Genomic DNA, 57,671 nt, shown 5'->3' with positions numbered 1-57,671 from the left:
ACAACCGAGGGCCACACAGACGCACATGGGGGAGTACATGTCCGACGACGGCCGCCAGAACAACGGCTCCGAGAACGTGCCGAGCAGGCAGCGCAAGCGGTTCCCCGGGATCTCCTCGCGCGCGTACGAGCACCCGGCCGACCGCTCCGCCCTGGTGGCGCTGCGCAAGCTGAGCGGTTTCGACACGGTGTTCAAGGCGCTCAGCGGGCTGCTGCCCGAGCGGAGCCTGAGGCTGCTGTTCCTGTCCGACTCGGTGCGGGTCTCCGACCAGCAGTTCACGCACCTCAACGACATGCTGCGGGACGCCTGTTACATCCTGGACCTGGAGAAGGTCCCGCCGATGTACGTCAACCAGGACCCGCAGCCGAACGCGATGTGCATCGGTCTGGACGAGCCGATCATCGTGGTCACCACCGGTCTCGTCGAACTCCTAGACGAGGAGGAGATGCGGGCCGTCATCGGCCATGAGGTCGGCCACGCCCTGTCCGGGCACGCGCTGTACCGCACGATCCTGCTGTTCCTGACGAACCTGGCGGTCCGGGTCGCCTGGATCCCCCTGGGCAGTATCGCGATCATGGCGATCGTGACGGCGCTGCGTGAGTGGTTCCGCAAGTCGGAGCTGTCCGCCGACCGTGCCGGTCTCCTCGTCGGCCAGGACCTGAAGGCCTCGATGCGCGGCCTGATGAAACTGGCGGGCGGCAACCATCTGCACGAGATGAACGTGGACGCGTTCCTGAAGCAGGCCGAGGAGTACGAGGAGGGCGGCGACCTGCGCGACTCCGTCCTGAAGATCCTGAACGTGCTGCCCCGCACCCACCCCTTCGCCACGGTCCGCGCGGCGGAGCTGAAGAAGTGGGCAGAGTCCCGCGACCACCAGCGGATCATGGACGGCCACTACCCGCGCCGCGACGAGGACAAGGACACCTCGGTCTCCGACTCCTTCCGCGAGTCCGCCTCCCACTACGCGACCAACATCAAGACCTCCAAGGACCCGCTGATGAAGCTGGTCACCGACATCGCGGGCGGCGCGGGCGGCCTGGGCGGCCGGGTGCGACGCGGCTTCGACGGCTTCACGAGCACGCCGGAGAGGAACGAGGACGAGCCCCCGGCGGCCAGCAACTGATCGACTCCGGCCAGCGCCATCACCCTCAGGGGCGCGGGGCGGTGTCGATGTGCGGCTCCGCCGCGATGGGGGTCCCCCCGCTCGAGCGAAGCCGAGAGTGGGGGAGCGACCAGCCCCCACCGGCCGGCAGCCGAAGAACCACCCTCAGAACTTCGGCTCCGCACCTGAGGCCAGCACCCCGCACAACCCCACCGCACTCCCGCTCGCATAAGGATCGGTACCGGCCGGACCGCCCCCCTGGGGCGTCTGGCCGGCCAAAAGCGGTCGCAGCCGACTCACAGAGTCCTCCGCACAGGACAACGGCCCCGCCTCCACCACCGCCGAGACCACCTGCGTCTGCCGGGTCCGCAGATCCTCCCGGTCGAACCGGAACAGCAGCTCACGGCGGACGGTGAACAGCGACACCGCCGCCTTCGCGTCGGCCCCGGCCGCCCGCACCGCGTACACGAACGTGTGCACCGCGGTGACCTCCAGCGTCGCGGAGTCGGTCTCGGCGGCCGTCATCGTCCCCTGGACGCGGATCCTGCGGTCGGCCAGCTCGGTCCGGGCGGGGTCGAAGCGCACCAGCCAGCCGGTCGGCGCGTGCCGCCCGTCGGCCGCCGGACGGCTGAAGCTCTGGTCGAACTGGTCGAGCTGCTCGGGATCGATCAGCCCGCGCACCGGCTGCACCTCCTGCCCGGTGAGCACCTCCGGGTAGAGGGAGGACCGCACCAGGTACTCCTTGGCCGTGGTCAGGGCGGTGACGACCTGGCTGTCGGAAAAATGCCCGGTGCGCCGGGCGGCCGGCAGCGGGATCCCCTCGGCGCCGACGCGGAACTCCGCGGCGGGGCTGTGGGCGAACAGCGACGCGACATCGGCCGTACCGGGCACCGCGCCCTGCGGGGCCAGCGGGACGACGGTCATCCGCAGGGGTTCCACGGCCCGGCGCGTGGCGGAACTCTGGTACGGGTTGCGTACGCCCATGTAGATCGCGGTGCCGAAGGCGACGGCGATCAGCAGGACCAGGATCAGGGCCTGCCGGGACAGGCCCCGGTGCAGGGGCGGGCGGCGGCGTACGGCGGGCGTGTGGTCGGCCATGCGCTCCAGGGCCGAGTACTCCTGCAGCCGGGCAGCGCGGACGAACGATTCGTCGAAGACGACGGATCGGTACTCGTCCTCTCCACCTCCGGGAGCGCCCTCGGGTGTCCCCTCCGGTGGGTCGCCAGGCCCGCCCATATCTTCAGGGTAGGTCGCGCGGGGCCCGGGTAAACGCCCCGCTGTGCGACAAGTTCTGACAGGTTCTCACCAGGTTCGACGCGCCGGACGGACCCGCCTGTCAGGGGGTGCGGGGCACCGCCGAGACCGGTGGCCGGGAGTGGTCGGTGGAGGCGGAAGGCGTGGCCGCGCTGCCCTGCTCGAGCCCGGTCGAGGCGGGCGGCGGCACCTGGTCCCGGCTGCCGGCGGAGGAGCCCCGGTAGACCGCGGCGAAGGCCAGCACGACCATGCCGACGCCCATGACGACGGCGAGCACCCAGGCGACGGGGCGGTGCCAGCGGACCTGTCTGCCGTACGGCCCGAAGGGGCCGTGACGGCCGTCCGGGTCGTCGTCGTCCGGATCGTCGAAGTCGGGATCATGGCCGAAATCGCCGGGGCCGTCGGGACCGTACGCGTCGTCGTAGCGGTCGCCGCGGGCGCGGGCGCGGCGGGCCTCGGCCTCCGAGGCCTCGGCTCTCGCCTCGGCGGCGGCAAGGAGGCGCTCCACGGCGGACGGCTCGTGCACCACGGCCGCCCGTACGAAGGCCTCGTCGAAGACCACGGAGGCGAACTCTTCGTCCGACACCCCGCGGTCGTGGTCGTCGTCGGGCTCCCAGCCGTCAGGGAACGGCGTGCCCCCCACGTCCTCCGGCACGGATCCAGAGTAGACCTGGGGGTTCGTTTTGGGCAGGCGGTAGGGAAATCCGTCCGCCGGATGAGACGCCTCTCACGGCCCCCGGGAGGCGTCTGTCCCGGTCTCCCCCGGTCTCCCGTCAGCGCCGTACGTGCCCGTCGCCCGTGACGATGTACTTGGTGCTGGTCAGCTCCGGCAGGCCCATCGGGCCCCGGGCGTGCAGCTTCTGGGTGGAGATGCCGATCTCCGCGCCGAAGCCGAACTGGCCTCCGTCGGTGAACCGGGTGGAGGCGTTCACGGCGACCGTGGTGGAGTCGACCAGCTGGGTGAACCGGCGGGCCGCCTGCTGCGAGGTGGTGACGATCGCCTCGGTGTGGCCGGAGGTCCACAGCCGGATGTGTTCGACGGCCTTGTCGAGGGAGTCGACGACGGCGGCGGCGATGTCGTAGGAGAGGTACTCGGTCTCCCAGTCCTCCGTCGTGGCCTCCACGACGGTCGCCTTGGAGTCCTTGGCGTACGCCATGACCCGTTCGTCGGCGTGGACGGTGACCCCGGCCTCGGCGAGGGCGTCCAGGGCGCGGGGCAGGAACTCGGGGGCGATGTCCTGGTGGACGAGGAGGGTCTCGGCGGCGTTGCAGACGCTGACCCGCTGGGCCTTGGAGTTGATCAGGATGTCGATGGCCATGTCGAGGTCGGCCCGGGCGTCGACGTAGACGTGGCAGTTGCCGGTGCCGGTCTCGATGACGGGGACCTTGGACTCCATGACCACGGTCTGGATCAGGGAGGCGCCGCCGCGCGGGATGAGGACGTCGACCAGGCCGCGGGCGCGCATCAGCTCGTGCACGGACTCCCGGCCCTCGCCCGGCACCAGCTGGACCGCGTCGGCGGGCAGCCCGGCGCCGCCGACGGCGTCCCGCAGCACCCGGACGAGGGCGGTGTTCGACTCGTAGGCGGAGGCGGAGCCGCGCAGCAGGACCGCGTTGCCGGACTTCAGGCAGAGGGCTGCGGCGTCCACCGTCACGTTGGGGCGGGCCTCGTAGATGATGCCGACGACGCCGAGCGGGACGCGGACCTGGCGCAGGTCGATGCCGTTGGGAAGGGTGGAGCCGCGGACGACCTCGCCGACCGGGTCGGGCAGGGCGACGACGTCCCGCACGTCGGAGGCGATGGCCCGCACCCGCTCCGGGGTGAGGGTCAGCCGGTCGATGACGGACTCGGCGGTGCCGGCCTCGCGGGCCTTGGCGATGTCCTTGGCGTTGGCCTCGACGATCTCACTCGTACGGACCTCCAGCGCGTCCGCGATGGCGAGCAGCGCGTCGTCCTTGGCAGCCCGGGGCAGGGGCGCGAGGTCGGCGGCGGCGGCCTTGGCGCGGTAGGCGGCCTGGGTGACCGGGGACATGGCGTCGTACGGCGAGAGCGTGGTCATAGGGGAAGGGTAGTGCGCCGGGCGGAAGGGGCCATGGTCGTCCACGGGCCGTCCCAAGCACCGAGACGCGCGCCCAGGGGTCGGAAGGCACAGGGGTCAGAAGTCGGAAGGCCCAGGGGTCAGAAGGGGTGGACGCCGACCGGGCTGGCCGGTCGTGGGCCGTAGCCCTCGGCGATGCGCTGGTGGTAGGTCTCCCGGTCGATCACTTCGAGGCCGACGATCTCCCAGGGCGGCAGCCGGGAGGTGCGCCGGTGCTCGCCCCACAGACGCAGCGCGACGGCGGCGGCGTCGTGGAGGTCGCGGGCCTCCTCCCAGTAGCGGATCTCCGCGTGGTCGTTGGCGTAGCGACTGGTCAGGAGGAAGGGATGGTCGTGGGCGAGCTGTTCGAGGGCGCGCCGGACCTCCCCCAGCGGGGCCTCCTCGCCGGAGACGCTGAGAGTGACGTGCCAGAGGCGGGGCAGATCGGCCGGTCCCTCGTAGCGCTCCCCCGCGGCCACACTGGTCAGCGCGCGTTCCTCGCCCGTCGGGCCGGCACTCCTACGGGCCGCTGCCACCCCAGGGCGCACTCGTCTCACGACGGCCTCCTTCACGCAGCGCTCGTACGGCTGGTCTCCCGAGTCAAAGTTGAGCAGGCCGCACGGCTCCTTGGGGCGGTTTCACGGAACGTCCCCCACCGGTACGGACCATTCGGGGCCGTCGGGAGACAGCCGTTCGACGGCCTCGGGCTCTCAGGGATGGAGGATCACCAGGTCGTCGCGGTGGACGACCTCCCGCTCGTACTCCGCGCCCAGCTCGCGCGCCAGCTCACGCGTGGACCGCCCGATCAGCCGGGGGATCTCCCGGGCGTCGAAGTTGACGAGGCCGCGGGCGACCGCGTGTCCGGCGGTGTCGCGCAACTCCACGGGGTCGCCCGCGCTGAACTCGCCCTCGACGCCCGCGATGCCGGCCGGGAGGAGGGACGTGCGCCGTTCGACGACCGCGCGCACCGCCCCGTCGTCCAGGGTGAGCGAGCCCTGCGGGGTGGAGGCGTGCTGCAGCCACAGCAGGCGTTCGGCGGAGCGCTTGCCGGTGGGGTGGAAGTAGGTGCCGGTGTCGCCGCCGGTGAGGGCGTCGGCGGCGTGCACGGCGCTGGTGAGGACCACGGGGATGCCGGCGCCGGTCGCGATCCGGGCGGCCTCGACCTTGGTGACCATGCCGCCGGTGCCGACGCCCGCCCTGCCGGCGCTGCCGATCTCGACGTGCGCGAGGTCCTCGGGGCCGCGCACCTCGGCGATCCGCGAGGTTCCCGGCCTGCTGGGGTCGCCGTCGTAGACGCCGTCGACGTCGGACAGGAGCACCAGCAGGTCGGCGTGGACGAGGTGGGCGACGAGCGCGGCGAGGCGGTCGTTGTCGCCGAAGCGGATCTCGTCGGTGGCGACGGTGTCGTTCTCGTTGACGATCGGGAACGCGCCCATCGCGAGCAGTTTGTCGAGGGTGCGCGAGGCGTTGCGGTGGTGGGCGCGGCGGCTCATGTCGTCGCTGGTCAGCAGCACCTGTCCGACCCGGACGGAGTAGCGGGCGAAGGAAGCGGTGTAGCGGGCGACGAGGAGGCCCTGGCCGACGCTGGCGGCGGCCTGCTGGCGGGCCAGGTCCTTGGGCCGGCGGCGCAGGCCCAGCGGGGCGAGGCCGGCGGCGATGGCTCCGGAGGAGACGAGAACAATCTCACGTTCGCCGCCGCTGCGGCTCTTGGCGAGGACGTCGACGAGGGCATCGACCCGGTCGGCGTCGAGTCCGCCGGCGGCCGTGGTCAGCGACGAGGAGCCCACCTTGACGACGATCCTGCGGGCCTCGCCCACGGCCTGCCTTGCCCCTGCCACCTTGTTCTTCGTCCCCTCGCGCGTTGTCCTGCTCCCCCTCGCAATCTACGCGAACGCGCCCCGGGGCCGCGCGCGAGTTCCACTCCCCGGACGGTCCGCCCGCGTAACCGTTCGCTCACGCGTCGCGTACGGCAAAACGGTTGTACTGGTTCCACATGGAATCTGAAGGGAACACAAATTCATTTTGAAGTTTGGGTCACCTAGAGTTCGCCCTGTGAAGCGCATACTCCTCAGGTCGGGGAAGAGCCCCTTCGACGTGGTCCCCGTCGAGGAAGCCCTCCACCGCGACGTTTTCGCCACCAACTCGGGCAACCTGATCTTCAGCGACGCCACGCACAAGATCCTCACCGTGCCCGGCAGTGCCGAGGTGGTGTCCAACGGGATCGCGACCCAGGTCAACGCCGCCGCGCGGATCAACGAGGAGTACGACGCGTTCGTCGTACCGCTGGCCAACGCCTTCCGGCCGACGTTCGAGGCCCCGCTCCAGCGGCTGACGCAGCTGATATCGAAGCTGAAGATCCCCGTCGTGGTGGTCGGTGTCGGCGCGCAGGCCGGCCTGGACAACGACGCGGCGCGGCTGAAGGCCATGGAGCCCACCGTGCGGGGGTTCGTCTCCGCGGTGCTGGAGCACAGCGCCTCGATCGGCGTGCGCGGCGAGTTCACCGCGAAGTACCTCACCGACATGGGTTTCAAGGACGTCGAGATCATCGGCTGCCCGTCGCTGTTCATGCACGGCGACCGGCTCGAGGTGACCAAGCGGGTGGCGGCCATCACGCCCGAGTCGAGGATCTCGACCAACGGCTCGCACACCGCGGTGCGCGGGGGCCTGAGCAAGATCCTCAGACATACCCACGAGCGCTACCCCAACCTGCGCTACATCGGGCAGAACCTCACCGACGCCCGCCAGCTGCACTGGCGTGACATCGACACACCGGTCGGCCGGATCCGCGAGATGCCGACGCACCCCGACCACCCGATGTACCGGGAGGACAAGGTCCGGGTGTACATCGACCCGGTCACCTGGATCGACGACCTCAGGGAGTTCGACTACTCGTTCGGCTCGCGCATCCACGGCAACATCGCGGCCCTGCTGGCGGGGACGCCGGCCACCGTGCTGGCCTTCGACTCGCGCACGCTGGAGCTGTGCCGCTACTTCGAGATCCCGCACCGGCTGCTGAGCGAAGTGCCCGAGGACCTCGACCCGGCCGAGCTGTACGAGGAGGCCGATTTCAGCGCGCTGACCGGCAACCACCGGGAGCGGTTCGACCGGTTCACGGCGTTCCTGGACAAGAACGGCCTGCAGAACACCTTCACGCACGGCGACGGCGGCAAGGCCTTCGACCAGCAGCTGCGCGCGTTGCGCTTCCCGGCGGGCGTGCGCCCCTGGATCGACGCGGACGTCGCCTCGCTGACGAGCCGGTTCGGCTGGCTGCAGCAGCGCATCACCGAACTGGACACGCACAACACGCAGTTGAAGCGGGAGCTGGCGAAGTCCCGGGCGGGGGCGAAGGCGGCCGCCAAGGCCGCTGCCGCGTCCTCGACAGCGGCCGTCCCGGCGCCCTCGCTCTACCGCCGGGCGCGACGCGTGATGGGCAGGGCGCTGAAGCCGGCGAAGTAGCCCGCCGAAACAGCACAGCGGGCGCCGGTCCCTCGGCGGCGACACTCAGGCCGCCACCCGGCCCTTCGGCCCGGTCATCCGCTTCTTCAGTCGTCGCAGTTTGCGCCGCACCTTGCGGGTCGCGCCGCGCAGGAACGTCTCGGCCGGGGCCTGGCGCCAGCCCGGGTACGCCTTGGCCTCGCGCGGTTCGGCGAGGTAGACGCGGTCGGGGACACCGGCCTTGCGGGAGCGGTAGCCGGGGTAGGCCAGGTAGAGCTGGGTGCCGCCCTTCCTGAGGACGGCCTCGGGCTCGCTCCTGGCCTTGATGAACTCCAGGACCTCCACCAGGAGGTCCGGGCGCTCCATGGCCACCAGCTGCAGCCGCAGCCGCTCGTGGACCTTCAGACGCTGGGCGACGCCCTCGTTCCAGTGCGCGTCCATCAGCGGCTTGGCCAGCTCGAACTTGGTGCGCCGGATGTTCTCGTCCTGCCGCAGGAAGACCGGGCCGAACTGGGGCAGCAGCGTGACGAGGAAGGGGCGGACCATGAGCGCGTCCCGCTTGGAGCCGGGCGGGAGCATCCGCTCCAGCAGGTCCATCAGGGCGCGCGCGGAGTCGAAGCGCAGCTTGTAACTGCCGGTCTTGGTCACGTGCTTGCCGTCGTCGCGGCCCACCAGGTAGTAGCAGGTGTAGTCGGCGACTATGGAGACGCCGTCGGCCCGCAGATAGGCCTCCATGGTGAACAGCGCGTCCTCACCGGTCCACAGGGACTCGTCGAAGCGCAGGTGGTGGCGCTCCAGGAACGCGCGGCGGAACAGCTTCTGGGCGCTGAGCGTGAACTTGATGTTGGAGGAGAAGACGTCCGTGCGCTCGCGGTTCTTGCCCCACATCGACTTGGGAGCGTTGCGGTTGACGCCCTCGACCTTGCCGAGGCAGACATCGGTGTCATTGCGGTCGGCCATGGCGACCATGCGCTCCAGCGCCTCCGGGCCGAGCCGGTCGTCGGCGTCGAGGAAGAACACGTACCGCCCGGTGGCCTTGGCCAGGCCGACGTTGCGCGGGCCGCTGGGGCCGCCGGAGTTCTCCTGGCGGATCACCGTGACCGGCATGGGGACGCGGGCGGCGAACTCCTCCAGGTAGTCACCGGTGCCGTCGTTGGAGCCGTCGTCGACGGCGATGACCTCGATCCGCGCCGGGTCCAGCGTCTGCGCCTCGACCGAGGCCAGGCACTCGACGAGATACGGCATCGCTTCGTACGCCCCGATGACCACCGTGACGTCAGGCTGCGCAAGAGTCACTTTTCCCTCTCATCACGCAACGGTTCCCCCTATTCAATATTCCAGCTACCCGGTAGACGGTTTCAGCGGTCAACGGGTTGTCCCGGCGCCGGAAGGTGTTCCACATCACAGAATGCCGAAGGGCCCGGTTCCCGGAGGCGTTCTCCGTGAACCGGGCCCTTCGCAGTACGGCTGTCAGCCGGCCGTGACACCGTTGGTCAGTTCCGCACCGTCACCGGCCGCCGTGCCGGTCGCGCCGGTCGCGCCGGTCGCGTCGTCCACGGCGGCGGCCCGGGACTCCTGGCCGACGTTGCGCGCCTCGGCCTTGAGGGCGAGGTTGGCGACGGCGGTGTTGAACTGGACGAGCGAGGTCGGCTCGTCGGGGCCGAGCAGATACTCCTTGAGCTCCTTGCGGTCCTCGGCCAGCGCGTCGGCGGCCGGGTCGCGCACCGCGTCGAGCAACTGGTCCAGCTCGTCGGCGGAGTTGGTGAGGATCACGGCCGCGCGCACCGCGGTGTTCTGCCGCCGGAACTCCTCCGCACCCAGCTCCGCGGAGTCGGTGACCGCGTACGGCTTGCCGCTCGCGATGAAGTCGGAGACCACGCTGGAGATGTCGGAGACCATCGCCTCGGAGGCGTTGAAGCAGTCGTACAGACGCGGTTCGGCGCCGGTGATCACCCGGTGCTCGAAGTCGGGGAAGGTCCGCCAGTAGGCGTCGTTCCACTCGGCGCGCAGCCGGGCCGCCTCCTCGTGCTTGCGCATGTCGACGATGCCGTCGCGACTGGTCACGGCTTCGTCGGCCTTCTCGTCGAAGGAGAGCGAGAGGTCGTCCAGGCGGGCCTTGAGACGGGTCAGCTCGGTCTTCGCCGTGGCCTGTGCCGCGGCGTCGCCCTTGAAGCGGGAGTCGGCGGCGCGCTGCTCTGCGGCCTTCTTGATGAGGCCGGTGATCCGACGGTGCGCGGCACCGGCCGCCGAGCTGCGGGTGCCGGTGAACGGGTGCGGCTTGTACAGGACGCGGACCGGGGGCTCGGCGGCGACCAGCTTCTTCACGATGTTCTCGCCGGCCAGCAGGATCGAGGTGTTGCCCGGGTTGTCGTCCCAGCCCTCCCAGGTGGGCGCGTACAGGACCGTGGGCATGCGGTCCTTCGGCGCTCCCTCCCAGGTCCTGATGGGCGCGAGCTGCGGGCGGCCGACCTCGACGATGTCCTCGTCGCGGATGCCGACGTCGGCGATGGCGTAGCGGTCGCGGCCGGCCCGGCCGGCGGTCCACACCTCGTCGTACACCTTGCTGAACGGGTTGACGCTGGCGAGCTTGTCGCTGTCGCCGTGGCCGATGAAGACGTGCTTCATGGTGGGCACGCGCAGCATGTGGATGTTCTTGCCGACGTTCGCGGCGTACAGCGTGACCCGCACCATGGAGAGGTCCATGTTCATCAGGTGCACCCCCCCGGGCACGCAGACGACGGGGACCGTGGTGGGCGCCATCTTCTCCAGGACGGAACGCTCACGCAGGATGATCAGCGGCCGGGTGTCCAGCTGCTCCATGGTCTCCAGCCACATGTTGACCTGGTAGGCGGATTCCTTGGAGCCGGAGAAGTACAGCACGGTCTCCGGGCGGTACTCGCGCAGCCAGGCGCTCACCGTGGCCAGCACCTTGTCAGGCCTCGGCGGCAGCCGGCGGGCCCGCAGGTGCGGCACCAGCAGGGCGACGTACAGCGCGCCGAGGGCCAGGGTCACGCCGACGCCCGCGTAACCCGCGAGGTCGGTGTCGGTGAGGGCGTAGACGAGCAGGCCGGTGATCGCCGCGAGGTCCAGGTGGAGCATCTTCTGCGCGGCCCGGGTGAGCAGGCGGCGTGGCGGGGCGTCCGGGATGGTCAGCCGGGAGGCCAGGTCGACGTTGCGGGTCACGACCGGCATCTGGCGGCGCCTGCCGATCAGGGTGACCAGGGCGCCGTGCGGGGCCTGGAGACCGAAGAAGACCGTGAAGCAGGCGATCGCCGCGTAGAAGACCGGCTCCTCCGACAGGCCGAGCCGGGCCAGCAGCAGGATGAGCAGCAGCTCGCGGACCAGGAACCGGGTGGACAGACCCGCCCTCACCTTGTTCAGCAGGGTGATGAGGTAGGTGCCCTTGCGGTGGAGATAGAGGTCCGCCAGGTACGTCACGGCGGCCGCGGCGGCGAAGGCTGGGGTGCTCGGGACGAGCGCGGCCAGCATGAGGCAGGGGTAGCCCAGCATCATGAGGACCGCCGCGGCCAGTTCGGCCGCGCTGCCCACCCGGGCCACGCGAATGGCAGTGGATATCACGGAGAAACCTGCTCTGGGAGGGGTGCCGGTCATAGAAGCCTAAAAGTCCGGAAAATCCTTTGTGAAGGTTTCGGGATTCTTACGCTTCAGGCCTCTGTGAATTCTCCGTAAACAGGGAGCCACAGAGGCCTGAAATTCGATGGCTATTTGCGGTTGATTATGCCACGCCGTCCTGTCGGTCGAGCACCGAGGCCAGGGCCTGCTCGAAGCCGGAGGCCTTGCCCGCGGCGGCCGTGGGGTCCTGCTGGCGGACGTCGATGACGTGCCCGGTGAGCTCGGAGAGAAGGACGTCGAGGGAGGTGCGGGCGACGGCCTCGGAGGAGAGCAGGCTGCCCGCGGGCTCCTGCCCGAAGGCCTTGGTACGCATGGGGGTCGCCGTGCGCTCCGGGTTCACGCAGTTCACCCGGATGCCGTCGGCGGCCCACTCGTCGGACAGGGCCTGGGTGAGGTTCACCATGGCGGCCTTGGTCGAGGAGTAGAGGCTGTACTCGGCGCGGCCGCGGGTGTAGCTGCTGGAGGTGTACAGCAGCAACTGCCCCTTGGTCTCGGCGAGGTACTTGTAGGCCGAGCGGGCGATCTGCACGGGCGCCAGGTAGTTCACCTTCAGCGCTTCCTCGATGGTCGCGTTGTCGGTCTCGGCCAGCTTGCCGATGCGCAGCACCCCGGCGGTGTTGACGACGTGGTCGATGCGCCCGGTCTCGCTGTAGGCCTTCGACAGCGCGTCGTCGACCTCCTCCGGGTTCTCGACGTGTGTGCCGGTGGTGGAGCGGCCGAGGGCGTACACCGTGGCGCCGTAGGACTCGGCGAGTTCGGCGATGTCCTTGCCGATGCCGTAGGAGCCGCCGAAGACGACGACGGTCCTGCCGGTCAGCAGCTCGCGGTAGACCTCCTCGCCGTACGGCTCGGGGGTGGCGGTGGAGGCCAGCTGGAACAGCTTGTCGGCGATGAAGACGTCGACCGGCTGAGTGACCTTCATGTTGTACTCGTCGCCCGCCACGACGTGGATCGGCACGTCCGGCAGGTAGCGCAGGACGACCGTGCAGTCGTCCGTGGCCTGGAAGTTGGGGTCGCCGGCCGCCACCTCGTAGGCGCGGCGGATGGTGGACAGCTTGAAGGCCTGCGGGGTCTGGCCGCGGCGCAGCCGGGAGCGGTCCGGGATCTCGGTGATGAACTCGCCGTCCTCGCCGTGCGTCCGGGTGACGATGATGGTGTCGGCGGACGGGATGGCGACGTCGACGGCCTGGTAGCGCTCCAGCGCGGCCACGCAGTCGTCGATGACGCGTTGCGAGAGCAGCGGGCGTACGGCGTCGTGGAAGAGGACGTTGCGGTCCTCGCCCTCGGCCAGGCCCTCGCCCAGGGCGGCGATGGCCCGTTCGGTGGTCTCGTTCCTGGTGGAACCGCCCTCGATGATCCTGGAGACCTTCTTGAACCCGGCCTTGGCGACGATCTTCTCGATGTCGGGCACATAGCCCGGCGCCATCAGCACGATGACGTCGTCGACGGAGTCGGCCTTCTCGAAGGTGGTCAGGGTGTGCTCGATGACGGCCTTGCCTGCGATCTTCAGCAGCTGCTTGGGGATCGACAGACCCACGCGCTGGCCGGTACCTCCGGCCAGGATCACTGCGGTCGTACGGGGCTTGGCTATGTGCTGGGACACCAGAAGACCTACCTTGGGGCGACAGGGAACGGGGAAATGGTCCCACTTGCGGTTACCGCGATGCAAGGTGAGCGCCCCTCACTGCATATGTGCGCGCCACCCGCCATTCACCTTGAACCGCTGGTGATTGGTAAGACGTGTACGGGACCCATGAGGATGCTCCCTGGAAATCCTGTGAGTAACTCCACAGAGGCTGAGTGATACCTGAGAGTAGCGGTGAACGATGTTCAGCGACGACGCAGGCGCTTGAGACAGCGATGTCCGAGGACTCTCACCAGTTCCTTGGAGGAGGTCTGGTGCACCCCGCGCGCGGCGGGCCGGGCCGACGCGGCGGCGGCCACCGCGGCGAGCGCCCCGTACAGGGCCTGAGCGGCTGCCTCGGGGGCCATCCGGGGCTCCTCCGCGCCCTCGCCCGTGGCCGGTTTCGGCACGGCGGACAGCAGTCTCGGATCACCGAGGACGCGTACGCCCATCCCGGTGATGCGTTCGGCCATCTCGGCGCCGATCCCCGCTGCGGCCTCCACCGCCCACGAGGGGGTGGAGATCTTCACGTCCTGTGACGTCGGGCTGCACGCGTTCTTCATATGCATGACGGCGCCGTTGCGGATAAGTTTCGAATAAAGCTCGTCGGGCAGCCCATTGCCCCGGAATTCCTTATTGAGATTCCGCAGCATTTCGGTCTCGGCGAGGGTGAGCGAGCGATTCGCGGTGTCCGGAACCGGCTGGAGCAGCTGGGACGGAAGACCCAGCAGCGCCTCGAAGGTGCGCATCAGCCCCTCGCGGTCCCGGTCGTCCACCACGACGACGGTGACCCGGTCGGCGCCGACCACCCGCACCCACCGCTCGACCAGCCGGTCGTGCCGGTGCCGCCGCCAGAAACTCGGGTTGGGCTTCTCGTACGGGGCCTTGCGGAGCATGTGCTCCAGCCAGTCCTCGTAGCCCATGCGCAGCCCGTTCTGCACGTACTGCTGCCACTGCGAGGGCATGATCTTCGCCAGCGGCCGCAGGGTGACGAGGACGTGCACCCTTTCGCCGCCGAGCTGCTCGACGACCCGCTCGATGGTGGCGTCGTCGGGGGCGTCGGCGAAGAACTCGCTGCTGATCACGGAGGTCTTCCTACCGGTGGCCTCGACCTGCTCCAGGAGCTGCTCCCAGTGCCGCTCGGTGGGCGTGGTGTCACCGATCATCCCGCCCCGGGAGCAGACCGCGAGCACGCCCTGCATGGGGTGCCTGCTCGTGAACGGGAACTCGACGCCGTACTCCGGCAGCTTCTCCTTGGCTCCGAAGAGGGCGCCCTGGATCGAGGTGGTCCCGGTTTTGTGCGGGCCGATGTGCAGCAGGCGGGTGCCGGCGGGCAGCGGGGCCGGTTGCGTGCGCAACGGGTTCGGCTGCGCGGGCATCGCCGCGAGCTCCGTGCGCCCGTTCACCGGGGCGTCGTCTCTCGTACAGTCGGTCTCCATGGTCAAGGGATGGTAAGAGGTGTTCCTTAGAGCGCGCTGAGAGGGGCCTGGGACACGGATGAGCCCCAGGCTCCGGTCACACCGTCCTCACACCTTGCGGACACCCGGCCTGCCGTCGGTGACTCTGAGCCTGGCCAGGGTGCGAGCGGTCGCCTTCGGCTTGAGCACGGTGTCGACCACCCGCACCCGCGCGTCGACGGCATCGTCGCGGATGTCGAAGAGGTGGTAGCCGCGGTGGGCGTCGATCAGCTTCCAGTGCGGGTTGTCGGCCTTCAGCGGGTCCCACTGGGCGTGGAAGGCGGCCTGGTCCTGGTCGCCGTTGCTGGAGATCGACGTACCGACGAACTCGGCGCCGACGACCGCCGAGGAAGGCTTCGCGAAGTCCCGCTTGAGATCGCTGATCATGGTGAGATGCCGGTCGCCGCTGAGCACCACCGGATTGCGGACGGACGCCAACTCCCCGAGCAGGGAGTTGCGTTCGGCCTGGTAGCCGTCCCAGGCGTCGTAGTACCAGAGCTTGCCGGACCCGGGCAGCAGATCGGTCTCGGCCATCATGATCTGGGAGGCGATGAGGTTCCAGCGGGTGTCGGAGTTCCTCAGCCCGTTCACCAGCCACCGCCTCTGCTCGGCGCCCAGCATGGTGAGCGCCGGGTCCTGGGCGCCCTCCTGGCTGACGGCCTGGTCGCTGCGGAACTGCCGGGTGTCCAGCACGTTCAGCCGGGCGAGGCGGCCGAACCTGAAGGCGCGGTACATCCGGATGTGCGGGCCGTCCGGGACCGCCGTGGCGCGTACCGGCATGTGCTCGTAGTACGCCTGGTAGGCGGCCGTCAGCCGGGCCGCGAAGGCGTCGTGGGACTGCTTGTCGGGGTCCTGCGGGATCCCCCCGGCGAAGTCGTTGTCCACCTCGTGGTCGTCGAAGGTGACCACCCAGGGGGCGCGGGCGTGCATCCGCTGCAGATCGGGGTCGCCGCGGTACTGGGCGTACCGGTTGCGGTACTGGGTGAGGGTGTACGGCTCACCGCTCCCCACATGCCGGCGCACGGCCGAGGCGGAGGGCCCCGACTCGTAGATGTAGTCGCCGACGAAGAGGACGACGTCCGGGTCCTGGGCCGCCATGTCGGCGTACGGGGTGAAGTACCCGTGCTGCCAGTTCTGGCAGGAGGCGAGCGCGAGGCGCAGCGAGCCGCCCGAGGCGAACGGCCGGGGCGCGGTACGGGTGCGGCCGACCGGGGAGATCCGGCCGCCGGCGCGGAAGCGGTACCAGTAGTCGCGGCCCGGCTTCAGCCCCCGTACGTCCACATGAACGCTGTGCCCGTACTCGGGCCGGGCGGTGGCGGTGCCCCGGCGCACGGAGGAGGCGAACCGGGAGTCGGGCGAGATCTCCCACTGCACGGCGACGTTCTGCTCCGGCATCCCGCCGCCGTTCAGCGGATCGGGGGCGAGGCGCGTCCACAGGACGATCCCGTCGGACAGAGGATCGCCGGAGGCCACGCCGAGGCTGAACACGTTCTCGGGCAGGGTGTTCGCGGCGGCGAGCGCGGTGGCGGGCAGCCACAGCTGGGCGGAGGCGGCGGCGCCAAGCACGGCGGCACCGGCGGTGAGGAGACGACGGCGGTCGGGGGACATGGGGGGTAACTCCCTTGCGTCGCTGGCGTCTTGACGCAAGGAAAGGTGGCACGGTCAGCCGGTCAGCAGGCTGAACGGCGAGCCGCGCATACATGACAAGCAGAAGGACAAGCAGAAGGACTGCGAGCGGGACGAAGTGTGCGCTCAGTCTCAGCGACACGCCGCATGCACGGCGTGTCGCTGAGACTCAATCACCAATTGTCGGCCGTCGGGTGACCGCCGGTTCAGAAGAGCTCTCAGAACGGCTCGAAGCCCTCGAACTCCTCGCTCGCCTCGTCGCGTTCGGCCTGACGGTCGCGGCGCCGCTGGCTCGCGGGCCGCGGGGCGTCGAAGCGGTGGTCCTCACCGCGCCGGCCCAGCATCTCCGCACCGGCCATGACGGACGGCTCCCAGTCGAAGACGACCGCGTTGTCCTCGGGGCCGATCGCGACACCGTCGCCGGACCGGGCGCCCGCCTTCATCAACTCCTCCTCCACACCGAGGCGGTTGAGGCGGTCGGCGAGATAGCCCACGGCCTCGTCGTTGTTGAAGTCGGTCTGCCGCACCCAGCGTTCGGGCTTCTCGCCCCGGACGCGGTAGAGGCCGTCCTCCTCCAGGCTGACGGTGAAGCCGGCGTCGTCCACGGCCTTGGGCCGGATGACGATCCGCGTCGCCTCCTCCTTCGGCTTGGCGGCCCGCGCCCGCCCGACGAGGTCGGCCAGCGCGAACGACAGCTCCTTGAGCCCCATGTGCGCCACGGCGGACACCTCGAAGACGCGGTACCCGCGCGCCTCCAGGTCTGGCCGCACCATCTCCGCCAGGTCCTTGCCGTCCGGTACGTCGATCTTGTTCAGGACGACGATGCGGGGACGGTCGCCGAGCCCGCCGTACTGCCGCAGCTCCTCCTCGATGATGTCGAGGTCGGAGACGGGGTCGCGCTCGGACTCCAGGGTGGCCGTGTCGAGGACGTGCACCAGCACACTGCACCGCTCCACGTGCCGCAGGAACTCCAGGCCGAGGCCCTTGCCCTGGCTGGCGCCCGGGATGAGACCGGGGACGTCGGCGATGGTGTAGACGGTCGACCCGGCGGTCACGACCCCCAGGTTGGGCACGAGGGTGGTGAACGGATAGTCGGCGATCTTCGGCTTGGCGGCGGAGAGCACGGAGATGAGCGAGGACTTGCCCGCGCTCGGGTATCCCACCAGGGCCACGTCGGCGACGGTCTTCAGCTCGAGCACGACATCCCGCAGGTCCCCCGGCTCACCGAGCAGCGCGAACCCGGGCGCCTTGCGGCGGGCGGAGGCGAGGGCGGCGTTGCCGAGCCCGCCGCGGCCGCCCTGGGCGGCGACGAAGGAGGTGCCGTGTCCGACGAGGTCGGCGAGCACGTTCCCCGCCTTGTCCAGCACCACGGTCCCGTCCGGCACGGGGAGGACGAGATCCTGCCCGTCCTTGCCGGAGCGGTGGCCGCCCTCGCCGGGCTTGCCGTTGGTGGCCTTCCGGTGCGGGGAGTGGTGGTAGTCGAGAAGCGTGGTGATCGACTGGTCGACGGTGAGGGTCACGTCCCCACCCCGCCCGCCGTTGCCCCCGTCGGGGCCGCCGAGCGGCTTGAACTTCTCACGGTGGACGGAGGCACAGCCGTGACCTCCGTTACCCGCGGCGACGTGCAGTTCGACGCGGTCCACGAAGGTGGTCATGGTGAGGTGCCTCCAACAGACATCAGTTACGTACGTTCTTGCTTCTTGCGTAACACGCGAAAGGCGGACCCGCCTTCCCGACCGGGAAGTGAGGTCCGCCTCGCGAAAAGCTTCCGATCAGCCGCTTCAGGCGACCGGAACGATGTTCACGACCTTGCGGCCACGGCTGGTGCCGAACTCCACCGCACCGGCCTGAAGCGCGAACAGCGTGTCGTCGCCACCGCGGCCGACACCGGCGCCCGGGTGGAAGTGGGTGCCACGCTGGCGGACCAGGATCTCACCCGCGTTGACGACCTGACCGCCGAAGCGCTTCACGCCGAGCCGCTGGGCATTGGAGTCGCGACCGTTCCGGGTGGACGATGCGCCCTTCTTGTGTGCCATGTCTCCTCAGTCCTTACTTCGCAGCCGCGGGGATCGCGGTGACCTTGATCGCCGTGTACTGCTGGCGGTGGCCCTGACGACGACGGTAGCCCGTCTTGTTCTTGTAGCGCAGAATGTCGATCTTCTGGCCCTTGTGGTGGTCCACGACCTCGGCCTGGACCTTGATGCCGGCCAGCACCCACGGGTCGCTGGTCACAGCGTCGCCGTCGACAACGAGCAGGGTCGAGAGCTCGACCGTGTCGCCAACCTTGGCGGTGGAAATCTTGTCAACCTCAACGATGTCGCCGACAGCAACCTTGTGCTGGCGACCACCGCTGCGCACGATGGCGTACACGCGGATCTCACTCTCTCGCTCGGAAACGGCACCCCCGCAGTCCAGCCGCCCGGGAACAGTCACGGACGGCCTCTCCCTGTGCCACCGGCGGACCGGTGCCCGGGAGGAAGAGGTTTACGGGGATGTGGCGCGCCTAGGGAACACGCCGACGGTCAAGGTTACGGGGCCCGGCTTGAGGGGTCAAACCGGGCCCCGGTCCTCACTCAGGAAGGGGCAGTTTCGCCGCCTTCACTCCGGTGACCAGGTTCTCCAGCCCCTGGTCCGCCGGGCCCAGGCGGAAGGCCCAGGCCGCGAGCAGGTAGAGGACGCCGTCCTCGTCGAGCGCCAGGAAGAACTCTCCCTGCCCGATCTCCCCCAGGGGGAAGAAACTGCGGCCGAAGCGTTCCGACAGTTCCTGAAACGCCTCCTCCTCCCCCACGGCCAGTCCCGGGTCGATGTCGAACGGCTCCCGTGCGACGTCGACGCCGGGGCCGCTCACGTCCACCGAGACACCGCCGAACTCCGTCAGGAACCGCTCGGCGGCCGGGTGCCAGGTGAAGCCGGAAAGCTGCTCCTGCCACGCCCGCAGGTCCGTCCGCCGGCCGGGAAACCAGCCGGAAAGACGCAGTACACGCTCCACTTCAGTGGTGAATCTCGCCATTGGTCGCCCCTTATGTCAGGAAGTCGATGTTGAAGTGCTCGACAAGCACCTGGCAACTGGGGCACGGCCCGATGGTGTCCTTGAATCTCGAGTTCGTCCGGGCACGACCCAGAACAGCGGCAGCGGTGGCTCCGGTGGGATCCTGGTTGGCGTTCAAGGCCTGTGTGAGGCATTCCACCAGGCCGCATCCGCCGTGGTTGTTCCCGCGGGCGTTCTGGGGGATGGTGTCGAGGACGGACTGCACCTGCGGGTGAACGGCACGGGTGCCCGCGCCCCCGTCGCTGGCCGCCACGATGGGCTTCTGATCACCGATCTGCAGTGATTCGATCACCTTCGGCCGCTGCGAGTTCGTGAGATCCGCGACGTTCTCCGCCTCCTCGAGCACCGCGTCCACGGCGTCACCGCAGCCGCCGTTGTTGTTGTGCACCAGGAGCGAGGTCGCCCCCGTCTGGACGTAGTAGGTGTGCACGTCGGCCACGGTGAGGTCATGGGTTCGCTGTCGCTTGTCGAAGGCGCGGACGGCCGTGAGCTCGACCGGGGTGCCGTCGACGGCGTGCAGACGCATCCCCGGCTTCAGGAAACCGGCCTCGATCCACGCCTGCTGGGAATCCGACCAGAAGGGGTGGGTCGTGGTGGAGACCAGGGACTCGGTCCTGCCGGACGCGCCCTTGATCGTCAGGTCGACGAAGTGCTTGTCGTCCTCGGTGACGATCGTGCCGACGACCTCACGGACCGTCGTAGCGCCGGTCTTCGGATCGGTGACGGTGACCTTGTCGCCGAGTTCGACCTGTTCGATCTTCTTCAGCTTGCCGCCCGCGAGGAGCACCTTCGTGCCCGGCAGGAAGCTGTGCTTGGCCTTGATCGGGCACGAGCCGCCGGCTTCCTCGGTCTTCTTCCGTTTCTTGAGGGCTTCCGCCGCCTTCTTCCTGGCGTCCTTCAGCTTGTCCGCGGCCTTGGCCAGCCCGGCCCTCGCCTTGCCGACGGCCTTGTTGGCCTTCCACAGATCCTTGGCCCCGCCGATCAGGTCGCCGACCAGACCGGTGACCCGCTTGGCGAGCTTGATGCCCTTGGCCCAGTTCCACGGGGCGCCGTACTTGGCGAGGATCTTGCCCGCGAGGCCGCCCGCGAAGCTGCCGGCGATGTTGAGCAGGGTCTCGCCACAGGCACCGACGTCACCGGTGGATATGCAGTCCAGGGCCGCGTCCACGCCGAGGATGTCCCGGGCGATCTTGACCAGGGCCTTGCCCGCGGACTTGATCCGCTGTTTGGCCGCGGACTGCTGCCCCTCGGCCGAGGAGACGTTCCGGGAGGCGTTGTCGTAGTCCGACTGCGCCTTCTCCTCCTGGGTCTGGTGAATGACCGGCATGCCGCCCCGGCATTCGATCAGTCCCTCCCGGCACTCCGGGATGATCATGCCGCTGGGGTCGGCGTGCGTGACCGGGGAGTTGTTGGCGTAGGCGTAGCCGTTGATCTGCTGCGGCTGGGTGTAGTCGATGATCGGGTCGACCGAGATGAACTTGCCGATCGCCGCGTCGTACTCGCGTGCCCCCAGGTGGGTCAGACCGGACTGGGCGTCGATGGTGCCGCCGACATAGCCCTTCTCCCCGGGCCAGACCCCGGTCTTCTCACCACGCTCGGCACCGAACGGGTCGAAGCGCCGACGGCTGATCCCACCGGTCGCGGAGTCGATCGCCACCTCGCCCGTGCCGTGATGGTCGGAGCCGATGAACGACACCTTGCTCGCGGTACGGACCACGACGGCCTCGCCGCCGAACTCGTAGTAGCGGGTGGCCTCCTTCTTGGTGCCGTCGGCCGACAGCTTCAGCTCGGTGCCCGGAAGGTAGACGGTCGTCCCGGTGGCGTCCTTGCGTACCAGCCGGTTGCCGGAGCCGTCGTACACATAGCTGGTCTTGGCGCCGCTCGCCTCGGTGACCTCCGTCAGCCTGCCGAGATCGTTCCAGACCAGGGACTGGGCGCTGCCTCCGATGATCCGCTTGGTGGTGTTGCCGGAATCGTCGTACTCGTAGGTCGACTGCCGGTTGCCGGTCGGGGTCTTCTCGGTGACCTTGGTGACCTGGTGCGGTCCGTCACCAAGGGCGCCCGCGCCGCCGTACTCGTAGTCGCGGGTGATGTTGTTCGCCGCGTTCAGCCCGGTGTCGTGGACCGTCTCCGAGACACGGTTGCCGATGGCGTCCGTCTCGTACGACTTCCAGTACGGGGCCGGACCGCCGAGCGAGCTCGATCCGGCCGCTGACGCACAGGCGGTCGGGCCGGTGCCGTCGAGCGGTGCCGTGGAACCGCGCGTGCCGGTACCGGCCGCGGTCGTCGCGGTGGCCGCCGGGGTCCACGCGTCCTTCAGCCGCTGACGGTCGTCGTAGGCGAAGCACTGCACGTCCGGCGCCGCCGAGTCCGCCGTGTCCGCGATCGACAGGACGTTGCCCGCCTGGTCATAGGAATAGTTCGATTCCTTGGCCGGGGCGGTGGCACCGTAGACGTCGGTCACCGAACGGGTCAGCCGGTCGGTACCCGTCTCGTAGTTGAAGGTCTGCCAGACTTTCTTGCCGCTGCCCGTGGACAGCTCGAGCTGCTGCACCAGGCTCTTGCCCGAGTAGATGGCGTTGGTGACGTACGAGGTCGTGCCCGTCATCGTCTTCGGACGCTGAAGGTCGTCGTACGTGTAGGTCACCGCCTCGGCCGGCAGGTCTCCCATGGCGGGCAGGCCGGTGCTCTGGACCGTCCCGTCCCGGTTGTACGAGGCAGTGAAGACATACGTGCCGGCCAGTGCGCCCTGCGAGGCGGGGACCTGGTAGGCGGTCTTCAGGGGCCGGTAGAACTCGTCCATCGCCTGAATGGCGCTGGCGAAGTACTCCGTCGGGGAGACGTAGCTCATGAAGGCGTAGGCCAGGCCGAGCCAGCCCGCCTTGTCGTACTTCGTCTCGGTCAGCTTGGTGCCCGTGTCGGCGTCGCCCTGCCAGGTGGTGGTGGCGCGGCCCAGCTTGTCGTAGACGGTGGAGATCTTCTTGTTCCGGCCGTCGTACGTGGCGATCGGCCGGTCCAGCTCGTCGTACTCGACGCGCAGATCGCCCGCTTCGGGGTCTTCCGACAGCTTCTTGCGGCCGAGTTGGTCGTACGCGTACCGCCACACGTTGTTCTTGGCGTCGGTGACCGTCTCCAGCAGGCCCCTGTTGTTGTACGTGTACTTCGTCGAGTCGTACGCCACGCCGACGCCCGGTGCAGACCCGCGGTAGTGGCGGATCTCCGAGACGTTGCCCTGCCCGTCGGTGATCGTCGTGGTGGGCACGCCGCCGACCGGCGGGTCGACGTGGGTCAGTTCGCCGTCGTACGTCGTCGTCGTGCGCCACTGCTCGACGCCGCTGACGGCGAAGATCTGCGCCGTGGTGCGGCCCAGGCCGTCGTACTCCAGCAGGCTCTGCGCGCCGACCTCGCCGTTGTGCACCAGCAGGAGCTCGTCCGAGGCGGCGCCGGCGGCGTTGTACGTCGAGTGGGTCTTCTTGATGTTGCCCGTGCCGTCGTACCAGGTGTCCGCGACCATGCGGGTGCCGTTCGCGCCCTCGGTCTGGATCTGGCGGGCCCGCAGCATGCTGTCGTAGAGCTGGTACTCGGCGCCGTAGGAACCGTCGTTCTCGATCTTCTCGGTCTTGATCGAGGTGACCTTGTCCTTGCGGACGTTGTACGAGTACTTGATGCTCGGCGTCTGGGTCGAGGCCCGGTCCGCCAGCCACACGGAGGTCAGGCGGCCCATCGCGTCGTACGCGAGGTCGGTCCGCTTCCCGTTCGGGTCAGTCTGGCCCGACGACATGCCCCAGGCCGGGACGTAGTCGGTGGTCGTGGCGTGGCCGAGGGCGTTGGTGACCTTCGTCCTCGTCAGCAGGCCGTTGGTCTCGGTGTAGACGGTGCTCGTCGCTTCCGTCGTCCCGATCTGCTTGGCGTCCTTCTGAGTGAGCGGGCGGCCGAAGTCGTCGTAGGTCGTGGCGCCCGTCACCTGGTACGTCGCCGTGGTGCCGTCGTGCGCCGTGAGGCGCTCGGTCTTCGTCGCGTCACCCTTGGTGGGCGCCGCGCCGAACGCGCCGTTGTCGTAGGACGTGCGCTCGTCCGCCAGGACCTGGGTCTTGCGGTCCGGGGTGGCGGAGCACTTGACGGACACCGACTCACTGCGCGAGGGCAGCGACAGGATGTTCTTCGCCGTGTTGTCCGCGTACGTCGTGCGGGTGCAGCTGTCGTCCTTGGCGGTGGAGACGTCGCCGAGGTCCTCGACCTGGAGGACGCGGCCGGTGCCGTTGGGGGTGTCGTACGTCGTCGTGGACTTGGTCTCGTGCCAGGTCCCGTCGGAGTTCAGGTTGAAGCCGCGGCCGACCTGGCTGCGCACGATCACCGCGCGGGTGGTACCCCAGCTCCTGGTCTGGGTGGCGGTGTAGTGCTTCCAGGGGGTGTCGATGGCCTTGGAGACCAGCTTCGCGCCGTCGTAGGCGGCGACCTCCAGCTGGTGGCCCGTGAACTCCTCGTCGTCCGTGTACGAGGCCCCGGTGGAGTCCTTGACCGTCACCGAGCGCGTGTTGCCGTCGGCGTCCTTGTCCCCGTTCATGCCCTGCAGGAACGTGTAGTCGACCCGGGTCTTCTGGTTGTCGGAGGTGCCGCTGGTGACCTTGACCTTGCCGTAGCCCTGCCAGCCGCCCCAGGTGAGGTACTTGTCGTCGGTGATGCCGTCCGGCTTGGCCTTACGCCAGGCCGCGTCGCCCTGGTAGTCGTAGCGGGTCACCATCGAGTCGCTGCCGCCGGTGCGGTCGGTCTCGATGACCGCGGAGACCACGTACTTGTGGAACCAGTCCGTGATCGGGTCGATGTAGCCCGGTGGGGCCCACTTCACGGGGTAGCAGCGCTTCGTCGACTCACCCGGCTTGGGGAGAGCGGACTTGGTGCAGTCGGTAGCCGCGTACGTGACGTCGAGCTGGGCGCCCGTCTCGCTGAGGACCATCGAGAGGCGGAAGCGGTAGAACGGGGCGATGTTGTCGCCGATCGCGTCGACGCGGTTGGCGAGCTGCTCGCCGAACAGGTCGACGGAGGGCAGCTTGACCGCCGTACCGACGCGGCCCTCGTGCTCGATCTTCGACAGCCACAGCGTCTTGGAGTCGTCGCCGTTGTCCGTGAAGAGGTGGGTCAGCGTCCAGGCGTCCACGTCCTGGTAGGTCGTGGCGTCCTTGCGCATCTGGGTGACGACCGACGTCAGGCGCTTGGTGGTGAAGAAGGTCTGGACGGGCGAGGTGCACTTGGTGCCGGACTTGCACTCCTGGTCGACCGGGACGTCCGGCCAGTGGGAGGCGTTGTCCTTGGTGCGCTTGCTCTCCGCGCAGTCGAAGTCGGAGGTGGTCAGGCAGCGCTCGGCGGTGTTGAACACGATCCGGGCCGGGGCCTTCGCGGCGTAGACCTGGCCGTCGCTCTGGCCGTAGTCGACGCGCTTGAGGTAACCGCCACGGTGGTACGCCGTTCCGTTGACGTCCGTCTTCCCGTTCAGCGCGTAGTAGTTCGTCTCACGCTCGTAGAAGTAGGACATCACATTGCCGTGCGTGTCCTTGACGTAGTCCAGCGACCAACGCCACGCCTGCTGGCAGTACGCGCTGGTGAAGGTGGCGTTGTAGCAGGGCTCACCGGAGTCGTCGCCGAAGACCGGGGCGGTCCAGGTGGAGTTGGTCTCCTCGTTGCCCGTGGCCCAGCCCGGCAGACGGTTCTTGCCGAAGTAGTACTCGGTGCCGTCCGAGGTGGTGATGCGCCAGTACTCGCCGTCGTTGTCGCCGTTCGTGGCGCCGGTCAGCTTCTCGACCTTGCTGCCGTCGTCGGACGACATGTGCCACTCACCCGTGGTGTCGTCCTTGACCAGCTCGCCCGCGGAGCCGTTGAGCATGACCGTGGCGTTCTCGAACGCCCAGCACTGCTCACCGGACCCGTCGTGACCGTCCTCGGAGCAGGGCTTGTAGCGGCGTTCGATATAGCCCGGGTCGTAGGAGAAGCCCTCGCCGATCCAGGAGCCCTGGTTGTTGGTGGCCGAGGTGCGGCCGTCCGCCGACTGGGAGGAGTAGCCGAGGCCCACCGTGGGGACCAGGCCGCCGGGGGTCGGGACTGACCGGAACGGATAGTTCCAGTTGAAGGCGCCGGAGGACGTGGCCACGCTCCAGCTCGCCGACGGGGCAAGGGCCGTCGCCTTGTAGGTGCCCTGGGCGGACGACGGGCCGGCCGCCACCGCGACCAGGGAGGTCGCGTTCGTCGCCATCGTGGAGACGCCCTCGGCCCCGGCCGGAGCGGCGGTCACATCCGCCGAGACCGTGCCCGTCTTCACATCGTTGACCGTCGGCAGCACCTTCGGCTGCTCCGGGCACTCCTTGCTCCCCGGCACGGCCACGACGGCACACGCGGGAAGCTGGACCAGCTGAAGACGCGAGCCGTAGGAACCGCCGAAGCCCTCCGCGAACTCCGAATAGTCCACCGTCAGCCGGACCTTGCCCGCCTGCGCGGAACCGTCCACCCGCTCGACACCCAGCAGCACATCGGCGCCCAGCTTGTCCGCACGCTTCGGGTCGAGGACGTCGACCCGGACCTCACCGGCCACCTGCGCCGCCTTGACCTTGGCCTTCGCCTTCGTCACCTTGACCGGCAGACCGCCCGCCACCGCGGTGGCCCCCAGCTTCACCTCGGCGCCGCCCTGCTCGGGCCACACCGCCTTGTCCAGCCCCTTGACCGCCGCCTTGCGCGCCGGATCCGAGGGGCGGGACTTCGCCTTGGCGTCTCGCCCCTCGGCGGGATCCCCGTCGTCCTGGACCCCGGGGCGACCGGTGCGGCCCTTGTCGTCCGCGGCGAGCGGCGCCGCCTGGACCGTGGACGCCGAAAGCGCAAGGGCCAGGCTCAGCACCGTCGTACCGAGAATGCGTCCGGGTATTCGTCGGCTCAACGGCCGACTCTTCCAATGCATCAATGATCTCCGTTTGCGGAACAGGAAGTACTTGCCGCGGCACATGGGTTGCGCCGCGGCAAGGAGACAAGAAGTCAGGGAATGCGGAGCGGAATGGTGTTCCCCTCCGTGCGGGCGGAGTCCGCAGGGCCGGATTCAGCGGGGCCGGATTCAGCGGAGCCAGTGAATTCCGGGACCACGACGGTGTTTCCGAAGAATGCGTACGGCCAGTCGTCGGTACTGTCCGGCGCGGCTCCGGCGCCGGTGACGACTCCGCGCAGGAGCCAGCCGGGGCCGTCGAAGCCGAGGAACCGCGAGTGCATGGTGGTGTGGGAGCCGTCGCGGCGTACGACGGGCACTTCGGCCCGCAGTTCGACTCCGGCGGGGCCCGCCCATTCCCGTACCGACGCGCCGTCCCTGCTCAGCTTCGCGAGCAGGTCGGCGCGCACGGTGTCCCAGGAGCGGGCCGGGGTCCGGTGGTAGGCCTGGAGCTGGAGTGCGGTCCGGGCGCCCGGCTCGCCATGGACGACGGTGACCGCGAGGACGCCGCCGTCGCCGCTCCTGTCGCCCACGAACTTGAGCTCGATGTCCGGCTGGGCGGGAATGCGCAGGCCGCCCAGGTCGGTGTACTCCCCTTCCGGGACGCCGGGCGAGCCGGCGTCCCAGGGACCGGAGACGGGTCCCCGCAGGGCCGCGCGGGCGGTCTCCTCCGCGAAGCCCAGTAGTTCCTCGACCTCGGCTTCGGTGTAGCCCTCGGCCTCGATCGCGGCCCGCAGCAGGGTCAGTACGCCGCTCAGCGAGAGACGGCCCCGCTGTTCGGCGTGCCGGAGCGCGGCCACGTCACCCAGCAGGCCGGTGATCACGGCGGCGGCCTCCTCGTGGCCGAGGTCCGTGGCGATGCGCTCGGGTGAATGGCCCTCGGTCCTGCGGTCGTTCAGCTCCAGTTGCAGGGCCGTGAGGAGGACCCGGCCGGGGGTCGGCCGGTCCCATACGCCGAATTCCGCTGCGGACTCGTTCTCCGGCGCGACGAACCCGTCGCGCCGGAATTGAGCGAGAATTTCCCTTGCCTTATGGCGCACCGCGGCCCCTCTTCCATTTCTTGACGGCCTGCCCGATCCTGGCGATCACGAGTGCCGTGGCGATCGTGGCCTCGACTATCCCAGGGGACGCTCCGGCCTGATGGGTGAAAGGCTTCAGGATTTTCCCGGCGTTGGTGGAGGCGCCGGAGAGGGCACTCTGCCGCTGCTTGGCCGCGTCACCGACGGACTCGGAGGCACGACGCGTCTCGCCCTCGGCCTCCTTGCGCTTGACCGGCTTGTAGTCGGCGTCGTTCGGGTCGTAGAGGTCGGGGACGGAACTCGGGTCGGTGTCACCGTGGTCGGAGCGCTCGGGGTCGCCGCCGCTGCGGCTGCCGCCGCTCCCGCCGCCGGTGCCGCAGTTGTGTACGAGGAGGGGTTCGTCGTCCGCCAGCACGTAGTAGGTGTGGATGTCCTCGACGGTGAGGTCGTGGGTGCGCTGCCGCCGCTCGAAGGGGCTGACCGCCTCGACCGTGGCGAGGCCGCCGTCCGCGGTGAGCAGCCGCATGCCCGGCTCGAGTTCGCCGGCCTCGATCCAGGCCCGCTCCGACTCCACCCAGAAGGGGTGGGTCGTGGTGGAGACCAGGCCGGACGGCTCACCGGACTCGCCTCGCACCGTGAGGTCGACGAAGTGCTTGTCGTCCTCGGTGACGATGGTGCCGACGACCTGACGGGCCGTCGTCTCGCCCGTCTCCGGGTCGGTCACCAGCACCGCGTCGCCGAGTTCGACCTCCTCGATGGGTTTGCTGCCGCCGTCGGCGAGAGCGACCTTCGTCCCCGGCAGGAAGCTGTGGTTGGGCAGGGCGTTGGTCGGGCAGGTTCCCGAATCCTCCTTCTTGCCCTTCTTGATCACTGCCCTGAGCTTGGCCCGTGCCGAGGAGAGCGCGTCCTTCGCCTTGCCGAGCGCCTTGTTGGCCTTCAGCAGGTCCTTGACCCCGCCGACGAGGTCGCCGACCAGGCCGACCACGCGTTTGGCGAGTTTGGCGCCCTTGGCCCAGTTCCAGGGGGCCCCGTACTTCGCGAGGACCTTGCCGGCGATGCCTCCGGCGAAGCTGCCCGCGATGTTCAGCAGGGTCTCGCCGCACGCGCCGAGATCACCGCTGGAGATGCAGTCCAGTGCCGCGTCCACGCCGAGGATGTCCCGGACGATCTTGACCAGGGCCTTGCCGGCCTGCTTGATCCGCTGCTTGGAGGCGGACTGCTGGCCCTGTGCCTTGGAGACCGACTGCTCGGCCTCGTACTCCTCGTGCTCGGCCTTGTCCTTCTCCGGGTTCTTCGGCTTGTACGGGCCGTACGTGCCGTTGTCACCGGAGCAGTACGCGTACGGATAGCAGCTCTCCAGGCCGGACGGATCGCTGAACGTGATCGGAGAGTTGTCCGCGTAGGCGTAGCCGTTGATCTGCTGTGGTCGTGTGTAGTCGATGAGCGGGTCGGCGGAGAGGAACTTCCCGATGGCCGGGTCGTATTCACGCGCCCCGAGGTGGGTCAGCCCGGTCGAGGCGTCGATGGTGCCGCCGACGTAGCCCTTCTCCCCCGGCCAGGTGCCGCTCGACTGGCCGCGGTCGACACCGTAGGGGTCGAAGCGCCGCTGCGAGATCGCGCCGGTCGCCGCGTCGACCGCCAGTTCGCCCGTCCCGTGGTGGTCCGCGGCCAGGAAGGACAGCTTGCCGTCGCTGGTCCGCACCGCCACGGTCTGGTCGAGGTAGGTGTAGTACCGGGTCGCCCCCACCTGGGAACCGCCCGTGGGCAGGTGCAGTTCCATGCCCGGCAGATAGACGGTGGTGCCCGACGGGTCCTTGCGCTGGACCCGCTCGCCCTCGGCGTCGTAGAGGTAGGTGGTCTCCGCCCCGCCGGCCTCGGTCGCCTTGGTGAGCTTGCCGGAGTCGTCCCAGGCCAGGCTCTGGGCGTTGCCTCCGATGGTGCGCTTGGTGGTGTTGCCCGAGTCGTCGTACTCGTAGGACGACTGCCGGTCACCGGTCGGGGTGTTCTCCACGATCTTCGTGACCTGGTGCGGACCGTCACCGGCCGTACCCGCCCCGCCGTAGGTGAAGGAGCGGGTGATGTGCTTCGACGCCACCAGCCCCGTGTCGTGCACGGTCTCGCCGGTGCGGTTGCCGATGGCGTCGGTGGTGTACGACTTCCAGTACGGAGCCGGACCACCCAGCGGGTTCGCTCCTGGTACCGCCTCGCAGGCCTTCGGGCCGGAGCCGTCGGCCGGGGCCGTGGTGCCCAGGGTCCCGTTGCCCGCGGCGTCGGCCGCCGTCGATGCCGGTGTCCAGGCGTCCGCTAGCCGCTGCCGGTCGTCGTAGGCGAAGCACTGGACGTCCGGGGAGGAGGCGTTGGCGGTGTCGGAGATCGACAGGACGTTTCCGGCCTGGTCGTAGGAGTAGTTCGACTCCTTCGCCGGGGCGGTCGCCCCGTAGACGTCGACGACCGAACGCGCCAGCCGGTCGGTGCCCGTCTCGTAGTCGTAGGTCTGCCAGACCTTCTTCCCCGACCCCGCGTACAGCTCCAGCTGCTGGAGGTGTCCTTGCGCGGAGTAGCGGGTGTCGGTGACGTACGAGGTGGTGCCCGTCATGGTCGTCGGGCGCTGCAGTTCGTCGTACCCGAAGGTGACGGCCTCCGCCGGCAGTCCGCCCGCCGCCGGGATTCCTCCGGACTGGGCGGTTCCGTCGCGGTTGTAGGTGCTGGTGAAGACGTAGGTGCCGGCCAGCGCGCCCTGGGAGGCGGGCACCGAGTACGCCGTCTTCAGCGGACGGTAGAACTCGTCCACCGACTGCACGACCGTCGCGAAGTACTCGGTCGGCGAGACATAGCTCAGCTGCGCGTACACCTCGCCGAGCGAGCCCGCCCTGTCGTACCGGGTCTCGGTCAGTCTGGTCCCCGTGTCGGCGTCGCCCTGCCAGGTCGAGACGGCACGGCCAAGCTTGTCGTAGACCGTCGACAGCTTCTTGTCCCTGCCGTCCGTGGAGGAGACGGGGAGGTCACGGGCGTCGTAGGTAACGTTCGAGGTGCCGGCGTCCGGGTCGACCGAGCCGGTGTTGCGGCCCAGCTGGTCGTACTCGTAGCGCCAGACGTTGTTCTTCGCGTCGACGACCGTCTCGAGCTTGCCGGACGGGGTGTAGGTGTACTTGGTGACGTCGTGGCCGGACATCGCGTCCGGGGAGGCGCCCCGGTAGTGCCAGATCTCGCTGGTGCGGCCTGCGGAGTCCCGCACCGTCGTCGTCGGGACACCGCCGACGGGCGGGTCGATGTGGGTGCGCTCGCCGTCGTACGTGGTCGTGGTGCGCCACTGCTCGACGCCCGAGACGGCGAAGACGCTCGCCGTCGTACGGCCCAGTCCGTCGTACTCGAAGAGCGACTGCGTGGCGACTTCGCCGTTGTGGACCAGCAACAGTTCGTCGGACGGGGCGCCCGCCGCGTTGTAGGTCTCGTTGGCCTTCCTGACCTTCCCGGTGCCGTCGTAGAACGTGTCGGCGACCATGCGGGTGCCGCCCGGACCCTCGGTCTGGATCTGACGGGCTCTGAGCAGTGAGTCGTAGAGCTGGTACTCGCTGCCGTAGGAGCCGTCGTTCTCGATCTTCTCGGTCCTGATCGCGACGACCTTGTCCTTGCGGACGTTGTACGAGTACTTGATGCTCGGCGTCTGCGAGGCCTTCACCCGGTCCGGCAGCCACACCGAGGTGAGGCGGCCGAGGCCGTCGTAGGCGAGGTCGGTGCGTTTGCCGTTCGGGTCGGTCTGGCCCGCCGACATGCCCCAGGCGGGCGCGTAGTCGGTCGTCGTGGCGTGCCCGAGCGCGTTGGTGAACGTCGTCTTCGAGATCAGCCCGTCGACGTCCGTGTACGAGGTCTTCGTCAGTGCGCCGGAGGCGTCCGTCTGGGACAGCGGGCGGCCGAAGGAGTCATAGGTCGTGGTGCCGGTGACCTGGTACGTGGCCGTCGTGCCGTTGTGCGCGGTCAGCCGCTCCGTCCGGGTCGCGTCACCCTTCGTCGGCGCGGCGCCGAAGGCACCACCGTCGTACGAGGTCCGTTCGTCGGCGAGGATCTGGGTCTTGCGGTCGGGCGTCGTCGCGCACTTCACGGACACCGACTCGCTGCGCGAGGGCAGGGAGAGGATGTTCTGCGTGGTGTTGTCGGCGTACCAGAAGCGGGTGCAGGTGTCGTCCGCCGTGGTGGACACGTCGCCCAGGTCCTCGACCTCGGTGACCCGGCCGGTGCCGTTGGAGGAGTCGTACTTCGTCGTCGACCTGGTCTCGCGCCAGGCGCCCGAGGCGAGCGGGCTGAAGCCGCGGCCGGTCTCCGTGCTGACGACGGCCGCCCGGTTGGTGCCCCAGCTCCTGGTCTGTGTGGCGGTGTATGCCTTCCACGGGGTGTTGATCACCTTGGAGGCGATCTTGCTTCCGTCGTACGCCACCGCTTCGAGTTCGAAGCCGGTGAACTCCTTGGCGTCCGTGTACTCGGTGCCGGTGGAGTCGGAGACCTTCACCGAACGGGTGCCGCCGGAGGAGGTCCTGTCCCCGTCCATGCCCTGGAGGTACGTGTAGTCGATCCGGCTGGTCTGCTGGTCGGCGCTGCCGCTGGTGACGGTGACCTTGCCGTAGCCCTGCCAGCCGCCCCAGGTGAGGTACTTGTCCTCGGTGATGCCGTCGGGTTCCGCCTTACGCCAGGCCGCGTCGCCCTGGTACGAGTAACGCGTGATGAGCTGGTCGCTGCCGCCGGTGCGGTCGGTCTCGACGACCGCCGCCACGACGTACTTGTGGAACCAGTCCGTGATCGGGTCGATGTAGCCCGGGGGCGACCACTTCACGGGGTAGCAGCGCCTGGTGGACTCACCGGGCGTCGGCAGGGCGTCCTTGGTGCAGTTCGTCGCCGCGTAGTCGACGTCGAGCTGGGCGCCGGTCTCGCTCAGAACGGTGGACAGGCGGAAGCGGTGGAACGGGGCGATGTTGTCCCCGATCGCGTCCACCCGGTTCGCCAGCTGCTCGCCGTACAGCTCCAGCGTGGGCAGTTTCGCCGCCGTGCCGACCCGGCCCTCGTGGTCGATCTCCGACAGCCAGAGGGTCTTGGAGTCGTCACCGTTGTCGGTGAACAGGTGCGTGAAGGTCCAGGCGTCCACGTCCTGATAGGTGGTCGCGTCCTTGCGCATCTGGGTGACGACCGAGGTCAGCCGTTTCGTCGTCCAGAAGGTCTGGCCGACGGTGCACTTGGTGTCGGCCTTGCACTCCTGGTCGACCGGGACGTCCGGCCAGTGGGAGGCGTTGGCGGTGGTGCGCTTGCTCTCCGCGCAGTCGAAGTCCGAGGTGGGCAGGCAGCGTTCGGCCGTGTTGAACACGACCCGCGCCGGCGCCTTGGCCGCGTACACCTGGCCGTCGCGCTGGCCGTAGTCGACCCGCTTGAGGTAACCGCCGCGGTGGTACGCCGTGCCGTTGACGTCCGTCTTGCCGTTCAGCGCGTAGTAGTTGGTCTCCCGCGCGTAGTAGTACGACATGACGTTGCCGTGGGTGTCCTTGACGTAGTCGAGGGACCACCGCCAGGCCTGCTTGCAGTGCGCGCTGGTGAACGTGGCGTTGTAGCAGGGCTCACCGGAGTCGTCACCGAAGACCGGGGCGGTCCACGTCGAGGCGGTCTCCTCGTTGCCGGTCGCCCAGCCCGGCAGCCGGTTCAGCCCGAAGGAGTACTCGGTGCCGTCGGTGGTCGTGACCCGCCAGTGCTCGCCGTCGTTGTCGCCGTTCGTGGCGCCGGTCAGCTGCTCGACCTTCGTACCGTCGTCGTTGGCCAGATGCCACTTGCCGGTCGTGTCGTCCTTGATCAGTTCCGTGGAGGAGCCGTTGAGGAGGATCGTGGCGTTGTCGTACGCCCAGCACTGCTCGGCGGAGCCGGAATGGCCGTCGTCGGAGCAGGGCTTGTAGCGGCGCTCGATATAGCCGGGGTCGTAGGAGAAGCCCTCACCGGCCCACGAACCCTGGTTGTTGGTCGCCGCGGTGCGGCCGTCCGCCGACTGCGACGAGTAGCCGAGGCCCACGGTCGGCGTCAGACCGCCCGGGGTCGGGACCGTCCGCATCGGGTAGTTCCAGGAGAAGCCGCCGGAGGAGTTCGAGACCGTCCAGTCGGCGGAGGGGGACAGCGCCGTGGCCTTGTAGGTGCCCTGCGCCGACGACGGGCCGGCCGCGACCGCGACCAGGGAGGTCGCGTCCGTCGCCATCGTCGAGACGCCCTCTGCGGAAGCCGGAGCGGCGGTCACGTCGGCGGAGACCGTGCCCGTCTTCACGTCGTTGACCGTCTTCAGCGCCTTGGGCTGCTCCGGGCACTCCTTGCTGCCGGGCACGGCCACGACGGCACACGCCGGGAGCTGCACCAGCCGGAGGCGGGAGGCGTAGGAACCGCCGAAGCCCTCCGCGAACTCCGAATAGTCCACCGTGAGGCGGACCTTGCCCGCCTCGTCCGACCCGTCGGCGCGCTCCACACCCAGCAGTACATCCGCGCCGAGCCTGTCGGCCCGCTTCGGGTCGAGGACCTCGACCCGGACACTGTCCGCGGCCTGTCCGGCCTTGACCTTGGCCTTCGCCCTGGTGACCTTCACCGGCAGACCGCCGGCCTCCGCGGTGGCGCCCGTCCTCACCTCGGCGCCGCCCTGCTCGGGCCACACCGCCTTCTCCAGCCCCTTGACCGCCGCCTTGCGCGCCGGATCCGAAGGGCGGGACTTCTTCTTCGCGTCGGATCCCTTCACGGGATCCCCGTCGTCCTGGACGCCGGGGCGGCTGGTGCGGCCCCGGGCGCCGTCGTCGAGCGCCAGTGCCTGGACCGACGACGCGGACAGCGCGAGCGTGAGCCCGAGCACTGTCGCGGCGAACGCCGGTCTGGGCATGCGGCGGCTCAGTGATCGGCCACGAAAGAACATTCGGCAACTCCCTGATCGTAGGAGCACGTCATGAAGGGCACGGAGGGTGAGGCGCGGGACCAGGCGTGCCGGGCCCTCGACGAACCCGGCACACCTCAGAAGTGACGCTCTGTCACATATCGGGGAGGGCCGTCAGCGCGGCCATCTGCTGCACCGCGATCTGGTCGGCCGCGCCGCTGTAGACGCGGACCTCGTCGATCGCGCCGGCGAAGTACTCGCTCGCGCCGCGCAGCGAACGGCCCACCTGGAGGCCGCCGGTGGCGGACCACAGGGTGTCGTTCGTGCCGTAGGCACCGGCCACGAGCTGGCCCTCGACGTAGAGGCGGATCGAGTTGGCGAAGGCGTCGTAGACGACCGCCAGGTGCTGGCCGGAGCCGCCGGTGTCGGGCAGTTCCTGGTCGTCGGTGAAGGTGACGACCTCGGGGGCGGCCGCGTCGGTCTTGGCGACGGCCAGCTCCCACTGCTGCGTGGTCGCCTGGTAGCGGACCTGGAGCCGGTTGGCGCTGGCGCCCGGCAGGGACAGCACCGTCTGCGACTTCTCCGGGTCCAGCGAGGTGAGCTGGGCGCGGGCGGTCACGGTGAAGCTGCTGTTGCCGGTGACCGGGGCGGTGGCGGTGGACGCGTAGTCCCCGTCGCCGTCCAGGACCAGGTTGCCGTCGCCGACCAGGGCGGCGACGTCGAACAGCGGGTCGGCCGGGCGGTAGATCGAGGCGTTGCCCGCGAGGGTCAGCGCCTGGCCGCCGCCGGTCTCGGCGGAGGCACCGCTGGTGGCGTCGTCGAGCTGCCAGTAGGCCTTGCGCTCCGGCTTGATGGTCATCAGCTCGGCGACCTGGGCCGCCGGCAGGACACGGTCGAAGACCCGGACCTCGGCGAGGTCACCCGTGAAGTGGTCGCGGTAGCCGCTCTTGGCCGTGGCGCGGCCGATCTGCAGCGGTCCGTACGACTTCCAGGTGGAGCGCCGGGTCGCGGAACCCTTCAGGTCCTTGTTGATGTAGAGCTGGAGCTCGGGGCCCGTGCTCTTCTGTGCGTCGTACACGCCGGTCAGCAGCACCCACTGGTCCTTGACCGGGGTGACTCCGGTGGAGACGGCCTTCCACTCGCCGAGCGAGTCCACGTCGTTGACCGGGACGGAGAACTTCCAGGTCTGCGCGGAGGCGTCGTAGCCGAAGGTGAAGCCGGGCTCACCGGTGCCGTCCTGGCTGACGATCACCATGTCCTTGTCCAGCGCGGTGGGGCGCACCCAGGCGCTGACGCTGAAGCTCTTGGCGGTGTCGAGGACCGTCTCGCCGGCGTCGAGGTACGCCTCGGTGGTGCCGTCGAAGCGGGCGGCCTTGTCGACCTTGCCGCCGGGGCCGTCCGCGCCGAAGGCGACGGCGGTGCCGGCGGTCGCCGAGAAGTCGCCGCTCTCGTCGTGCGCCTCGGTATCACCCGCCTGGTCGGCGAGGTTCCACTGGGCGACGACCGGCGTGCCCTCGCTCACCAGGAACTCGTAGTGCGCCTTGGTGCTCGGGTTCTCCGCCTTGTCGACGGCTATCACGTCGACCCAGTGCCGGCCGGACCGCGTCGGCATCCACTGCACGGAGACGGAGCCGCCCGCCGCGGACGGGGTGGCGACGGTCGCCGGGCTCGCCGTGCCGTCGAAGGCGTAGCGGTACTTGACGACGTCGGTGTCCGGGATGGAGTCGTTCGGGTTCGGGGCGAAGGTGAACGTGCCGTACGTGCCCACGCCGTCGTGGTAGACGGTGTCGGAGGGGTACTGCTTGGACAGCACGTTCGGCTTGCCGGGCAGGGTCTTGTCGTAGATGAACTCGCAGCGCTGGGCAGTGTCGCCGTCGTAGCTCCACGGGCCGTCGCCGTCACCGTCGTTGGCCCGGGCGCTCCAGTAGATGACGGTGTTCTGCGGGATGCTCGACTTGACGGTGTGCTCGAACTTGGTGCCGCTCGTCGGCGAGAGGAAGCCCGTCTTGTACGTGTAGGACTTGGCTTCCTTGGTGGTGGGGTCGGTCCACTCCACCTTGAACTCGACCTGGACCTTGTCGGTCTGGCCGTTGCCGTGGTCGGGGTCGCTCGCGATGGCCTGGAGCTTCGGCGGGACCTCGGAGTACTCGCGGCTCGAGCCCCACTTGCACAGACCGCCCGGGTCGGTGCTCATGTCGGACGTCTTGATCTGCCGCGGCAGGTTGTTGTACTTGACCGACAGGTATGCGTTGCCGCAGATCCGCTTCCACTCGGCGAAGCGGGACTCGTCGGCGGCCCGCAGGCCCAGCGTCATCGAGTTCCAGCCACCCGCGGCGGCCGTCTTGATCTCGCTGGTCAGCTCGGGGTTGGTCTTCTCGCTGCTCTCGAAGTGCAGGTTGGCCTGGCTGGAGCAGGAGGTCGGCGAGATCGCCTTGTCGACGGTCGCGATGTGGTCGTCCCAGTCGTCCGAGGTGTTGGACCAGTTGCTGGACGACGTGAGCGAGTAGTTCTGGCCGCCGATCCGGTAGAGCCGGATCGGCTCCGCGGTCGGGGACGCGCTGTAGATGTGCTCGACCCGGGCGGAGAAGGTAGCGCCCAGGATCTGCTTCCCCTTGTAGAAGGAGAGCGGCATCGTGAACATCACGCGGCGCACGCCCACGCCGTTGCAGGAGACCGGGTTGTAGTCGGTCGGGCACTTGCCGACGCCCGCGCTGCCGGAGTACTTCCAGTCCTGCTCACTCGGCATCCCGGACATGACGCCGGTCCAGGAGGTGCGCGAGGTGGTGCGCGAGATCGGGTCGATGACGACCGGGAAGACGGTGTCCGCGCCCTTGAGGAGCTTCTGGTCGGGGACCAGGCTGAGCTTGCCCTTGGCGACCTCGACGCCCAGCGGGGCGACACGGCCGCCGCCGCCCGGGCCCTCCAGGGAGGGTTCGGGGGCGGCCTGCGGGCCGGTGGTGGCGGCGGTAGTTCCGTCCGCGCCGGCCGCAGCGGACTTCAGCGCCTTCGCCACGGCCTTGGGGCCCTGCTTCTTCTTTGCGGCCTCCTCGACGGCGGCCGAGTCCCACATCGAGGGCTTGCCCGCCTGGAAGACGGTGCCGCCGACGACGGAGTCCTCCGCGACGATCGCCCCGGTGGCGTCCTCCGCGACCTTCAGGCCGTCCGTGGTCATCCCGAGGTCGACCTTGGCCAGCCGCGGATCGGCCGCCGCCTCGGGCGTCTTGACGACCAGCAGGTGACCGAAGCCGTCGGCCTCGGCGCGCACGGTCAGGTCGACGCCGGGCAGGACCTCGGCGTAGGTGGCGGTGTCACCTTCGACCTCCGGCGCGGGCAGCTTGCCGTACGGCCAGGTCAGGGCGAACTCACGGCCCGCCCGCTGCATCGTCACGAACGGCTCGCCCGCCTGGCCGGCGGAGAAGCTGAGCTCAACGGTGGCGGCCTTCGGGCCCCAACTGCCGTCGGCACGCTTCACCAGCGTCGCGTCGACCGGGACCCACTTGCCGCCCTGGACCGTGCGCACCGGCTCGGTGTACTCGCGGGCGGTGAAGGTGCCGTCGGGCTCGGCGAAGATCTCCCGGCGCTCGGTGCGCAGGCCGACGACCTCGGTCTTCTTCCCGCTCTCCTTCGCCGCCGCCATGGCCTGCTGCTCGGTCACCATCGGCTGGTCGGCGGCGATCGGCGTCTGGTCCTGACCGGGGCCACCGCCCGGCAGGACCGCCAGGGTGCCTGCCGTCACCGCACCGGCGACGGCGGCCGCGACGGCGGCGCGCACCAGCACGCCACGCCGTATCGGTCTCTGTCTGTCTGCGGACACGCGTCCACTCTCCCGTTGGTTCATGTCTGTCTCGGGTCCGGTCATCGGATGGTCGCGCCGAAGGCGACGCCATCCGCGGGAATGCCGCCCTCACCGGGCTTGTACGTCTGGGTGGGCGCATCGCCCGTGGCGGTGTTCCACGGGTAGCCGTGGAGCGCCCGTCCCTCGGCGGGGCCGTAGGGCACGCCCACGTACAGCAGCGACGGACTGCTGCCGAGGCCGATGCCCGCGTACGTGCGGGGCGACGGTCCGGAGGGGATGCCGTGCTCAGTAATCGGCGCTCAGTGATCAGTGATCAGTGAGCGCTGATTACTGCTCAGTGGACGGTCGCCCCGAAGGCGACGTCGCCAGCCGGGATGCCGCCCTCGCCGGGCTTGATCGTCGCGGTTGGCGCCCCACCGGAGGTCACGCTCCACGGGAAGCCGTAGACCGCGTGGCCGTCGGCCGGGCCGTAGGGGACGCCCACGTACAGCAGGGAGGGCGTGGCGGCCAGGGAGAGGCCGGTGAGCATGCGCGGCGCGGGCGTGCCGGGGATGCCGTAGCCGGGGTCGATCCACTGGTCGGAGGCGCCGGGGGCGCCGACCAGCGGGACGATCTGCACGCCGCCCTTGTCGGAGTGCTCCTCGGAGGACTCCTCGCCGGGCACACCGATGGCGACCTTGGTGGTCGTGGCCGTGGAGGTGGCGTTCGGGGAGGTGTTGACGGCCGTGAGGCGCTTGCCGAAGAGGTCCCCGGCCTCGGCCACCTCTTCCACGTTCTCGGTGTTCTGGTCGATCCAGGCGAGCTGGCTGAAGGTGCCGCTCGCCGTGAGCCGGAAGACGTGGACGGCGCCCGCGTCGACGGTGGTCGACAGGTCCTCGCCGGGGACGCCCACCACGAGCAGCGACTCGGTGGTGGAGGTCGCGCCGGAGGGCCGGTACGGGGCCATGGCGAGCGCGGCGCCGAACTGGTCGCCGACCTCCTCGGCGCCGCTGATCTCGTCCTGGTCCTGACCGAGACCGCCGAGCGGCTTCGGGGAGTTGGAGGTCAGCGCGTGACTGAAGTAGGCGGCGCCGCCCGCGAAGGCCACGGTGCCGAGCGCCTCGCCGGGCGTGCCGACCGCGAAATGGGTCGGGGTCGCGGCGAGCGTGGAGCCGAAGCGGTCGTCCCGCTCGGCGACGCCGGGCACGGCACCGGCGGTCTCGGTGTCCTGGTTGACACCGGCGACGGTCTGCGCGGTGCCGCTGACGTAGTAGAAGGCGCCCGCGTCCTCGACCGTGCCGATCGACTCGCCGGGGCTGCCGATCAGCAGGTACGGCGTACCGGCCGAGGTCTTTCCGGCGGCAACGGCGTAACCGACCCAGTCCTCGGCCTCCGTGCCGCCGCCCAGCGGCTTGTCGCTGCCCTGGAGGAACTCCTTGACGGCCTTGCCCGAACCCAGCCCGGTCGTGGCGCCGTAGATCACCTGCACGAGTCCCGCGTCGGGCACGGTGCCGAGGTCCTCGTACGGGATGCCGACCACGAGGTCGCTGCAGCCGTCGAGGTCCGCGTCGTAGACGGCCATCGAGTAGCCGTACTGATCGCCCCTCTCGGGGGCGCCCGGAATGTTGTCCGGGGCCTGAGTGACCGTCAAAGTCCCCTTGCCGCCGCCGTACACGACGTGGACGGCACCCGCCTTGGCCACGCCGTCGACGGTCGCCTCGGGGTCGGCGACTGCCGTGTCCCTGACACCGTCGCCGTTGAAGTCGGATTCGACCCCCGAGGGGCACGCCACGGCCGCCACGGCAGGCGTGCCGCCGCTTCCAAGTCCCCCGGCCAGCAATGCGCTCGCAGCCACGGTGACGGCAGCACGCCGCCACGCTTTCCCCGTTCTTGACACAGCCACCCCGTTGCTAAACGAAACCTAAAGAAGGTCAAGGAATCATCTGCCGCAATGACGTGCACACGCAACAACGCCCTCCCATTGCCCGTGCATGACAAAAATCACAGGCGCCACACATGCAACTCCAAGGGTCATCAGAGAGTCCGCGTAGGCGGGGCGGCGCCTCTGGGCGCCACGGCCAACTCCGCTCTCCTCAGGCCCATGCCTCGAGGAGGTCGTCCGGCTGCCAGCACGCGGCCAGTTGCCCGCAGCACCCGGCTGGCCTGCAGCTGGCCGGGAACTCCGCAGCCAGGGAGCGCTCACCGGTGGTGAGCAGTGCGGAGGACGGATCTTCCAGCTGCCGTTCGAGGCAGGCGGAGAGCGACTCCCCCGGCGACCAGCCGGTGACGACCTCCGGGAAACCGCCTGTGACGAGGTAGGCATCGAGGGCTCGTGAGCCGGCAGTACGGCCGCGACGGCCGCGAGGGCACGCACCCAGTCCTCGGGCGGGGCAGCATGCGCGAGCGCCTGGCTGTGCTCGCGCAGCCCCTCCCGATCCTCCGCCGCCCTTTGAGAACCAGCGCCTGCCCGGCGCTCCCTCCGGAGGGCGAGCTCACCTTGTCGAGCCAGAAATCCAGGATGCCCAGCTCACGACGGCGGCCGGTGAATGCCATGGGGCGACTCCAGCTCCATGAAGTAGGACTGTCGCAAAGTTTGCGGCGTTCCTACTTCACGCGTTTCCCCTCTGCGGACACCCTCGGCTCTCATGAGACGTGAGCCCCGCCTTGGCCGCGTCGACGAAGCTGTCGAGACGCCGCGTGTTGACGTGCAGGGTCACGTTTCCGTCCCGGGGATCGCCTCACCGCTGCTCGTCCTCGGGATTCACGTACTCCTCCACGGCGAACTCCGACGTATCGAGTTCGAAGTCGAACGGCCCCGGAATCCGCACCGGCCGCCCGAAGGGCACATTGGTCCGCGACCGGTACCCCTTGGGAGAGGGCTCCCACAGGACGTTGATCTCCCCCAACCGCATGTCGAGCAGGAGGTACACCGGGACGATCTGTCCGTACGTCGCCATCTTGTCGAGCCAGTCGACATCCTTGGTGGAGTCGGAGGTCAGCTCGGCAACGAGGGAGAGGGCGGAGGCGTCTGCGTGACGACCGGCGGCCTCGAAGGCGGATTCGTCGGCGACGAAGAGGTCGGGGCCACAGGCGCGCCCGGAGTCAGGGAAGGAGAAGAGGAAGGGCGATGTCTCCGTCACGTAGCCGTCGGGAGCGTGGGCTTCCACCTGCGCACGCAGCTTGCGCGTCGGACGTAGGTAACGCAGCCTCGACCACGGCGACACGACGATCTTCCCCCGAATGAGCTCGGCCCTGTAGCCGACAGGTGTGTCCATCTCCTCGACGATCTGGAGCATCTCCTCGTAGGAGCCGCTCGGCGGGGCGTCTATGGCCCGAGGGCGCTCGGTCATGATGGTCACCACGATCCTCCGCTGGTCACAGAGCGTGTCACGTTCACCACGATAGCGCCGGGCCAGGACAATCGCCCGCCCCTCACCGCCACTCACGCCACAGCCGCCCGATCCACGGCCGAGGCCCCGACCTCGCACCACAGCAGCTTCCCGCCCCGCCCGGAGAGGCCACCGCCGAGCGGGTACCCGCCCCACGCCTGGGCGTAGTGACAGACGAGGAAGAGACCACGCCCACGGTCCGCCTCCGGCGGGACGGGACCGACGGGTCCGGACCGCTTGTCAAAGGGCGGCGGGATGTGCGGATTGGCATCCCAGACGCTCACCCGGAGCCGGGTGTGGGCGAGCCCTCGAAGACGGAGAGTCGCGGGGCCGCTGGAGTAGCGGTACGCGTTGGTGACCAGCTCGGTAGCCAAGAGCTCAGCCGAGTCTTGGAGTTGGGACATGTCATGTCCAGCGAGGACAGCCCGAAGAGTCACGCGGGCGATACGGGCAGCACGGGGGTCGTGGGGCAGTTGGAGGGCGTACGCCCAAGTTGGGGACACTTCGCACTCCGACGGGGATACGGTGACCATGAACGCCTCCTGCGGTGGGGGGTGTTGGTTCGCTCGACGGCTCGGCCGGGCGGTGGGAGTGCCGCGGCGCGGTGCGCTTCCGGCTTGCCGACGGGGCCAGTTGAGCAGTTCGGGACTCACCGTAGACTGCAAGCGCTGAACCTTTTGTAGATCCAAGCAAAAGGTTCAGGCATTTACCTCATGTGAGTGACCGCCACACCAGGTGTACGAAACGGAGCGACGACTTGGCACCACGAAGCGTCCCCACGGCCCGCCGCCTCCGCATCGGCATCGAACTGCGCCGCCTACGGGAACGTGCGGGTATGACCGCCGCCCAGGCTGCCCGCTCCCTGGGCACCACTCAGGCGCAGGTCAGCAACATCGAAGCCAACCGCTTCGGCATCAGCGCCGAACGCGTACGCACGCTCGCCAACATCTACGGCTGTACGGACGAACCCCTCGTCGACGCCCTCGCCGACATGGCAGCGGACCGGACACGCGGCTGGTGGGAGGAGTACCGGGACACCCTGCCGCCCCGTCTGGTGGACCTCGCCGAACTGGAACACCACGCCACCGCCCTGCGTGTCACCCAGGTCATCAACATCCCCGGCCTGCTCCAGACCCCCGAGCACGCCCGCGCGCTGTTCCGCGAAGCAGTTCCCGCGCTGCGCCCGCACGAGATCGAGTTCCGGATCTCCCACCGCATCAAGCGCCAGGCCATCCTCCACCGCGAACAACCACCGCCGTACACCGCGATCGTCCACGAGGCCGCCCTACGCATGCAGTTCGGCGGCCGCGAGGTGGCCAGGACACAGCTGGATTACCTGGCAGAGGTCAGCAAGCAGACCAACGTCACCGTCCGCGTGATCCCGTTCAACGGCACGTCATTCCCCACTACGGGACACGCCGTCGACTACTTCCACGGCTCGGTACCGGCGCTCGACACCGTGGAGGTCGACACCGCCCATGGCAGCGAACTCGTCGATGCGGCAGGACAGTTGGAGAAGTACCGTCTCGTTCTGGACCGCATGGAGGCAGTCACCCTGAAACCCGCCGCCTCACGCGACCTGATCCATCACATCGCCCAGGACACCTGAGAGACGAGACATGACCGAACCCAACTGGCAGAAGTCGTCCTACAGCGAAGAAGGCTCGGCGTGCGTTTACCTGGCACCGGCACCGACCGGGGGCGTCCTCCTACGCGAAAGCGATGAACCGCATCGCATCCTCACAACCGACAAGCGCTCACTCGCCGCATTGATAGCCACCCTGCGAACGCGGAACAGATAAGACTGGCTTTGGCCGAGCGAACGGCTGGCGCTTGTCCCGGCCGGGACGGTACCGATGCCCCCGACCGCAGACTGGCACGATGGCGATTTCACCCCGCAGATCGTCGGCCACCCCCGGCCCCTCCCCGGCACGGCGGGCTGTCAGCCGCGCCCCTCACCCCCTCACGCCCCACGACCTGCAGCACCCCGAGCCGACCGGCATGTCCCGGAAGCAACTCAGCGAGCTGACCCACATCTTGATCCCCGCGTTGGAGAGCGCCGCGAGCTAGTCCGTCACACAGCCCGCGGCGGATCACTCCGTGTCGCCCGCAGCACGGACCGCAAAGCCCAGCTCACGTCTGCCGACCAAATCCTGATCCCCGTCTTCTGCAGCGGAACCACGCTCTTCAGGGGCTCTTCGGCCAGCGCTTCAACACCACCGCCATGAGTACTCACTGAGTCATAGCCGAATATACTTCGTCACAAAGGTCAGCATCCATCTCTAGGTACTGCTGATCATCAACATAGAACGCCCCACGCCGATAACACTCATTGAAGACCCTGACCATTTGCTCAAGGCTAGCGAATTCAATATTGGTCGATTCCCCAATGAGAACTCCCGCCACGCGCGCGGGTTGCCCCGGCCGCCAAACGGCTGCGTAAAGGTCGCCACTCGGCCCGGCCAAGACGGGGACCCAGTGCTCACCAAGCACCGGATCAGCACCATAGGAACGCCTTATTCCTAGCGCCTCTCGCAATGAGACAGGGGCATACCCAGGGATTACATTGATCTCGTCCTGAGTTTGACCATCATGAAATTCAACCCCATTGCACCATCCAAACCAGGAAACCACCTCGTCCGGCGGAAACGGCCCAACAGCCGCCTCGACCTGACCCGCTTCGACCCCCGGGACAAGCCAGGGGACCACCGGCCGAGCCATCTCAGCAAGACGATCCACCAGGCTTTCGAGTTCTTCCTGCAGCACCCTTGCACTCCCATCCGTCATCGCCTACGCACATAATACTTGTCACCGTCCTGCACTCCCAAAGGCTGGAGGAAGCCTTGCCAGAGCGAAGCCCGACCGTGGGTAGTATTCTCCGCGCGCGGTATCAGACTCGTCGTCGCACCGGTTCCACCTTCATATGTAGAAGCGAATGGGAACTCTTCCCACGACAGCCCCGGCCCGAAGGTTCCCGGCCGAGGAAGCCCTCGCTGCGCAGCGTTCCGATTCTTCCTGATCCTATTCTTTCCCGTCATTCGCGTAACTATGGGACTCGCGCCACCAGCGATCGCCTTGTCGAAGTTTGCCGCCACTCCGGGATACAGACTTGAGTCGAGTTCATGCACTGGAAGTATCGTCGCCTCGCCCGATGAATCAACTGCAAAAACCCGGGGGCACGCATTGTGTACCAGCACGGGCTTATCGGCAGCGAGTACATAGTACGTGTGGAGCTGCTCAACGGTGAGGTTGTACATGCTCGCTGCACCAGGCGCGACGCGAATGGCAGCCACGTAGGCGTGGCCGTCGGTTGCGGTGTTGAGCGCATGGCCCGGTGTCAGCTTGGCTGCAGCCACCCACGTATGGGTGGTGTCGTCCCAGAAGGGGTGCTTGGACGTGGTGTGCAGGACGGACTTGTGGCCCTTGCCATCCCGGATGGTCAGGTCGATCAGGTCTTCGTCGTGGTTGACGAATTGGGCAGTGACTGTGCGGGCCCCCTGGTGCTTTCCGGTCTCGGGGTCTGCGGCCTCGACCTTGTCACCAGGCTTGATCTTCCCGATGGCCTTGGATGTTCCGTCAGCCAGCAGGACGGGTGTAGTAGCCGTGAAGCTGCACTTCCCGGCCCGCGCTACCGCACCTGCCTCTTCTGCCTCGGCCGCTGATCCCCGCCCACGTGTGAGCAGAGCCACCGCCACGAAGGCACTGACGCGGCCGCTGGCGTGGGCGCCGTCGCCCTGCTTGTACTCGGTGTAGATGCTGACGCCGGTGTCCCACATGCCCTCGATGGCAGGGATGCCCTGCGTGATGATGACGCCTGGAACGGTCAGTGCCGCACAACTCTGCCAGCCGTCTCCGAGAATGCAGTCGCCTGCCGTAGCCAGGCTGCCGAGAGCTTGGTTGACATAGCCGGTGACCATGTCCGTGGTCTGGTCGACGAGTCCGGAGAGGAAGCCGCCGAATCCGCTCGGGTGGCTGTTGCCTCCGCTCCCGTTGTGGCTGTCACCTCCGCTTTGGTGGGTGCCGGACTTGCTGCTCCCACCGGTATTGGTGGGGGTACTGCCCGAGCCGGGGTAGTCATCCATCGCCTTCTTGGCGCCGGCCTCGTCGCCTGGGGTGTGGTTGATGCAGGACGGGCAATTGCGCGTCGGGCAGTCGGGGCCTGCACACAGTCCGGACGGGTCGCTGTTGGTGATCGGGTTGCTGCGGGCGTAGGCGTAACCGGCGAGTTGTTGGTCGTCGGTGGCTGCGAAGATCGGGTCGAGGCTGACGAAGCGGCCGAGGGTGGGGTCGTACTGCCGGGCGCCGAGTTGGGTGAGGCCGGTGTTGGCGTTGTCGGGGGCGTTGAGGAAGCCTCGGTTGTCGAGCCAGCTGACGGTGGTGCCGCGGGTGCCGCCGTAGGGGGTGAACTGGCGCCAGGTCGGGGTCTGGGCGGTGTTGTCGAGGTAGAGGCCGCTGGTGCCGTGAGGGTCGCTGATCTCGAACTTGTAGTTGGTGCCGGTGCCGGTGCGGACCACGGTGCCGCCGCCGGGCAGGGGCAGATAGCGCACGCCGGTGGTGGTGCTGCCGGTGAGGGTGAGCTGCTCGCCAGGCAGGTAAAGGGTGGTGCTGGACGGGTCGGTCTGGAGCAGGACGTTGCCGTCGGCGTCGTAGATGTAGCTGGTGGTGCCCGTCTTGCCACCGCCGACCTGGGTGAGCTGTCCGGCCTCGTTCCAGTTCAGGGTCTGATTGCCCGACGCGATGGTGGTACGGCCGGTGGTGTTGCCCGCTTTGTCGTAGGTGTAGCTGGTCGTTGCGCTGCTTGCGCCGCTGGCCTGGGTGGAGGACAGAGCGTGGGGCTGGACGGTGCCGTTGCCGTCGTAGTCGTAGGCGTAGCTGGTGGTGGTGTCGCTGCCGCCGGTGGTGGAGTGGTCGACCTGGTGCTGGCGCTGTCCGAGGGCGTCGAAGTCCCAGCTGGTCCAGTACGCGGTGCCGCCGGCGAGCGGGTCGCCGACCTGGGCGTGGGAGTCCGTGGTGGGGGTGGCGTTGCAGTCGTCGGTGGCGGTCCAGGCCTGGGTGAGGCGGTCGAGTGCGTCGTACTCGTAACACTGGGTCTCGGGCGCCGCTGTGGCGCCCAGGCGCGTGGTGACCTGCTTGGTCGTGTTGCCGGCGGGGTCGTAGGTGTAGTTCTGCTCGTCGACCTTGGCCGGGGTGGTGGAGCGGGTCACCAGCTGGTCGGTCAGCGCTCCGGTGTGGGGGTCGTGGGTGTTGGTGAGGTAGGCCAGGTTGGTGCTCATGCCCAGGGTCTCCTGCAGCACCTGTCCGTAGGCGCTGTAGGTGGTGTTCTGGGCGTAGCCGTAAGAGGTGCTGCCCAGTCCGTTGGGCAGGTCCAGAGCGGTGGCGTAGGTGTGGCCGATGATCTCGTTGGGAAGGCCGCCGCCGAGGGGGTAGTTGTCGGAGTACAGGAGACCGGTGTCGGCGCTGTAGGTGTGGCGGAAGGTGTACGTCTTGCCGCCCAGCGCGCCGTGTACGGCCGGGATGGTGACGGACTGGCCGAGGGATTCACCGAAGGCGTTGAAGCCCAGTTGCTGGGTGGTGTACGTGTTGCCGGCGTTGTACGAAGTGGCCGTGGTGGTCCGGCCAATGGGGTTGGTGACGCCGGAGACGGCGTTGTCGTTGTCGAAGGTCCAGGCCGCCATCTGGTTGCCGCTCGCGCCCGGGGTCTGTGTGGCGACCGTGGAGGCGTACTGGCCCGTCTTGCGGTTCAGAACGTCGTAGGTGTAGGAGACGCTCTTGCCGCGGGAGTCGGTGGTCTGGGTGAGGTTGCCTGCGGCGTCGTAGACCATGCTGGTCGTGCCGGCGTCCGGATCGGTCTTGGACGTCACCTGGCCCAACAGGTTCTGGACGGTGGTCCACGTGCTGCCTTTGGAAGTGACCGTGTTCTGCTTGCCGTGCCCGTCGTAGCCGTAGGTGATCGCGTTGTAGGTGCCGCCGGTGACGGAGAACCGGCCGGTGAAGGTGTTGAGCGGGGTGGCCAGGGTCGGTCGGGCACTGTAGGAGTCGACTTCGGTCGTGCGCCCCAGAGGGTCGGTGCGCGTGGTCTTGACCGTGCCGCCGTCCGGGGGGATGACGGTGGTGGCGTCACCGCTGTAGACCGTGGTGGTGCGCTGCTTGAGCACCGAGTACTGCTCAGAGTCGTCGATGGCCACGCGGCCCAGGCCGTCGAAGGTGTAGCGGTCCTGGTTGGGAACCTGGGAGTCCTGCACCGAGGCCACTGCCAGGGCGGGGAGGGTGGTGGAGTCCCAGTAGGCGTTGTTCTTCTTCCAGACCCAGCCGTGCGAGTCGTAGAACGACTCGGTGATCAGCCGACCGCCCTGCGGGGTCGGTGCCTGACTCTGTCGGGTACGGCCGAGGGAGTCGACGAGGGTGTAGGAAGTGACGTAGCCCAGGGAGTCGTTCAGTGCCTGGGTGGTGGTGCCGGACTGGCCGGTCTGGGAGACCGTGTAGGTGTACTTGGTGTCGGCGGGGGCGGTGGTGGCCCGGTTGTGCTGCCACACCTCGGTGGTACGGCCGAGCGCGTCGTAGTGGACGGTGTCGGTGATCCCGTTGGCGTCGGTGGAGGTCAGGGTGAGGCCGCGGGTGGGATCGATGGTGGTGCTGATGCTCTGGTTCTTGGCGTTGGTGATCGACGTGCCGGTGGTCAGGCCGACGCTGTCCACGGTGTAGTTCGTGGTGGTCTTGTTGCCGCCCGCGTCGTAGCCGTCCTTGGGGCGGCCGTAGGTGTCGTAGGTGGCCCGCGTCTGGGTCTGCCAGGTGAACGCGCCGCCGCTGTAGTCCGCGGCGTGCCGGGTCATGGTGATCTCGCCCTTGGTGGGCGCGGCCGTCTGCGGGAAGGCGGTGGCGAAGCTGATGTCGTCGTAGTAGGTCCTGGTCGCGGAGACGACCTGGTCCGGGCGGGAGACGCTGGTGGGTGCGGTGAGGCTGTTGAGGGTTTTCGGCACGGTGGCCGGGCTGTTCTGGGTGAAGCCGGCGCAGGCGACCGAGTCGGTCTCCTTGGACGCTTCCAGTCCGACCAGGTTCGCGGTCGTGTTGGCCGGGGCGTACGTGATCGAGGTGCACTGGTCGTACTTGGCGTCGGCCGGCACCGTGTGGGTGTAGCTGTGGGTCAGCAGCCCGAAGTTGTCGTCCGTGCGGGTCGCCTCGTAGGTGTTGTCGGTCTCCGTGACGCGCCAGGTGGTGGTGCCGTCGCCGGTGACGGCCTGGCGGGTCCAGGTCTCGGCGACGTCGGTGGCGTGGGCGGTCAGATCCGGCATGCCCGAGCGGCTGCGGGTGGCGGTCGCGGCGGAGACCCAGTAGGAGGTCACGGTGGAGTTGTCCACGCTGCCGCCGACCCCGGTGTAGGCGGTGGTCTCCAGCGCGTTGCCCGCCAGCTGGTCGCTGTCGGTGTGCACCCCGCCCTGGGAGTCGGTGACGTTCACCGAGCGGCGGCTGGAGGAGGAGAGCCAGTCGTCGTCCATGCCGCGGTAGTACGAGGTGACTGCCTTGGTCTGGGGGTCGTTCGCTCCGTCGCCGGTGCGCGTCTCCACGCTGGCGTAGCCGCGGAACTGGCCCCAGGTGCGGTATTTGGCCTTGACTACCTCGTTGTCGTCGTGGTGCCAGGCAGCGCCGCCGTTGTAGCTGTAGTTCGTCTGCTTGACCACCGCGCCGCCGGTGCTGTCTGTCTCCAGGACCTGGGTGACGGCGTACTTCTCGAACCAGTCGGTGATCGGGTTGAGGTAGTCCTTGGGCGTCCAGGACACCGGGTAGCAGGATTTGGTGTTGGTCTTGGGGTCGGCCGAGGCCACGTAGGTGGCGGTGCAGGCGTCCGGTGTGTCGTAGGTGACGGAGGTCAGCCCGCCCATCTCGTTGGTGATGCCGGAGATGCGGTAGCGGTACAGGCCGGGGAAGTTGGAGGTGTCGACCCGGTTCTTCAGGTCCACGCCGGCGAACTTCACGTCCGGCAGCGTGATCGGCGAGGCGGAGCCACCGGCCGTGGTGTCGTCGCCCTCGTGGGTGATGGAGGCCAGCCAGAGCGTGGGCGAGGTGCCGTCCCCGGTGGCCGGCTCCGTCTGGTGCAGGGTGTACGTGTCGACCGCCTGGTACTTGGCGGCCGCCACGTTGTACTGCTGCACCTTGATCGAGGCCAGGCGGACGGTGGAGAAGAACGACGGCGTGTGGGCGGGGCAGATCGCCCCCGAGACGCAGACCAGGTCATAGGGCACGTCCGGGTACTGGCTGGAGGCGTTGCCCGGCAAGAGCACGTCGCAGGAGTCCAGGACACAGCGGGAGGCGGTGGTGAAGACGATCTGGTCGGGGACGGTGCCGTACGCGCCGGTGTCGCGGAAGCCGTAGTCGATCCTGGCGAGGTACGAGTCCCGGACGTAGGAGACGTTGCGGGCGCCGTTTTCCTCGCCGTAGTAGTTGGTGTCCTGGGTGTAGTAATACGCCATGGCGTTGGCGTGCGGGTCCACGACGTAGTCGAGGTGCCACTTGTACGCCATGGTGCACACCGAGTCGCTGAACCCGGACGACTTGTAGCAGGGGTCGCCGGAGTGCGCGGAGTACACCGGGACGGTGTCCACCGACTTGGTGGTTGCCTTGCCGGAGGACCAGCCGGGCAGTTGGTTGCGGCCGAAGTAGTACTGGGTGCCGTCCCGCTGGGTGACGATCCAGTAGTCCGTGTTGTAGGTACCGGATCCGTTGTTCGAGTCTGTGACGTGCTTGACGGTCGAGCCGTTGTCGTCGGCCGGCTTCCACGTCCCGGTGCTGCCGTCCTTCACCAGGGAGGTGGACGAGCCGTTCAGCGACAGGGTCAGGACCGGCCCGTCGTAGCACTTGTCGTCGCTGGACACCGGTGAGGCGCTGCCCCCCGGGTTGTCCGAGCAGGAGGTGAAACTCTGCTCAACGTATGAGTCGGGTGTGGCCCAGCCGTCGCCCACCCAGGAGGCCTGAGCCTGGGTGGAGGAGGTCTGTCCGTCCACCGAACCCGAGTCGTAGGCCAGGCCCACCGAGGGGTTGAGCGACCCCGACGAACTCGCCGGCGCGATGGGGTAGCTGTAGGTGAACGAGCCCGACGAGCTGCCGCCCGTCCAGGAGCCGGAGGGTGCCAGGGCGGTCGCGTCGTAGCTGCCGGCTCCCCCGCCTTCCGTGGTGCTGTCTGCGGTCGCCGCCAGCACCATCGTCTCGGCGCCGGTGACAGAAGACGCGGTGTACGAGGCGGGCACGGCGGTTGTACGGCCGGACGCTGAAGCCTGGGACGGGGATGTCTGGGGCTGGGAGCCCTGAAGTGTCAGGGTGGTGGCCAACTCCTGCGCCGAACGGTCCTGCTCAGTGGCCAGAGGGGTCTGGGTGCGGCAGGCGGCTCGCTTCGGCGTGGTCAGTGCACAGGCGGGAAGCCTGACCAGATGGAGGCGGTCGGCGTAATTACCGCCGTAGGCTCCCGCGAAGGCGCTGTAGTCCAGGCCCAGTTGCACCTTGCCCCGGCCACCTGTCGCGGGCTGCACAGCGAGAACGACGCCGGACACGCCGAGCTTGGTGGCGTCCTGGTGCGGCAGCACGCGTACCGAGACCTTGTTCGGTCCCTGGTACGAGTTCTTGGCCGAGCCCACCGAGCGGGCCCACACCGGCGTACCGGCTGCCGCCGCCTTGGCTCCTTGCTTCGTACCCGTCTTCGGGGCGGCCAGCGTGACCGTACCGGTCGCGGCGGTCGGCCAGTGGGCTTTCGCCGCACGGAAGACCTTCTTGGTCTGGTCCTTGACCGTCAGATTACGGGGGGTGAGGGTCGTGACCCCCTTGACCGACCGGGTCTGCTGCACTGCCGGGGCACCAGCACGGTCCTTGGTCGCAGCGGCCGCCGGGACCGCGGTAGGCACGGCCAGAGTCAGCGCCACCACAGCACCGACGATCCGTTCCCGCGCGCCGATCTGACGCGCAGTCCGTCTCAGCCACTCTGTCCTGGCCATGATCGATCCCCCCAACTCGCCCCGCATGCAGGCACAACGGCACCGCGGCTTGATCAAGCCGCAGCTGCGCGGGCGACTATCGCAGAAGATGCGAGCCCCGGGACAGTGACCAATTCCGACAACTGTTCACATCCGGACACCAAGAATTCACAAAACTTCGCTCTCGACTCGGACATGTACGGTCATCCGCGCATCAATCACGTCTGCCACAGACAGCGAAAAGCCGGTCCACTGGAGCACCGATCGACATGACCGGTCCTGTCCGACCTGACCTGGGGGTATCCAAAGGTGAGACCGACCCTGCGCAGCAGGATGCTGAGTGCGGCACTGGCAGTCGCACTCAGCACGCTGTCCCTCTCCGGCGCGGCGACAACCGCCCATGCCGATACGGCCTCTGAGACTGCGTCACCGCAACTGCCACTGGACGAGGCGCGGGCCTCGGCCCAGGCGCAGGCCACGGGCAAGGCAGTGGCCGTGGCGGCGGCGACCACGTCGACGGAGTCGGAAGTGGCCAACCCGGACGGCACGTTCACCTTGACCCAGTCGGTCGCCCCGGTGCGCAAGTACGAATCCGGCGACTGGAAGACGCTGGACGCCACCCTGGTCCGGCACGACGACGGCACCGTCACCCCGGCCCTGAGCACCGCGGATCTGACCCTGTCAGGGGGCGGGAACGGGCCGCTGGCGGTGATGAAGGACCACGGCCGTTCACTGTCCCTGACCGTGCCGGCCTCGATCGGCGCACTGCCGGCCCCGACCCTGGACGGCTCCAGCGCCACCTACCCCGACGTCCTGGACGGGGTAGACCTGAAAGTCACCGCAGATACCCAAGGCGGCTTCTCCGAAGTCCTCGTCGTCAAGAGCGCCGACGCGGCCGCCGACCCGGCCCTGGACACTCTGGCCTTCCCCGCCGAGACGAAGAACGTGGCGCTGGCCATCGACAAGGCGGGCAACATCACGGCCACGGACGACGCCGAGCGCACCGTCTTCTCCGCCCCGGCGCCGCTGATGTGGGACTCCGCCACTGCGGAGACAGCCGCCCCAAGCGCACTCTCCGCCGGCAAGAAGGCGCTCTCCGCCGCAGACGAGCGAACCGCCTCCGACACCGGCGAGCCGGTAGCCTCCTCCGCCAACGAGCCCGGCGCGGGAGCGCACATCGCGCCGGTCGCAGCGTCCTACACCTCCGGCCACATCCGCCTGACCCCGGACCAGGATCTGCTGTCCGCCTCCTCCACCGTCTACCCGGTCTACATCGACCCGACCTACAGCGCCGCAGGCGGCACGCTCACCAGCTGGACCTGGGTCAACTCCGCCTACCCGGACGTCAGCTACTGGAAGGACACCAGCGCCACCGGGCTGCACGTGGGCTACCAGGGCTGGGAGACCCCGTACCACAAGTCGCGGGCGTTCGCGAAGCTCTCGGTGGACAGCCGGATCTTCGGCGCGACGATCATCGACTCGAACTTCTACGCCACCGAGACCTACGCGCCTTCGTGTACCGCGACGGCGGTGGAGCTCTGGCAGACCGGCTCGATCGACTCCGGCACCACCTGGAACGACCAGCCCGCCTGGAAGTCCCAGTGGGGCACGAAGACCGTGGCCTACGGCTACTCCCCTTCCTGCCCGGCGAAGTCGCTCGGCTTCGACGTCACCTCCCACATGCAGGACATCGCCGACGCCGGGGACCTGAGTAACGTCACCCTGGGGCTGCGGGCCGACGACGAACTCGACAAGTACGGGTGGAAGAAGTTCGACCACGCCACCATCTCCATGTCCACCACGTACGACCACAAGCCGAACAAGCCCTCGACGTTGATCACCTCACCGGCCACCACCTGCACCAGCACCATCAAGACCACCGGTGACGGCGACATCACGCTCTACGCAAAGGTCTCCGACCCCGACGGCGGCACTCTCTCCAACACCTTCAACGTCACCAAGACGTCCGACGGCACACAAATCGCCAAACCCACCGTTTCCGCCGCCTCCGGGAAGAACGCCACCTACACGCTGAAGAAAACGGTGTTGGAGGCCGCAGCCGGCGGCTCAGTCCTTGGCGTGTCGTGGAACGTGACCTCCTCCGACGGCACCTATTCCTCGGCAGCCTCGTCCACGTGCAAATTCAAGTTCGACCCCAGCAGGCCCGGCGCCCCGGTCATCACCGACGCCTCCTCGAACGACTGCGGCGACGACGCCAGCACCACCACCTACCAGGTCGGCAACGCTGCCGGCTTCACCCTCGCACCCAACGCCTCAGGCGGCACCACCGCCAGCTACCTCTACCAGCTCAACGGCGCCACCCCCGTCTCCGTGGCCAGCGCCGGGGCCAGTACCTCCATCAGCGTCACCCCCACCCGGGGGACGAACGTGCTGACCGTCACCGCGGTCTCGTCCGGCGGCAACATCGGCGACACCGTGAACTGCATCCTCATCGCCGCGCCCGCTGCCACCGCCGCCGACGGCGACCTGACCGGCGACGGCCTGCCCGACCTCACCGCCGTGGGCGCCCAGGCGGGCCTGGCCAGCGGGCTGTGGCTGGCCCACGGCACGACCGACGGACAGCTCACCACCAGCGCCACCAACCTCGGGGCTGCCGGCACCGGTGTCAATTCCGCGGGTTCACCGACCGACTGGAACGGCACCCAGGCCATCACCGGACACTTCAACACCGGCGCCGGCTTCAACGACATCCTGGACTACGATCCCGCGACCGGCCGCGGCGCGGTGCTGTTCGGCAGTGGTGACGGCTCCCTGCTGCGCCCCTTCAGCGGCGATCAGGTCAACGTCAACGGCACCGCCTTCACCGACGGCAACGGCAACAGAGCCACCAGTGTCGCGAGCGGGGGCGGCCTCTACAACACCCTCAACGGCGAGCCCGTCACCGGATACCCCGACCTGCTCGTGATCGTAGGCGGGCAACTGTGGGACCAGCCAGGTGCCCCCACCCCGGGATACTTCGCCGGCGTCGACAACGCGCTGCCACTGACCGGCACCAACCCCACCGGCTCCGGTGACTGGACCGGCTGGAGCATCGCCTCCAGTCTCATCGACGGACTGCCCGCGCTCTTCGCCCGCAACACCAGCACCGGAGCGCTCTACTACTACACCCCGCAACAGCTCCAGGACCTCGCCTACGGCAGCACGGTCACTCCGGTGCAGCTCGCGAGCAGCGGCTACAGCTCCGCGGCTCTGCCCGTCCTCCAGGCTGCCGACCTCGACAGCAACGGCACCCCTGACCTGCGCACCGTCTCCGCCGACGGAACCAGCACCACACGGATCTTCGACGCGACGGCCAACACCCTGACCGCCCAGGCCGCCCAGACCCTCATCGCCCCCAGCCACACCTGGCCGCTCAACGACGGCACCGAGGGCAGCGCGGCCACCGCCACCGACACCTCCGCCGGCCTGAACCTCACCGGCGGCACCGCGGCCACCTGGGACACCGACGACAACGTCTCCTTCCCCTCCAACCTCGCGCTGGACGGCACCGCCACCAGCTCGATGACCTCCAGCGCGGCACTGTCGCTGTCGAGCCCCTTCACCCTGTCCACCTGGGTCAAACCCGCCGCCGTCGGTGGCGTCATCGCCTCCCAGGACGGTGTCCACAACTCCGGCTTCCTGCTCTACACCCAGTCCAACAAGGAATGGGCGTTCTGCCTCGCCACCTCCGACGCCACCCGCGCCTACGACTGCATCGCCGGCGGCACCGCCATCATCGGCCAGTGGACCCACCTGACCATCACCTACGACCCGGCCACCAAGGCCATGACGCTGTACGTGGACGATCGGCCAGTGGCCCGCGGCTCCCACACCGCGATCTCCGGCTTCACCGGAAACTTCACCCTGGGCAACGACCTGGCCAACGACGTCCGCGCCGCCTTCTTCCGCGGCAACCTCGCTGACGTACAGGTCTGGAACGGAGCGGCTCTCACCAGGAACGAGGTCGCGATCATGGCCAACATCGTCATCCCCAAGGCCCCGTACGCCTTCACCGACGTCGCCGACTACAACGGTGACGGCAAGGTGGACGTGGTCGCCGCCGACGCCACCGGCAGCCTGTGGCTCTACCCCGGCAACGGCAGCGGTGGCTGGTCGACCTCGTTCGTGTACATCGGCTCCGGCTTCTCCGGATACACCTTCGCCGGGATCGGCGACTTCAACACGGACGGCTACTCCGACATCGTCGCCATGGCACCCGGTGGCACCCTGCGCCTGTTCCCCGGCGACGTCGGGCACGACCTGCTCACTCCCGTCACCAACTTCGCCAGCGGCTGGAACGGCTACGCCTTCGCAGGCGTAGCCGACTTCAACCGCGACGGCAAACCCGACATCATCGGCCGCCACCCCGACGGCACCCTGCGCCTGTTCCCCGGAACCGGCACCGGCACCGGCCTGGGATCAGCCGTGCAGATCGGCACCGGCTGGACCAACTACACCCTCGGCGGCGTAGCCGACCTCAACGGTGACACCTACCCCGACGTCATCGCCCGCGAGGACGCCACCGGCATCCTGTGGCTCTACCCAGGCAACGGCAGCAACGGTTTCGGCAGCCGCAGTCAGATCGGCACCGGCTGGAACCCGTACACCATCGCCGGTATCGGCGACTTCAACAGCGACGGCAACCCCGACGTCATCGCCCGTGAGGACGCCACCGGCATCCTGTGGCTCTACCCCCGCACCGCCACCAGCTTCAGCACCCGCCAACAGATCGGCACCAGCTGGTAGCCCGATTCCCGTCCGCCGAGGCCTGCGCCGCACGGCCTCGGCGGACCAGCGTGCGGCCGTGTGCCCGCGGCGAAGCGGTCGGTGCCGGCGTTCACGACCAGGGCCCGGCTCGAGCGTTCGAGCCGGGCCCATCCGAGCGGGGTCGGAGATCAGCCTGCCGGGGTCTGGGCCGCGGGCAGTTCCACCAGTTCGGTCGCGCCGTCGGCGGTGCGCTCCCCGTAGCGGGTCCCGGTCTGCGGGCACTCCCACACCCCCGCCTCGCCCTCGCGCTCGACCAGCCGTACTCCGGCCCGGCCCACCCACCCGATCCGGCGGGCGGGAACACCGGCCACCAGCGCGAAGTCGGGCACGTCCTTGGTGACGACGGCGCCCGCCGCGACCAGCGCCCAGCGGCCGACGCGGACCGGGGCGACACAGACCGAACGGGCACCGAGCGAGGCACCCTCGGCGACCTTGACGCCCACCGCCTCCCAGTCGCCGCCCCGCTTGAGCTTGCCCTCGGGGTCGACGGAGCGCGGATACTGATCGTTGGTGAGCACGACAGCGGGGCCGACGAAGACGCCGTCGCCGAGTTCGGCGGGCTCGTACACCAGGGCGTAGTTCTGCAGCTTGACGTTGTCACCGATGCGCACACCCGTGCCGACATAGGCGCCGCGGCCGATGACGCAGCCCGTACCGAGGCGCGCCTTCTCACGGACCTGGGCGAGTTCCCACACGGTGGTCCCGTCGCCCAGTTCGGCGCTCTCGTCGACCTGGGCGGTGGGCTTGATGGTGTAGCTCACGGTTGAACCTTCCTGTGGCCGCCGAGCAGCAGCCGGTCGAAATCGTCGCGTACGACGGTCCAGTCCCAGGCGGAGAGTGCGTGTTCGGCGGCCGCCTGGCCCGCCTTGACCCAGGCCTCCTCGGTCGCCGTGCAGGCGAGTATCCGCCGCGCCGCTTCCTCGGGCGTGCCGGCCACCCACTCCTCCGGGAAGAGGGTGCGGGCACTGTGCTCCCGGCCCGCGAAGAACGGCCAGTCACGGGCGACGGGAACGGCGCCGCTGGCGGCACCCTCGACGAACCCGCAGTGGAAGCTCTCCCGCACCGAGGAACTGAGGATCACCCCGACCTCCTCGAGCACGGCGGCCACATCACCGGTCTGGCCGACGCGGCGGACCGCGCCCGAGGGCTCGAACCGCGCGAGGTCCCGCTCCAGCCGGTCGTGGTAGGCCCGTGCGGCGGGGCCGGCCTCGGGGTTCAGGTCGCCACCGACCAGCAGCAGCCGGTAACGGTCGTCCTGCGCGCGCAGGAGCCGCAGGACCTCGATCGCCCATCGGGGATCCTTGGCGACCTGGCCGATCCCCACCAGAGCGAGGGTGAACCGGGCCTCGGGCCGCTTGGGGCGCCGGTACGCGGAGAGGTTCATCGCGTTGTGGATCACGTGCAGCCCCGGGGCTCCGTCGGCCGACAGCCGCGGCACGGCGGCCGTCACCAGATCACGCAGGTGGTCGGCGACGAATATCAGGTCGTCGACCCGGGAGAAGTCCACGACGTGCGGCCAGTAGGTGAAGGCCTCGTAGCTGTGCAGCCGCACGATCACACGGGTGGTGCCCGGATCGACCTGGGTCAGGAACGCCGCCCCGGCCGCGCACCAGTCGACGAAGACCGTGTCGGCCCAGTCGAAGTGGGGGCGCAGCGCTTTCTCCGCCGCACGCCC

At 68.9% G+C, this 57,671-nt stretch carries 32 protein-coding genes (1 of these 32 only partly in view); 6 read left to right on the top strand and 26 right to left on the bottom strand.

Annotated elements, in window-relative coordinates; translation table 11 throughout:
• Positions 1–37 precede the first annotated feature (37 nt).
• Entirely contained in the window at positions 38–1,123 is a 1,086-nt protein-coding gene (locus ACLZN2_RS15720) for a M48 family metallopeptidase (protein WP_416979102.1), read from the top strand.
• A 144-nt stretch (positions 1,124–1,267) separates the two neighbouring features.
• Here the strand turns inward: ACLZN2_RS15720 and ACLZN2_RS15715 are convergent, their stop codons facing one another.
• The 5 genes from ACLZN2_RS15715 to proB all read right to left on the bottom strand — a co-directional run bounded on the left by ACLZN2_RS15715 (position 1,268) and on the right by proB (position 6,251).
• Positions 1,268–2,338 (bottom strand): hypothetical protein, encoded by a 1,071-nt coding sequence (locus ACLZN2_RS15715; protein WP_416979067.1) that lies wholly within the window; start codon positions 2,336–2,338, stop codon positions 1,268–1,270.
• Positions 2,339–2,438: 100 nt separating this feature from the next.
• A complete protein-coding gene (locus ACLZN2_RS15710; RefSeq protein WP_416979066.1) occupies positions 2,439–3,011 on the bottom strand; it encodes a hypothetical protein in 573 nt (190 codons plus the stop codon).
• A gap of 118 nt (positions 3,012–3,129) precedes the next feature.
• The gene (locus ACLZN2_RS15705) at positions 3,130–4,416 is read right to left on the bottom strand and encodes a glutamate-5-semialdehyde dehydrogenase (RefSeq protein ID WP_416979065.1); all 1,287 of its coding nucleotides are present in this window, start codon (positions 4,414–4,416) and stop codon (positions 3,130–3,132) included.
• Positions 4,417–4,535: 119 nt separating this feature from the next.
• Entirely contained in the window at positions 4,536–4,982 is a 447-nt protein-coding gene (locus ACLZN2_RS15700) for a hypothetical protein (protein WP_416979101.1), read from the bottom strand.
• Positions 4,983–5,144: 162 nt separating this feature from the next.
• Complete coding sequence (gene proB / locus ACLZN2_RS15695) at positions 5,145–6,251, bottom strand: glutamate 5-kinase (RefSeq protein ID WP_416979100.1); 1,107 nt, start codon at positions 6,249–6,251, stop codon at positions 5,145–5,147.
• Positions 6,252–6,486: 235 nt separating this feature from the next.
• On the opposite strand from proB, the gene ACLZN2_RS15690 reads away from it, so the two are divergent.
• Positions 6,487–7,890 carry a polysaccharide pyruvyl transferase family protein gene (locus ACLZN2_RS15690; protein ID WP_416979064.1) on the top strand — a complete coding sequence of 468 codons (1,404 nt, stop codon included), beginning with the start codon at positions 6,487–6,489 and terminating at the stop codon, positions 7,888–7,890.
• Between the two features lie 45 nt (positions 7,891–7,935).
• Here the strand turns inward: ACLZN2_RS15690 and ACLZN2_RS15685 are convergent, their stop codons facing one another.
• The 17 genes from ACLZN2_RS15685 to ACLZN2_RS15605 all read right to left on the bottom strand — a co-directional run bounded on the left by ACLZN2_RS15685 (position 7,936) and on the right by ACLZN2_RS15605 (position 41,806).
• Positions 7,936–9,165 carry a glycosyltransferase family 2 protein gene (locus tag ACLZN2_RS15685; protein ID WP_416979063.1) on the bottom strand — a complete coding sequence of 410 codons (1,230 nt, stop codon included), beginning with the start codon at positions 9,163–9,165 and terminating at the stop codon, positions 7,936–7,938.
• Positions 9,166–9,339: 174 nt separating this feature from the next.
• Positions 9,340–11,448: a hypothetical protein gene (locus ACLZN2_RS15680; RefSeq protein ID WP_416979062.1), complete on the bottom strand. Its 2,109-nt coding sequence runs from the start codon at positions 11,446–11,448 to the stop codon at positions 9,340–9,342.
• Positions 11,449–11,605: 157 nt separating this feature from the next.
• A complete protein-coding gene (locus ACLZN2_RS15675) occupies positions 11,606–13,105 on the bottom strand; it encodes a D-ribitol-5-phosphate cytidylyltransferase (RefSeq protein ID WP_416979061.1) in 1,500 nt (499 codons plus the stop codon).
• A gap of 227 nt (positions 13,106–13,332) precedes the next feature.
• The gene (locus tag ACLZN2_RS15670; protein WP_416979060.1) at positions 13,333–14,565 is read right to left on the bottom strand and encodes a hypothetical protein; all 1,233 of its coding nucleotides are present in this window, start codon (positions 14,563–14,565) and stop codon (positions 13,333–13,335) included.
• Positions 14,566–14,652: 87 nt separating this feature from the next.
• Positions 14,653–16,191 (bottom strand): alkaline phosphatase D family protein, encoded by a 1,539-nt coding sequence (locus ACLZN2_RS15665; protein WP_416979059.1) that lies wholly within the window; start codon positions 16,189–16,191, stop codon positions 14,653–14,655.
• Positions 16,192–16,427: 236 nt separating this feature from the next.
• Entirely contained in the window at positions 16,428–17,864 is a 1,437-nt protein-coding gene (obgE, locus tag ACLZN2_RS15660) for a GTPase ObgE (protein ID WP_416979058.1), read from the bottom strand.
• Between the two features lie 126 nt (positions 17,865–17,990).
• A complete protein-coding gene (gene rpmA, locus ACLZN2_RS15655) occupies positions 17,991–18,245 on the bottom strand; it encodes a 50S ribosomal protein L27 (protein ID WP_030051735.1) in 255 nt (84 codons plus the stop codon).
• A gap of 13 nt (positions 18,246–18,258) precedes the next feature.
• Positions 18,259–18,579 (bottom strand): 50S ribosomal protein L21, encoded by a 321-nt coding sequence (gene rplU / locus ACLZN2_RS15650; protein ID WP_100826193.1) that lies wholly within the window; start codon positions 18,577–18,579, stop codon positions 18,259–18,261.
• A 199-nt stretch (positions 18,580–18,778) separates the two neighbouring features.
• Positions 18,779–19,219 (bottom strand): SUKH-3 domain-containing protein, encoded by a 441-nt coding sequence (locus ACLZN2_RS15645; RefSeq protein WP_416979057.1) that lies wholly within the window; start codon positions 19,217–19,219, stop codon positions 18,779–18,781.
• Positions 19,220–19,229: 10 nt separating this feature from the next.
• Positions 19,230–26,177, bottom strand: a complete 6,948-nt coding sequence (locus tag ACLZN2_RS15640) for a polymorphic toxin-type HINT domain-containing protein (protein WP_416979056.1) — start codon at positions 26,175–26,177, stop codon at positions 19,230–19,232.
• Positions 26,178–26,272: 95 nt separating this feature from the next.
• Positions 26,273–27,256 carry a DUF3710 domain-containing protein gene (locus tag ACLZN2_RS15635; RefSeq protein ID WP_416979055.1) on the bottom strand — a complete coding sequence of 328 codons (984 nt, stop codon included), beginning with the start codon at positions 27,254–27,256 and terminating at the stop codon, positions 26,273–26,275.
• The gene (locus ACLZN2_RS15630) at positions 27,246–34,118 is read right to left on the bottom strand and encodes a polymorphic toxin-type HINT domain-containing protein (protein WP_416979054.1); all 6,873 of its coding nucleotides are present in this window, start codon (positions 34,116–34,118) and stop codon (positions 27,246–27,248) included. The genes ACLZN2_RS15635 and ACLZN2_RS15630 overlap by 11 nt, the downstream gene beginning before the upstream one ends.
• A 145-nt stretch (positions 34,119–34,263) precedes the next feature.
• On the bottom strand, positions 34,264–37,923 hold the full coding sequence (locus ACLZN2_RS15625; protein WP_416979053.1) for a LamG domain-containing protein: 3,660 nt from the start codon (positions 37,921–37,923) through the stop codon (positions 34,264–34,266).
• A 41-nt stretch (positions 37,924–37,964) separates the two neighbouring features.
• Positions 37,965–38,114 (bottom strand): hypothetical protein, encoded by a 150-nt coding sequence (locus ACLZN2_RS15620; RefSeq protein ID WP_416979052.1) that lies wholly within the window; start codon positions 38,112–38,114, stop codon positions 37,965–37,967.
• Between the two features lie 125 nt (positions 38,115–38,239).
• Positions 38,240–39,739 carry an FG-GAP repeat domain-containing protein gene (locus ACLZN2_RS15615; RefSeq protein WP_416979051.1) on the bottom strand — a complete coding sequence of 500 codons (1,500 nt, stop codon included), beginning with the start codon at positions 39,737–39,739 and terminating at the stop codon, positions 38,240–38,242.
• 883 nt (positions 39,740–40,622) lie between these two features.
• Positions 40,623–41,234 carry a Uma2 family endonuclease gene (locus ACLZN2_RS15610; RefSeq protein WP_416979050.1) on the bottom strand — a complete coding sequence of 204 codons (612 nt, stop codon included), beginning with the start codon at positions 41,232–41,234 and terminating at the stop codon, positions 40,623–40,625.
• Between the two features lie 92 nt (positions 41,235–41,326).
• Positions 41,327–41,806 (bottom strand): ATP-binding protein, encoded by a 480-nt coding sequence (locus ACLZN2_RS15605; RefSeq protein WP_416979049.1) that lies wholly within the window; start codon positions 41,804–41,806, stop codon positions 41,327–41,329.
• A 224-nt stretch (positions 41,807–42,030) separates the two neighbouring features.
• Between ACLZN2_RS15605 and ACLZN2_RS15600 the strand changes: the two genes are divergently transcribed.
• The 3 genes from ACLZN2_RS15600 (at position 42,031) to ACLZN2_RS15590 (ending at position 43,343) form a co-directional block, all read left to right on the top strand.
• Positions 42,031–42,882, top strand: coding sequence for a helix-turn-helix domain-containing protein (locus tag ACLZN2_RS15600; protein WP_416979048.1), 852 nt, complete (start codon positions 42,031–42,033; stop codon positions 42,880–42,882).
• Between the two features lie 10 nt (positions 42,883–42,892).
• Positions 42,893–43,075: a DUF397 domain-containing protein gene (locus tag ACLZN2_RS15595; RefSeq protein ID WP_416979047.1), complete on the top strand. Its 183-nt coding sequence runs from the start codon at positions 42,893–42,895 to the stop codon at positions 43,073–43,075.
• Between the two features lie 79 nt (positions 43,076–43,154).
• Positions 43,155–43,343 carry a hypothetical protein gene (locus ACLZN2_RS15590; RefSeq protein ID WP_416979046.1) on the top strand — a complete coding sequence of 63 codons (189 nt, stop codon included), beginning with the start codon at positions 43,155–43,157 and terminating at the stop codon, positions 43,341–43,343.
• 162 nt (positions 43,344–43,505) lie between these two features.
• On the opposite strand, the gene ACLZN2_RS15585 is transcribed toward ACLZN2_RS15590, so the two are convergent.
• Together ACLZN2_RS15585 and ACLZN2_RS15580 are read right to left on the bottom strand one after the other, a co-directional pair.
• A complete protein-coding gene (locus tag ACLZN2_RS15585; protein WP_416979045.1) occupies positions 43,506–44,039 on the bottom strand; it encodes a hypothetical protein in 534 nt (177 codons plus the stop codon).
• 17 nt (positions 44,040–44,056) lie between these two features.
• Positions 44,057–51,250, bottom strand: coding sequence for a polymorphic toxin-type HINT domain-containing protein (locus ACLZN2_RS15580; RefSeq protein ID WP_416979044.1), 7,194 nt, complete (start codon positions 51,248–51,250; stop codon positions 44,057–44,059).
• 288 nt (positions 51,251–51,538) lie between these two features.
• On the opposite strand from ACLZN2_RS15580, the gene ACLZN2_RS15575 reads away from it, so the two are divergent.
• The gene (locus ACLZN2_RS15575; protein WP_416979043.1) at positions 51,539–55,975 is read left to right on the top strand and encodes an FG-GAP-like repeat-containing protein; all 4,437 of its coding nucleotides are present in this window, start codon (positions 51,539–51,541) and stop codon (positions 55,973–55,975) included.
• A 149-nt stretch (positions 55,976–56,124) separates the two neighbouring features.
• Here ACLZN2_RS15575 and ACLZN2_RS15570 read toward each other — a convergent pair whose 3' ends face one another.
• A complete protein-coding gene (locus ACLZN2_RS15570; protein WP_416979042.1) occupies positions 56,125–56,757 on the bottom strand; it encodes an acyltransferase in 633 nt (210 codons plus the stop codon).
• Positions 56,754–57,671, bottom strand: partial view of a hypothetical protein gene (locus ACLZN2_RS15565; protein WP_416979041.1) — the 3' portion only. The gene runs 642 nt beyond the window's last position; 918 of the gene's 1,560 nt are visible here — the last part of the coding sequence; the start codon falls outside the window, past its right edge — the gene reads right to left on this strand; its stop codon occupies positions 56,754–56,756. Before ACLZN2_RS15565 ends, ACLZN2_RS15570 begins: the two co-directional genes overlap by 4 nt.

Origin of the sequence: Streptomyces sp. T028 (genome assembly GCF_048159505.1) — a bacterium.
Classification (GTDB): Bacteria; Actinomycetota; Actinomycetes; order Streptomycetales; family Streptomycetaceae; genus Streptomyces.
This window is presented reverse-complemented; position numbering and strand designations above follow the sequence as displayed.

What these genes read in the sequence shown, in the direction of transcription:
- ACLZN2_RS15720 (WP_416979102.1), top strand. Translation starts at nt 38, where the DNA reads ATGTCCGACGACGGCCGCCAGAACAACGGCTCCGAGAACGTGCCGAGC.
- ACLZN2_RS15715 (WP_416979067.1), bottom strand. Translation starts at nt 2,338, where the DNA reads ATGGGCGGGCCTGGCGACCCACCGGAGGGGACACCCGAGGGCGCTCCC.
- ACLZN2_RS15705 (WP_416979065.1), bottom strand. Translation starts at nt 4,416, where the DNA reads ATGACCACGCTCTCGCCGTACGACGCCATGTCCCCGGTCACCCAGGCC.
- ACLZN2_RS15670 (WP_416979060.1), bottom strand. Translation starts at nt 14,565, where the DNA reads ATGGAGACCGACTGTACGAGAGACGACGCCCCGGTGAACGGGCGCACG.
- ACLZN2_RS15665 (WP_416979059.1), bottom strand. Translation starts at nt 16,191, where the DNA reads ATGTCCCCCGACCGCCGTCGTCTCCTCACCGCCGGTGCCGCCGTGCTT.
- obgE (WP_416979058.1), bottom strand. Translation starts at nt 17,864, where the DNA reads ATGACCACCTTCGTGGACCGCGTCGAACTGCACGTCGCCGCGGGTAAC.
- rpmA (WP_030051735.1), bottom strand. Translation starts at nt 18,245, where the DNA reads ATGGCACACAAGAAGGGCGCATCGTCCACCCGGAACGGTCGCGACTCC.
- ACLZN2_RS15645 (WP_416979057.1), bottom strand. Translation starts at nt 19,219, where the DNA reads ATGGCGAGATTCACCACTGAAGTGGAGCGTGTACTGCGTCTTTCCGGC.
- ACLZN2_RS15630 (WP_416979054.1), bottom strand. Translation starts at nt 34,118, where the DNA reads ATGCCCAGACCGGCGTTCGCCGCGACAGTGCTCGGGCTCACGCTCGCG.
- ACLZN2_RS15610 (WP_416979050.1), bottom strand. Translation starts at nt 41,234, where the DNA reads ATGACCGAGCGCCCTCGGGCCATAGACGCCCCGCCGAGCGGCTCCTAC.
- ACLZN2_RS15605 (WP_416979049.1), bottom strand. Translation starts at nt 41,806, where the DNA reads ATGGTCACCGTATCCCCGTCGGAGTGCGAAGTGTCCCCAACTTGGGCG.
- ACLZN2_RS15595 (WP_416979047.1), top strand. Translation starts at nt 42,893, where the DNA reads ATGACCGAACCCAACTGGCAGAAGTCGTCCTACAGCGAAGAAGGCTCG.
- ACLZN2_RS15590 (WP_416979046.1), top strand. Translation starts at nt 43,155, where the DNA reads ATGGCGATTTCACCCCGCAGATCGTCGGCCACCCCCGGCCCCTCCCCG.
- ACLZN2_RS15580 (WP_416979044.1), bottom strand. Translation starts at nt 51,250, where the DNA reads ATGGCCAGGACAGAGTGGCTGAGACGGACTGCGCGTCAGATCGGCGCG.